The organism is Actinoalloteichus caeruleus DSM 43889 (assembly GCF_000429185.2).
Classification (GTDB): Bacteria; Actinomycetota; Actinomycetes; order Mycobacteriales; family Pseudonocardiaceae; genus Actinoalloteichus_B; species Actinoalloteichus_B caeruleus.
The window spans coordinates 5,009,449-5,067,119 of the sequence record NZ_AUBJ02000001.1 but is presented as its reverse complement, the minus strand read 5'-3'; the positions used below and the strand labels follow the sequence as shown (position 1 = coordinate 5,067,119).

At 73.3% G+C, this 57,671-nt stretch carries 49 protein-coding genes, 2 tRNA genes and 2 pseudogenes (2 of these 53 only partly in view); 30 read left to right on the top strand and 23 right to left on the bottom strand.

Annotated features, from left to right (window positions below; translation table 11 throughout):
- The 3 genes from G443_RS20580 to G443_RS20570 all read left to right on the top strand — a co-directional run.
- A protein-coding gene (locus G443_RS20580) for a PH domain-containing protein (RefSeq protein ID WP_245588823.1) crosses the window boundary here: on the top strand, positions 1–439 show its final stretch. The gene continues 1,385 nt to the left of window position 1, outside the view; 439 of the gene's 1,824 nt are visible here — the last part of the coding sequence; its start codon lies off the left edge, out of view; the stop codon is at positions 437–439.
- Positions 440–449: 10 nt separating this feature from the next.
- Positions 450–1,097: an oligoribonuclease gene (gene orn, locus G443_RS20575; RefSeq protein WP_026419070.1), complete on the top strand. Its 648-nt coding sequence runs from the start codon at positions 450–452 to the stop codon at positions 1,095–1,097.
- A gap of 138 nt (positions 1,098–1,235) precedes the next feature.
- Positions 1,236–1,311: transfer RNA gene (locus G443_RS20570), tRNA-His, on the top strand.
- 115 nt (positions 1,312–1,426) lie between these two features.
- On the opposite strand, the gene G443_RS20565 is transcribed toward G443_RS20570, so the two are convergent.
- The 3 genes from G443_RS20565 to G443_RS20555 all read right to left on the bottom strand — a co-directional run bounded on the left by G443_RS20565 (position 1,427) and on the right by G443_RS20555 (position 3,942).
- Positions 1,427–2,182, bottom strand: a complete 756-nt coding sequence (locus G443_RS20565) for an ABC transporter permease (protein WP_026419071.1) — start codon at positions 2,180–2,182, stop codon at positions 1,427–1,429.
- A gap of 59 nt (positions 2,183–2,241) precedes the next feature.
- Positions 2,242–3,207 (bottom strand): ATP-binding cassette domain-containing protein, encoded by a 966-nt coding sequence (locus G443_RS20560; RefSeq protein ID WP_026419072.1) that lies wholly within the window; start codon positions 3,205–3,207, stop codon positions 2,242–2,244.
- A 471-nt stretch (positions 3,208–3,678) separates the two neighbouring features.
- Entirely contained in the window at positions 3,679–3,942 is a 264-nt protein-coding gene (locus tag G443_RS20555) for a hypothetical protein (protein ID WP_035292196.1), read from the bottom strand.
- Between the two features lie 21 nt (positions 3,943–3,963).
- Here G443_RS20555 and G443_RS20550 point away from each other — a divergent pair, with 21 nt between their 5' ends.
- A complete protein-coding gene (locus G443_RS20550; protein ID WP_026419073.1) occupies positions 3,964–4,413 on the top strand; it encodes a MarR family winged helix-turn-helix transcriptional regulator in 450 nt (149 codons plus the stop codon).
- A 118-nt stretch (positions 4,414–4,531) separates the two neighbouring features.
- Here G443_RS20550 and G443_RS20545 read toward each other — a convergent pair whose 3' ends face one another.
- Entirely contained in the window at positions 4,532–5,671 is a 1,140-nt protein-coding gene (locus G443_RS20545) for a L,D-transpeptidase (protein WP_253860257.1), read from the bottom strand.
- 478 nt (positions 5,672–6,149) lie between these two features.
- Here G443_RS20545 and G443_RS20540 point away from each other — a divergent pair.
- Positions 6,150–6,225, top strand: a tRNA-Lys gene (locus tag G443_RS20540).
- Between the two features lie 573 nt (positions 6,226–6,798).
- Here G443_RS20540 and G443_RS20535 read toward each other — a convergent pair.
- The 4 genes from G443_RS20535 to G443_RS20520 all read right to left on the bottom strand — a co-directional run bounded on the left by G443_RS20535 (position 6,799) and on the right by G443_RS20520 (position 10,447).
- Positions 6,799–7,095: a hypothetical protein gene (locus tag G443_RS20535; protein WP_026419075.1), complete on the bottom strand. Its 297-nt coding sequence runs from the start codon at positions 7,093–7,095 to the stop codon at positions 6,799–6,801.
- A gap of 372 nt (positions 7,096–7,467) precedes the next feature.
- Entirely contained in the window at positions 7,468–8,253 is a 786-nt protein-coding gene (locus tag G443_RS20530) for an AfsR/SARP family transcriptional regulator (RefSeq protein WP_026419076.1), read from the bottom strand.
- Positions 8,254–8,753: 500 nt separating this feature from the next.
- Positions 8,754–9,785 carry an AraC family transcriptional regulator gene (locus tag G443_RS20525; protein ID WP_051314008.1) on the bottom strand — a complete coding sequence of 344 codons (1,032 nt, stop codon included), beginning with the start codon at positions 9,783–9,785 and terminating at the stop codon, positions 8,754–8,756.
- A gap of 233 nt (positions 9,786–10,018) precedes the next feature.
- Positions 10,019–10,447 (bottom strand): MmcQ/YjbR family DNA-binding protein, encoded by a 429-nt coding sequence (locus G443_RS20520; protein ID WP_081715483.1) that lies wholly within the window; start codon positions 10,445–10,447, stop codon positions 10,019–10,021.
- Between the two features lie 224 nt (positions 10,448–10,671).
- Here G443_RS20520 and G443_RS20515 point away from each other — a divergent pair, with 224 nt between their 5' ends.
- From G443_RS20515 to G443_RS20475, 9 genes are all read left to right on the top strand, one after another.
- Complete coding sequence (locus G443_RS20515; RefSeq protein ID WP_026419078.1) at positions 10,672–12,483, top strand: NPCBM/NEW2 domain-containing protein; 1,812 nt, start codon at positions 10,672–10,674, stop codon at positions 12,481–12,483.
- Between the two features lie 125 nt (positions 12,484–12,608).
- A complete protein-coding gene (locus G443_RS20510; RefSeq protein ID WP_051314009.1) occupies positions 12,609–13,058 on the top strand; it encodes a MarR family winged helix-turn-helix transcriptional regulator in 450 nt (149 codons plus the stop codon).
- Complete coding sequence (locus G443_RS20505) at positions 13,055–14,839, top strand: DEAD/DEAH box helicase (RefSeq protein WP_051314010.1); 1,785 nt, start codon at positions 13,055–13,057, stop codon at positions 14,837–14,839. Before G443_RS20510 ends, G443_RS20505 begins: the two co-directional genes overlap by 4 nt.
- Entirely contained in the window at positions 14,836–15,465 is a 630-nt protein-coding gene (locus G443_RS20500; protein WP_051314011.1) for a hypothetical protein, read from the top strand. The genes G443_RS20505 and G443_RS20500 overlap by 4 nt, the downstream gene beginning before the upstream one ends.
- Positions 15,466–15,854: 389 nt before the next feature.
- Positions 15,855–16,796 (top strand): DUF5996 family protein, encoded by a 942-nt coding sequence (locus G443_RS20495; protein ID WP_026419079.1) that lies wholly within the window; start codon positions 15,855–15,857, stop codon positions 16,794–16,796.
- Positions 16,797–17,221: 425 nt separating this feature from the next.
- Positions 17,222–18,430 carry a cytochrome P450 gene (locus G443_RS20490; RefSeq protein WP_026419080.1) on the top strand — a complete coding sequence of 403 codons (1,209 nt, stop codon included), beginning with the start codon at positions 17,222–17,224 and terminating at the stop codon, positions 18,428–18,430.
- 700 nt (positions 18,431–19,130) lie between these two features.
- A complete protein-coding gene (locus tag G443_RS20485) occupies positions 19,131–20,174 on the top strand; it encodes a DUF418 domain-containing protein (protein WP_245588824.1) in 1,044 nt (347 codons plus the stop codon).
- A 128-nt stretch (positions 20,175–20,302) separates the two neighbouring features.
- On the top strand, positions 20,303–21,490 hold the full coding sequence (locus G443_RS20480) for a histidine kinase (RefSeq protein WP_155886149.1): 1,188 nt from the start codon (positions 20,303–20,305) through the stop codon (positions 21,488–21,490).
- Positions 21,487–22,164: a response regulator gene (locus G443_RS20475; RefSeq protein ID WP_026419081.1), complete on the top strand. Its 678-nt coding sequence runs from the start codon at positions 21,487–21,489 to the stop codon at positions 22,162–22,164. The genes G443_RS20480 and G443_RS20475 overlap by 4 nt, the downstream gene beginning before the upstream one ends.
- A gap of 61 nt (positions 22,165–22,225) precedes the next feature.
- Here G443_RS20475 and G443_RS20470 read toward each other — a convergent pair whose 3' ends face one another.
- The gene (locus G443_RS20470) at positions 22,226–22,867 is read right to left on the bottom strand and encodes a TetR/AcrR family transcriptional regulator (RefSeq protein ID WP_051314013.1); all 642 of its coding nucleotides are present in this window, start codon (positions 22,865–22,867) and stop codon (positions 22,226–22,228) included.
- 77 nt (positions 22,868–22,944) lie between these two features.
- Here G443_RS20470 and G443_RS20465 point away from each other — a divergent pair, with 77 nt between their 5' ends.
- A complete protein-coding gene (locus G443_RS20465; protein WP_035292200.1) occupies positions 22,945–24,141 on the top strand; it encodes an alpha/beta hydrolase in 1,197 nt (398 codons plus the stop codon).
- A gap of 127 nt (positions 24,142–24,268) precedes the next feature.
- A pseudogene (locus tag G443_RS25190) lies at positions 24,269–24,727 on the top strand (TetR/AcrR family transcriptional regulator); the annotation flags it as partial.
- 340 nt (positions 24,728–25,067) lie between these two features.
- Here the strand turns inward: G443_RS25190 and G443_RS20455 are convergent.
- The 3 genes and pseudogenes from G443_RS20455 to G443_RS20445 form a co-directional block, all read right to left on the bottom strand.
- Positions 25,068–25,844: pseudogene (locus G443_RS20455) on the bottom strand (PD-(D/E)XK nuclease family protein); the annotation flags it as partial.
- Positions 25,845–26,903: 1,059 nt separating this feature from the next.
- Positions 26,904–27,548 carry a hypothetical protein gene (locus G443_RS20450; protein WP_051314014.1) on the bottom strand — a complete coding sequence of 215 codons (645 nt, stop codon included), beginning with the start codon at positions 27,546–27,548 and terminating at the stop codon, positions 26,904–26,906.
- Entirely contained in the window at positions 27,545–28,495 is a 951-nt protein-coding gene (locus G443_RS20445) for an AAA family ATPase (protein WP_051314015.1), read from the bottom strand. Before G443_RS20445 ends, G443_RS20450 begins: the two co-directional genes overlap by 4 nt.
- Before the next feature lie 305 nt (positions 28,496–28,800).
- On the opposite strand from G443_RS20445, the gene G443_RS20440 reads away from it, so the two are divergent.
- The 4 genes from G443_RS20440 to G443_RS20425 all read left to right on the top strand — a co-directional run bounded on the left by G443_RS20440 (position 28,801) and on the right by G443_RS20425 (position 34,429).
- Complete coding sequence (locus G443_RS20440; RefSeq protein ID WP_035274258.1) at positions 28,801–29,640, top strand: SAM-dependent methyltransferase; 840 nt, start codon at positions 28,801–28,803, stop codon at positions 29,638–29,640.
- Between the two features lie 958 nt (positions 29,641–30,598).
- Positions 30,599–31,723, top strand: coding sequence for a J domain-containing protein (locus G443_RS20435; protein ID WP_026419088.1), 1,125 nt, complete (start codon positions 30,599–30,601; stop codon positions 31,721–31,723).
- A gap of 1,257 nt (positions 31,724–32,980) precedes the next feature.
- On the top strand, positions 32,981–33,970 hold the full coding sequence (locus tag G443_RS20430) for a hypothetical protein (RefSeq protein ID WP_035274231.1): 990 nt from the start codon (positions 32,981–32,983) through the stop codon (positions 33,968–33,970).
- A 273-nt stretch (positions 33,971–34,243) separates the two neighbouring features.
- Complete coding sequence (locus tag G443_RS20425) at positions 34,244–34,429, top strand: hypothetical protein (protein ID WP_026419089.1); 186 nt, start codon at positions 34,244–34,246, stop codon at positions 34,427–34,429.
- A 624-nt stretch (positions 34,430–35,053) separates the two neighbouring features.
- Here G443_RS20425 and G443_RS20420 read toward each other — a convergent pair.
- Entirely contained in the window at positions 35,054–36,025 is a 972-nt protein-coding gene (locus tag G443_RS20420) for a ferric reductase-like transmembrane domain-containing protein (RefSeq protein WP_026419090.1), read from the bottom strand.
- Positions 36,015–36,581 (bottom strand): hypothetical protein, encoded by a 567-nt coding sequence (locus G443_RS20415; protein ID WP_253860256.1) that lies wholly within the window; start codon positions 36,579–36,581, stop codon positions 36,015–36,017. The genes G443_RS20420 and G443_RS20415 overlap by 11 nt, the downstream gene beginning before the upstream one ends.
- A gap of 12 nt (positions 36,582–36,593) precedes the next feature.
- On the opposite strand from G443_RS20415, the gene G443_RS20410 reads away from it, so the two are divergent.
- The gene (locus G443_RS20410; RefSeq protein WP_253860255.1) at positions 36,594–37,118 is read left to right on the top strand and encodes a hypothetical protein; all 525 of its coding nucleotides are present in this window, start codon (positions 36,594–36,596) and stop codon (positions 37,116–37,118) included.
- Between the two features lie 347 nt (positions 37,119–37,465).
- Here G443_RS20410 and G443_RS20405 read toward each other — a convergent pair whose 3' ends face one another.
- From G443_RS20405 to G443_RS20395, 3 genes are all read right to left on the bottom strand, one after another.
- The gene (locus G443_RS20405; RefSeq protein ID WP_051314016.1) at positions 37,466–38,632 is read right to left on the bottom strand and encodes a SagB/ThcOx family dehydrogenase; all 1,167 of its coding nucleotides are present in this window, start codon (positions 38,630–38,632) and stop codon (positions 37,466–37,468) included.
- 612 nt (positions 38,633–39,244) lie between these two features.
- Positions 39,245–40,165 carry an NYN domain-containing protein gene (locus G443_RS20400; protein ID WP_051314017.1) on the bottom strand — a complete coding sequence of 307 codons (921 nt, stop codon included), beginning with the start codon at positions 40,163–40,165 and terminating at the stop codon, positions 39,245–39,247.
- Positions 40,166–40,286: 121 nt separating this feature from the next.
- Positions 40,287–40,862, bottom strand: a complete 576-nt coding sequence (locus G443_RS20395) for a sigma-70 family RNA polymerase sigma factor (protein ID WP_026419092.1) — start codon at positions 40,860–40,862, stop codon at positions 40,287–40,289.
- Between the two features lie 46 nt (positions 40,863–40,908).
- Here G443_RS20395 and G443_RS20390 point away from each other — a divergent pair, with 46 nt between their 5' ends.
- The gene (locus tag G443_RS20390) at positions 40,909–41,682 is read left to right on the top strand and encodes a zf-HC2 domain-containing protein (protein ID WP_051314018.1); all 774 of its coding nucleotides are present in this window, start codon (positions 40,909–40,911) and stop codon (positions 41,680–41,682) included.
- Between the two features lie 249 nt (positions 41,683–41,931).
- Here G443_RS20390 and G443_RS20385 read toward each other — a convergent pair whose 3' ends face one another.
- Complete coding sequence (locus G443_RS20385; protein ID WP_245588825.1) at positions 41,932–42,615, bottom strand: TetR/AcrR family transcriptional regulator; 684 nt, start codon at positions 42,613–42,615, stop codon at positions 41,932–41,934.
- A 160-nt stretch (positions 42,616–42,775) separates the two neighbouring features.
- Between G443_RS20385 and G443_RS20380 the strand changes: the two genes are divergently transcribed.
- The 4 genes from G443_RS20380 to G443_RS20365 all read left to right on the top strand — a co-directional run bounded on the left by G443_RS20380 (position 42,776) and on the right by G443_RS20365 (position 47,292).
- A complete protein-coding gene (locus G443_RS20380) occupies positions 42,776–43,564 on the top strand; it encodes an enoyl-CoA hydratase/isomerase family protein (RefSeq protein ID WP_026419094.1) in 789 nt (262 codons plus the stop codon).
- A complete protein-coding gene (locus G443_RS20375) occupies positions 43,557–45,164 on the top strand; it encodes an AMP-binding protein (RefSeq protein ID WP_026419095.1) in 1,608 nt (535 codons plus the stop codon). The genes G443_RS20380 and G443_RS20375 overlap by 8 nt, the downstream gene beginning before the upstream one ends.
- A gap of 113 nt (positions 45,165–45,277) precedes the next feature.
- Positions 45,278–45,910, top strand: coding sequence for a GNAT family N-acetyltransferase (locus tag G443_RS20370; RefSeq protein WP_026419096.1), 633 nt, complete (start codon positions 45,278–45,280; stop codon positions 45,908–45,910).
- A 149-nt stretch (positions 45,911–46,059) separates the two neighbouring features.
- Positions 46,060–47,292 (top strand): DUF4241 domain-containing protein, encoded by a 1,233-nt coding sequence (locus G443_RS20365; protein WP_026419097.1) that lies wholly within the window; start codon positions 46,060–46,062, stop codon positions 47,290–47,292.
- A gap of 328 nt (positions 47,293–47,620) precedes the next feature.
- Here the strand turns inward: G443_RS20365 and G443_RS20360 are convergent, their stop codons facing one another.
- Positions 47,621–47,977: a hypothetical protein gene (locus tag G443_RS20360; RefSeq protein WP_155886150.1), complete on the bottom strand. Its 357-nt coding sequence runs from the start codon at positions 47,975–47,977 to the stop codon at positions 47,621–47,623.
- 286 nt (positions 47,978–48,263) lie between these two features.
- Here G443_RS20360 and G443_RS20355 point away from each other — a divergent pair, with 286 nt between their 5' ends.
- Both G443_RS20355 and G443_RS20350 read left to right on the top strand, forming a co-directional pair.
- Positions 48,264–49,001, top strand: coding sequence for an IclR family transcriptional regulator (locus tag G443_RS20355; protein ID WP_245588826.1), 738 nt, complete (start codon positions 48,264–48,266; stop codon positions 48,999–49,001).
- Between the two features lie 446 nt (positions 49,002–49,447).
- Positions 49,448–50,206: an alpha/beta fold hydrolase gene (locus G443_RS20350; RefSeq protein WP_026419099.1), complete on the top strand. Its 759-nt coding sequence runs from the start codon at positions 49,448–49,450 to the stop codon at positions 50,204–50,206.
- A gap of 69 nt (positions 50,207–50,275) precedes the next feature.
- On the opposite strand, the gene G443_RS20345 is transcribed toward G443_RS20350, so the two are convergent.
- Positions 50,276–51,268 (bottom strand): LLM class flavin-dependent oxidoreductase, encoded by a 993-nt coding sequence (locus G443_RS20345; protein WP_035292205.1) that lies wholly within the window; start codon positions 51,266–51,268, stop codon positions 50,276–50,278.
- 517 nt (positions 51,269–51,785) lie between these two features.
- On the opposite strand from G443_RS20345, the gene G443_RS20340 reads away from it, so the two are divergent.
- Positions 51,786–52,523: a hypothetical protein gene (locus G443_RS20340; RefSeq protein ID WP_026419100.1), complete on the top strand. Its 738-nt coding sequence runs from the start codon at positions 51,786–51,788 to the stop codon at positions 52,521–52,523.
- Here the strand turns inward: G443_RS20340 and G443_RS20335 are convergent.
- From G443_RS20335 to G443_RS20325, 3 genes are all read right to left on the bottom strand, one after another.
- Positions 52,498–53,649: an acyl-CoA dehydrogenase family protein gene (locus G443_RS20335; RefSeq protein WP_026419101.1), complete on the bottom strand. Its 1,152-nt coding sequence runs from the start codon at positions 53,647–53,649 to the stop codon at positions 52,498–52,500. The genes G443_RS20340 and G443_RS20335 overlap by 26 nt on opposite strands.
- Before the next feature lie 37 nt (positions 53,650–53,686).
- Positions 53,687–55,786, bottom strand: a complete 2,100-nt coding sequence (locus tag G443_RS20330) for an ATP-binding protein (RefSeq protein ID WP_026419102.1) — start codon at positions 55,784–55,786, stop codon at positions 53,687–53,689.
- A gap of 74 nt (positions 55,787–55,860) precedes the next feature.
- On the bottom strand, positions 55,861–57,459 hold the full coding sequence (locus tag G443_RS20325) for a carboxyl transferase domain-containing protein (RefSeq protein WP_026419103.1): 1,599 nt from the start codon (positions 57,457–57,459) through the stop codon (positions 55,861–55,863).
- Between the two features lie 126 nt (positions 57,460–57,585).
- Between G443_RS20325 and G443_RS20320 the strand changes: the two genes are divergently transcribed.
- A protein-coding gene (locus tag G443_RS20320; RefSeq protein WP_245588827.1) for an SACE_7040 family transcriptional regulator crosses the window boundary here: on the top strand, positions 57,586–57,671 show its beginning. The gene runs 547 nt beyond the window's last position; only the first 86 of its 633 coding nucleotides appear in the window; the start codon lies at positions 57,586–57,588; its stop codon lies beyond the right edge, outside the window.

The window sequence follows — 57,671 nt, the reverse complement described above, 5'->3', positions numbered from 1 at the left end:
CGGGGGCCTGGCGTGGGCCGTGGTGGAAGGCCCGGTCCCGGTGTGGGCCGGGTACCTGGGGTTGGTGGCGCTGCCGTTGGCGGTGCTGCTGGGCGTGGACCGCTACCGCAACCTGGGCAACCAGCTGGCGGACCGGTACCTGGTCGGTCGACGCGGTTCGCTGGTGCGGCGCACCTTCGCGTTGCGGACGGACGGCATCATCGGCTGGAAGGTCCGCAGGTCCCTGTTCCAGCGGCGGGCGGGACTGGCCACGGTCGTCGCCACGACCGCGGCCGGCGCGGGTCACTACGAGATCCAGGACGTCGACGTGGCGCGGGGACTGGCGGTGGCGGAGGCGGCCGTCCCGGGGTTGCTCACCCCGTTCCTGACCGAGGGGCCACGGCCGCCGGTCGAGCACCACGCCGACGACCTGAGCGAACGGGACGGGAGGCGGAACTAGAATCGCCACGGTGAACGGCCGGCTGGTATGGATCGACTGCGAGATGACCGGTCTCGACCTGCGCTCCGACGCGCTCATCGAGATCGCCGCTCTCGTCACCGATTCGGAACTCACTGTGTTGGGCGACGGGGTCGACGTGGTCATCCACGCCGACGACGCCGCGTTGGAGTCGATGCCCGAGGTAGTGCGGGACATGCACTCCCGATCCGGGCTGACCGAGGAGGTGCGGCGGTCGACCGTCACGATCGCCGAGGCCGAGCGGTTGGTCCTGGACTACGTGCGCGAGTACGTGCCCGATCCGCGCACGGCGCCGCTGGCCGGCAACTCGATCGCCACCGACCGGGGTTTCATCGCCAGGGACATGCCGGAACTGGACGCGCACCTGCACTACCGGATGGTGGACGTCTCCTCCATCAAGGAACTCTGCCGGCGGTGGTACCCGCGCGTCTACTACGCCCAGCCGGAGAAGGGGTTGGCCCACCGGGCCCTGGCCGACGTCCTGGAGTCGATCAAGGAGCTGCGTTACTACCGGCGGTCCGCGTTCGTTCCCCAACCCGGCCCGACCACGGACGAACTCCAGGTCATCGCCCAGGAGATCCTGAGCGGGGAAGGCGGGGTCGGCGGCACCGAACTGGCGCGCCGCGGCGGTACCGCCTGATCCGGCGAAACCGGCTCCGGGCTTCGGGAAACCCGGACACCGGCCCCACCGCGCGGTCCGTTCGCGCCGCACGCTAAGCTGTCGGCACCACGGTGGTCGGAGGGCATCCGCGCGGTGCGCCGAGACCACGACGGCATGGAGGGTGTAGCTCAGTAGGTAGAGCACTGGGTTGTGGTCCCAGTTGTCGCGGGTTCAAATCCCGTCATCCTCCCCAGTCACGGAAGGCCGGGCCGGTACTCCTCGGAGTGTCGACCCGGCCTTCCGCGTGTCGGACGCGCCGCGGAGGGGCCCGGTGCCGCGCCGTCAGCGGGAATCGCCGGAGACGGCGATCAGCACGAGGCGCGCCGCATCGTGCGCGCGCCGACGGCCAGGCCGACGACGGCCACCGCCACCGCCGTCAACGCCGCCCACAGCACCGAGGGATGTGCCAGGTCACCGGCGAACAGCGCCCGCTCCGCCTCGACCAGGTAGGTCAGCGGGTTGAACCGGGACGCGGTGTGCAACCAGTCGGGAGCGAAGTCCATGGGGAGCAGGACACCCGACAGCAGGAGCAGGGGGAAGAGCAGCCCCTGCTGGATTCCGTAGAAGGTGGACGGCTGGTCCCGCATGGCCAAGGCGAGGCTGATCGAGAGCGACCCGAGCCCGACCCCGAACACGGCGAGCAGGAGCAGGCCGACCAGCGCTCCGAGCGGGTGCGGGTCGAAGCCGACGGGCAGCGTGGCCAGGACGATCAGCAGCGCCTGCACCAGCAGGGTCGCCACCTCCTTCCCGGTGCGCCCGGCCAGGATGGCCGTCCGGCGCAACGGGGTGGCCAGGAGCCGTTCCAGGGTGCCGGCGCTGGCCTCGGTGAGCATGAGGTACCCGGCGCCGCTGGCGCCGAAGAGGCTGAGCATGACCACGATGCCCGGCACGAACCACTGCCAGGTGGATCCGTCGCCGACGGAGGGCATGACCGCGAGCAGCGGTCCGAAGAGCACGAGGAAGACGAGGGGCTCGGCCATCTGGAAGACGAGCCCGAGCGGGTTCCGGAGTCCCGGGCGCATCTCCCGCACGAAGACGATCCCGGTGTGGCTGACGAGGTTCACGGTGTCCGTACTCCTGTCGGTACGACGTGGTTGGTGGGGGCGGACGTGGTCGGGGGACCTCACTCCTCCGGCGCGTCGCCGTCCCGCAGCCGACGGCCGGTGAGCGCCAGGAAGACGTCGTCCAGGGTCGGGGTGCGCACCTCGGCCGTGAGCGCGGGCGCGGCGGACGTGTCCAGGGCGCGCAGGTACTCGGGCAGCACGGCGACCCCCCAGGTCGCGCGGACCCGGACGGTGGTCCCGTCCACGGTGGCCTCGGACACCGAGGGCATCCGGCTGGCGATCGCCGCGGCGGTGCCGGCGTGGTCGGTGTCGGCGAGGGTGAGGGTGATCAGGTCGCCGGCGAGCTGGGCCTTGAGGTTCTCCGCGGTGTCGTCGGCGACGATGGCGCCCCGGTCGACGATGATCACCCGTTCGGCCATCGCGTCGGCCTCGTCCAGGTAGTGCGTCGTGAGGAACAGGGTCGTGCCCGATTCCCGGCGGAGCCGGAGGATGTGTTCCCAGAGGTGGGCGCGGTTCTGCGGGTCCAGGCCGGTGGACGGCTCGTCGAGGAACAGCAGGGCCGGGCGGTGCACCATCCCGAGGGCGATGTCGAGCCGCCGCCGCTGCCCGCCGGACAAGGTGCCCGCGGGCCTCGTCGCCAGTGACTCCAGGTCGAGCATCGCCATCAGTTCCCCGGTGCGCCGCACGGCCTCGGTGCGGCTGAGCCCGTACGCGCGGCACTGCGTCATCAGCTCGTCGCGGGGCAGCATGTACTCGCCGGAACCACTGCCCTGCCCGATGTAGCCGATCCGCTGGCGCACGCGCGCGCCCTCGTGGGTCACGTCGTGACCAGCGACGAGCGCGGTGCCCGAGGTGGGCGGCAGCAGCGTGGTGAGCATCCGCAGGCTGGTCGACTTGCCGGCCCCGTTCGGGCCGAGGAAGGCGACCAGCTCCCCCGGTTCCACGTCGAGGTCGATGCCGCGCACGGCCTCGACCCGTTCGCCCTTGACCTGGAAAGTCCTGGCCAGTTGTCGGGCGTGAATCATCGGTCCTCCGATACTCAAATTTGGGCATGCGTCCTCGCCGACGCGGGGTCGGTACGCACTGGTGGAGAGGGGGCCACGACCATCCGCCGGGCCCCGGAGCCCGGAAAGCTTAGGACGGAAAACACGTTGATCGTCAGGGTGCCTGACGATCAACGGAGAACTGCCGGTTCGGCGGCCCGCGACCGGGACCGAGCACGACTCGGTCCGAGGCGGGCGCACCGCCCGTGTCCCCGGTGGGCATCAGGGCATCAGGGGGCCCGGGCGCGGCATGGCCGAGCCCGGCACGGGAACGCGCTCCGCCACCGGGCGGCCCCAGGGCAGGGATCCCGGCCCACCCGGCCGCGTCGACCGCGCACGGCAGGACGGCCGACCCGACCCCGGAAGTCCCGACCGGTTGGAGCGGCGCGACCGTGCGCGGGGTCCCACTGACAGCGACGCCCCGGCGCCCGGAGCCGGGCCGCACCCGTGCACTCAGGCCGACCGGTCGAGACGCCGTGGCGCCCCGACGGGATCACGGGGTCGCCGCCTCGGCGTGGTCACCGATCGCTCGACGTCGTGCCGCACGGCGTCCTCGTCGACCACGACCTCGGTCACGCCCCCTCGGCCGGGCTCCGCGCACCCGCTGGTGAACAACGCCTCCCACGGCACGGCGCGGTGAACCCGGGGGGCGCCGGTCGACGGCGGCAGGCACGGGAGACCGGACCGGGAGGCGACGGGCGGCGCCAGTCGAGTCACGCCGCCCGTATCGTCGGCGCGATGGACGAGCAGCCGGCGCCCGCCGTTCCGTACCTCCTCGCCTACGCCTTCACCGTCGCCACCCGCCAGGCCAACGAGGCGCTGCGCCAGCACAACCTCACGATTCGGCAGTTCGGCGTGCTCGTCCAGCTCGATCTCGAGCCGGAACTGACGATGTCCGACCTGGCCCGCCAGCTCGGTGTGACGAGGCAGTCGCTGCACGAGATGGTGGGCGCGCTCGAGCAGGCCGGTTACCTCCGCCGGCTCCCGGGTTCCTCCGGCCGCACCCGGCGGCTCGAACTGACCAGGGGGACGCGACGGCTGATGAACCAGGTCGACGACCGGCTCCGCCTGGTGGAGGAGGAGTTCCTCGGCGGCCTTCGGGCCTCCGAGATCCACACGCTGCGGACACTCCTGCGGCGGCTGCTGGCCCACGCGACCGACGACGAGAGCTGGCTGGGTACTCCGTGACGCGGAGCGGGGTCGCCCGGCGGGTCCGGACCGGCTCGGTCCACCGCCCGCCGCCTGGAACGACGCGCGGCCCGGGCCGAATGGCCCGGGCCGCGCCTCCGCCCGTCGCGCTCGCGGATCAGCCGGCGCGCACGCCGCCGGTGAGCCACTCCTCCCACGGGATCTGCCAGTCGTTGAAGCCCCCTCGGCCGCCGTCCCCCGGCAGCTCCCGGCCGCCGGAGTCGGTGATCAGCACGACGTCACCCCGCTTGACGTTGTCGTAGAACCACTTCGCGTTCTCCATGGACAGGTTGATGCAGCCGTGGCTGACGTGCTCCTTGCCCTGCTGCGGCACGGACCAGGGCGCGGCGTGCACGAACTCGCCGTTGTTGGCGATCCGGGTCGCCCACTTGACCTGGGTCTGGTAGCCCCCCTGGTCCAGCGGCAGCCCGTAGGTCGAGGAGTCCATCAGGTAGTCGGCGTGCTTCTCGGTCACCACGTGCACCCCGTCCCAGGACCGGAAGTCGGGCTTGCCCAGGGACATCGGGAACTTCTTCACGACCTCGCCGTTGATCTCCACCGTCAGCTGGTAGGTGGAGCCGTCGGCGTGGGCGACGAAGGAGTCGCCGATCGTCAGCTCGGAGGTGCGGCTCTCCTTGCCGTAGACGCCGTTGCCGAAGTGCCTGCCGTAGATGTCGGCGTCGATGCTGATCTTCGTGCCCGGCTCCCAGTACTCCTCCGGCCGCCAGTGCACCCGTGTGTCGTCGAACCAGTAGAAGGCACCCTCGACTTCGGGGTCGGTGGTGATGGTGATCGAGTCCTCCACCGCCTGCTTGTCCTCCAGGGGGACCCCCTCGGAGAAGTAGAAGGCCAGTGGGTGTCCCACGCCGACGGTCTCCCCCGGGAGGGGCGAGAAGCCGACGTAGGTCTGCTGCGCGGGCTGGACGGTGGTGAAGGTGATCTCCTCGGACCGCTCCTGGCCGTCGTCACCCTCCCCCGCCACCGACAACGTGTAGGTCCGTCCGTAGCCGAGCGGCTCGGCCGTCGTCCACCCGCTGCCGTCCTCGGCCAGTTCCCCGTCCACCTCGACGCCGTCGGGGTTCAGCATCGTCACCTCGGTGAGCACGCCCCCCTCGGCGGCCACGGTGACGGGTTCCCCGGGTGCGACGTCGGTGGCCTCGTCCTCGGTGCTGAAGACCAGGGACAGCGGCTCGTTCTCCGGCGGCGCGGAGCTCCCGGGGGCGCCGCCCCGGACGGGGCCGCGCTGCCGCTGGTGCAACTCGCGGTGATCACCGCGGTAAGACCCAGCACCGCTGCGAGCAGTCGGACACGCCCCGACTTCCGCCTGCCGCTCGCGACGCCAGTGATCCTGTGCATAGTCGTTCGTCCTCGTTCCCCCAGGCCCACCAATGGTGGACCGCCATTGCGCTCAACGGAGTAACAGGCGGTTCGGTGACACGACGAGGACCGCCACGCACGGACTCGCCCTGAACCTGCCTTTACCCAGGTAGACGTATGTACGGCCGAATCGGTTGCCAGAAGGGGCGAAGGCACGCACCTCTTCATCCATTCGGAGCACGACCAGGCATCCGGGTGAAGATCGCGTTGGGTCGGACCACTCCGGGCACTGGGCGGGGGGCCGGTGCGGGGGCCACGAACGGGGCTGTGTTAGAGTTTCCTCGCCGGTCGGGGAGAGCGACCAGACCGGCGAGGAATACTGGAGGAGCACTGGCAGCCAGCCAGTCAGCACCCCACAGGCGCCATTAGCTCAACTGGCAGAGCAGCGGACTCTTAATCCGCGGGTTCGGGGTTCGAGTCCCTGATGGCGCACCAGCTGGCACAACCCGTTCGACCAGCGCGAACGGACCAGCAGACGATACCAGGTGAATCCCCGTGAGCCCTCGTGGCCCACGGGGATTCGTCGTTCCACGTGCGGCCGTTCGCGACCTCCCGGACCGACCGCTCCGGCGTGGTGTCCGGCTCACGACCGCCGTCGCACTGTCCTCGACCTCAGCCCCGCGACCAGCTCACGAGGTTCGCGAGCGCGAGCACCCCCGCCACCGGGGCCAGGGCGAGGCCACGGCCGGTGACCACGGGACGCCGTTACCCCAGGCGCAGCGGGCCGGGTACTTCCGGTCGAAGTCCGGGGGGAACCGGGGCCGACCGAGCGTGGACGTACCTGGTCGACCGAGGTCCGCGAGCTCCACCGGCCGCGCACCGCGCGGGTTCGGCACCGGGGCCTCGCTGGACGGCCGATGCCCGGTGAGCGGCGGGACCACGAGCCGGCCGTTCCGCGTGCGCGGCCTGGTGGCCGGCGGTCACCCCGGTTCCGGGCCAGCCCCGCCCCCGCGGGGCCGCGCCGTGGCCGCCACGTCGCGGGGCCGGGAGTTCGACCACGGTCGAGGGTCACTCGTCGACGACGGTGACGACGTGGCTCTCGATCCCCTCGGTGGCGCTCAGCAGGGTCAGCATCCCGACGATGCTGAGCACGACGACCGCCGTTCCGGTGATCAGGACGAGGAGGGAGAAGCCTCGTCGCGTCCCCCTCCGCAGCCCCACCGCCCCGAACGCCATCGCGACCAGGGCGGGAACGGGAGCGAGCGGGAAACTGGCGATCAGCGTGACCAGCGCGGCGAACGCGCTGACCGCACCGCCGACGAACAGGCCCAGGTCCGAATCCGACCGCGGACGCGCGTCACTCACGCCGTTCCTCCCAAGGGGATCCGGCCGCCCGTCCGCGGCCGAGGACGACCACCGCCCCTGGCCTCCGATTGTGGCAGGGCAGCCACGTCGTGGGTCCGGTTCCTCCGTTCCCGCCAACCACCCCGGGCGGCGGGTGGCGCGGCGATCCCTTCGGCCACGTGTCCCCGAGGGGGCCGCCGGCCGGGGCGGGTCCGGCGGGCGCTCGGTGGGGCGGCGCGGCGCGGCCGCCGTGGTCATGCCGCCGGGTGTTGACCGCCGTTCCCACGCCCGGTGGGGTCCCCGGGCGGTTTCTGGACGCCGCCCCGCCCTGGGGGGGCTCGGCCCAGGACGGTGCTCGCGGCCAGCGCCGGCCCCCCGGGGCCGTGACCTGGGTCAGAGCCGGGGCAACGCCCCGACCGGTTCGGGGCCCAGCGGCTCTCCCCGCAGTACCACCTCGTGCAGGAGTCTGAGCTCGTGCCCGGGGCGGACACCCGTCGCGGCGACCAGTTCCGACTCCAGCCGCTGGTAGCGGTGCACCGCCTCGACACGGTGACCCGTCGCGTACAGGGCCCGCACCAGTGCCGCGACGAGGGGCTCCGACAGCGGATGCCGCTCACTGAGCTCCGTGAGCGGGTCGACCGTCGCCGCGCCGTGGCCCAGGGCCCGCATCGTCTCGGCCCAGTCGAGGGTGACGGCCAGGTGGCGGTGTCGGAACCGGGACCTGCGGTGGGCGGCCCACTGTCCCGTCACCCCGGCCAGCGCCTCTCCCCGCCACAGCGTCCTCGCCTCCTCCAGGAGCACGCGCCGGTGGTCGAGGTCGTGGACGCGGGCCGCCGAGCCCGCCAGCGCCTCGAACCGGACGGCGTCGACGTGCAGGGGATCGGTGGCCAGTCGGTAGCCGCCGTCGTGCCGGAACAGACTCGCCACGGCGACGGGGCCCGTCCGGGGCAACGCGGCGAGCACCTTCCTGATCCGGCTGACGTGGGTGTGCAGGGTCCGGCCGGCCTGCGGTGGGGGGTGTTCACCCCACACCCGGTAGAGCAGCTGGTCCCTTGGCACGACGCGGTCGACGTCGACGAGCAGCGCGGCCAGCAGTGCCCGCTGCTGGGGGCGCATCCCGCCGGCCACCGCCGGGCCGGGGCCCAGGATGGTCACCGGGCCGAGAACACCGAACCACATCGTCACTCCTCCGGCACAGGCCACTGACGGGCGGGAACGCCAGTTCGGGAACCGTGCCGGCCACTCGGCCGCGCCAGACCGTGAGGCCGGATCGGGTGGTCGGGGGTGCGAGGCGGGCCTCCGACCGACAGCCACGCCGTCACCGGGCACGGGCGACCACCGTCGCGCTCCGGCCTCGTGGCTGACGGGGCCGCGTCGCCGCCGGCCATGCGACCGCGACGACGTGGCCCCTTCCCCCGCCCATGGAAGGTTCCCCTCGGGCAGGGACCACGCTAACCGGCGAACGGCTCAGTGTCCTTGACGTACAGTGGACGAGATCATGACGTTCCGAGGACGGCAGGACAGCGAGACGACTCGCTCCCTCGGCATGATCGGCGGTCCCGGAAGGTTCCGGCCCCGTACCGGGGCGCGGGCACTGGCCGTTCGGATCGCCTCACCGGCTGCCGCCGCCGTGGTCGACACGCCCCTGTGGTGTGTTCCCCCGGCGGGTGACCCCACCCTCAGCGGTCGAGCGCTCCGCCAGTGGAGCCGGGATCCGCCCGGTGGTCGCCGGGCCGCTCGACCTCGGCCCCGGGGTTGTTCCGGTAGTCCCTGGGCGTCATCCCGTAGGCGGCCCGGAACGCCCGGCTGAAGGCCGCGTGGTGCCCGAACCCTCGGCGCTCGGCGAGGTGGTGGATCGGCACGCCGGCGTTGCGCGGGTCCCGGAGCTCCTGCCGAATCCGCTCCAGACGCTCCCGCCGGACCCATTCGGACACCGTTTCCGCCTCGTCCCGGAACAGGCGGTGCAGGTAGCTCACCGAGATGTGGTGTGCCGAGGCGAGCATGGCGGGCGTCAGCGGAGCGCCGAGGTTCCGACGCGCGAAGGCCTTGACCCGGAGGACCAGGTTCCGCCGTCTGGCCTCCGGGGACAGCTCTCCCCCGTCGACCACGCCGGCGAACATCGCGGCCACCAGGTCGACGAGCACGCCCCCCAGCCGGGCGGCCTCCTCCCGGCCGAACTCCGTGGGGGCGGCGGCGAGCTGGCGGAGGAGCGCGCCCAGCATCGCGCCCATGCCGTCCTGGTCCGTCATCCGACGTCCGATCGCCCGCTCGGACTGCCGACGTGGCATGGGCAGGCTGTCCTGCGGCAGTTCCACCGCGACGCCGTGGATCAGCGAACCGCTGCCGTTCCGCACGTGCACCCGGTAGGTGTGGGACGTGTTGGTGGTGTGGAAGTGGTGGGGCCCGTGTTCCGTCTCCTCCTGGCGGGCACGGGACACGCCGAGCGTCCCGCCCAACATGTAGGAGAGGTGGTAACCCCCCGGGTCGGACTGGCGCACGAGCCTGGCCGTGCGGTCCATGACCACCGGTTGGAGTGCGACCGGCCACACGACCACCGGGCCGAGCTCGATCAGCCGACGAGTGACCCGGTAGGCCCCGGCGTACTCGCTGGACAGCTCCATGGGGGCGTGCGTGCTGGCCATCAACTCACGCCAGCGCTCGAACCGCTCCGCCTCCGGCAGCTCCTCGCTGCGGAACACCGTCTCGCTCATGCGTCCCCCTTCGCCCCGGCCTCAACGCCGTCGGCAGTCACGTCCGCACCGGGGCACCGTTTCCGGAACGGGTGACCAGAAGAACGACGGTGGGCACCGCGATCTTCCCAACCGGTCGGCGTCCTCCGAGCGTGTTGGTCATCCCGCCCATGCCCCGCCCGGTCCCGAGCTCCCGCCGGCCGCGGCGGGGAGCGGCCCCTGCCGGCTCCGCACGCCTGGGACGGCGGGGACGCTCACTCCCCGGTCGGGCGGCCGCTCGCCACGCCGGGTCGAGCGCGCACGGGGAGGGCCGCGACGACGAGGTCGTGGGAGTCCTCCACCAGCTCGTCGAGGAGGTCGTCCGGGAGTGCGTGCGCGAGGTCGACGGTGATCCAGTGCCGCTTGTTCATGTGGTACCCGGGGATGACGCCGGGGTGGCGGTCCACCAGGAGGGCCCCGTACTCCGGCTCGCACTTGAGGGTGACCCGGCCGTGCTCGCCGCCCAGCGCGACCAGGGCGAAGATGCGCCCGCCGACCTTGAACACGGCGGTGTCCTCCCCGAAGGGGTACTCCCGCCGCACGCCGGGCAGTTCCTCGCACAGTCTCAGGACGCGGTCACGTGGGTCGAGTCCCCGGCCGTTGTCCGGGTCCTGCCGCGGTGTCCCCTCCGGTGGTGTGGTCATGGCGGTGATCCTGCCCCTGCCCACCGACGGGCACCACGTCGGTCCGTCGGGTGCCCGCACGGGTGCGCCCGCGACCACTCCGGCGGCGGTTCACGTCCCGTTCACATTCCGGTGTGCTGGACGGTCACCGACCGGTGACCAGTCGCCACCCCGGACTGGCACCGTCGGCTGGTCATCGACCTGTCAGGTGGCCGGCGGGGCTCCGCCGGCCGGAGAGGACCACCATGCGCCTGCCCACCAGGGTGGCGGCGAGCGGCCTCGCGCTCACCGCCACCGTCAGTCTGGCGGTGCCCTCCGCCGCCACTCCCTCCGACGGAGCCGAGGGCGCCCCGGGCGTCACGAACGTCAGCCGATCCGCCTCGGCGCCACCCACCACCACCTTCGACGTGTTCAGCGACATCCAGGGCCACCTCGACGACTGGGACGACGTCCTGGCCGACGCGGCGCTGACCAACCCGGACTCGGTGGCGACCGTCATCAACGGCGACATCGTCGACCGGGGTTACGACTTCGAGTACGAGGCCGTCAGCGAGGTGCTGCGCGCGCACGGGCGGGACCTCCCGCTGCTCGCGGCGATCGGCAACCACGAGGCGTACGCACCCGCCTGGTGCGACCAGCACACCCTCTGCCAGCCGACCTGGCCCAACGGTTTCACCGAGGAGGGGCTGTACGAGTCCTTCCACGACTTCGCGGGTACCGACAGCGTCTACCAGGAGCTGGTCATCGACGACGCGGTCATGCTGACCCTGGGTACCGAGCGGCTCATGTGGTGGGAGAACCCGAACTTCGACGACCAGGTGTACCTGAGCGACACCCAGCTGGACTGGCTGCGGGACAGGCTCGCCCACCACGGTCGCACCGGGCGGCCGATCTTCGTCTTCACGCACTACCCGCTGGCGCGCACCGTCACCCAGTCCGACGGTGACGCCGGCCGCTACCACCTCCAGGACGCCGAGCTGCGGTCGATCCTGGGTGACTACCCGCAGTCGGTGCTCTTCAGCGGCCACACCCACGCCCAGGTCACCCACGACCGGTGGGCCACCAGGGTCCGGGTGCCCGGTGGGCACCCGGACGGGTTCCTCGCGGTGGACACGGCGGCGGTGCTCAACCACCAGTACCTCCAGGTCACCACCGGCCCCGAGGGCGCGGTGATCCGCGCCCGCGACGCCCGCACCGGCGACTACCCGAACGAGGTCCGCGTGCACTCGGTGGACCCGAGGGACACCTTCGCGGTGGTCGGGGTCCGGGCGGAGGCCAGCACCGTCGCACCGGGCGACGAGGTGGTGGTGACGGCGCGGCTGCGCAACCACGGTGCGCGCGCCCTGCCGCAGAGCGTCCTGCGTCCCGAACCGCCGGCGGGCTGGGAGGTCGTGGATCAGGCCGAGCGGATCGTGGGCCGAGTGGGCCGGGGCGAGGACGCGGAGGTCAGTTGGCGGCTGCGGGCGGCCGACGAGCCGGGTGAGGCGGCCGTCGGGGTGACCGCCGAGGTCCGGGGCGCCGAGGTACCGGTGGTCGTCGACGAGGCGGAGATCACGGTCGCCGCGGCTCCCGAGGGGGAGACCCGGGTGTCGAGCCTGCCGTTCCTCGCCGAGGAGAACGGCAAGGGCCCGGTGGAACGGGACTCGACCAACGGTGCGATGGGCCGGGGAGACGGGGGGCCGATCCAGCTGGACGGCGTTCGGTACGACCACGGTCTCGGCATGCTGGCTCCGGCGGAGGTCTCGCTGTACGCGGGTGGCCGGTGCTCGTCGCTGAACGCGGTCGTCGGGCTGGACGACGCCGCTCCGCAGGGCAGCCAACGCCGGCCGTTGCCGGTGGGCACCCCGGCTGGCACCGCGGTCTTCGTGGTGCTCGCCGACGGCGAGGAGGTGTACCGGTCCGATGTGCTCCGCCGGGGCGAGGCCCCCGAGCGGATCGAGGTCCCCGTCGAGGGCGCCGAGCGGCTGCGGCTGGTCGTGGAGGACGCCGGTGACGGATCGGCGTGGGACTACGCGGACTGGGCGGAGGCCACCCTGGAGTGCGCCGGTCGCGTCTGACGTGGTCGTGGCCCGGGCCGGCCCGTGGGTGAGCCCCGCGGGCCGGCCCGGGCCTCCTCATACCCTGCCCCGACAGGAAATCTTAATCACTAAGATTCTTGACGATTAAGCTATCATCGCGAACCGTGGATCGCGAAGCCCAGGTCGAGCGCATCGTCCGGCAACTCCCGCTCTGGATGTCGGCGGTGGACGCCGTGAACGACGGGATCGCCCGCGAGGCGGGGATCAGCGCCTCCGACCTCGCCTGCCTGCACGAGGTGATCGTCGACGGGCCCCTCCCGGCCGGCGAGCTCGCCCGGCGCCTCCGGCTGACCACCGGCGCCATCACGCACCTGGTGGAGCGGCTGGTGCGGGCCGGCTGGGTTCGGCGGTTCCCCGACGACACCGACCGGCGCCGGGTGCTGGTCGAGGCGCTGCCGGGTACCGGGGAACGGATGATGGCCAGCTACGCGCCCCTCGACCGGACGACCCGGACCACCCTCTCCGAGTTCACTGCCGACGAACTCGCCGTCATCGCCCGCTTCGTGGAAGGCAGTCTCGGGGCCACCCGAACCCTGGTGGACGGTGACGCGTGACCACCTCTCCCCAGTGGACCTACCTCCCCGACCGGGCCTGCTGGTTCGTGTGGTCGCCGAACGGCGGGGTCCCGGCCGCGCCCTCCCCGGACCTGCCCTCGGTGCGGGCCACCACCACCCTCGCGGTCCCGGACGGCGACGCGGTCACACCCCGGGACGTCCAGGGCGTGGAGGTTCCGCTGCTGGCCGGGTGGGACTGGCTGGGCACTCGCCGGGCGGACCCCGCTGACGCGGGGTCCCTCGCCGGGCGGACCCTGCTGGCCCGCGACCCGACGCGCTCGGCGCTCCCGCTCCCGGTCGCCGCGCACTGCGCCCCGACCCCGGACGGGGGGCACGTCCGCACGGCGGCCGCCACCCGCGATGACGTCCTCGGCGCGCTGGCGCTCCTCGACGGCCTCCGGGGCGGTGGGTTCACCGGAAGCCTTCGTGGCTACCAACTGGCCGGTGTGCGATGGCTCGCCGGTCGGCGGTCGGGGGCGCTCCTGGCCGACGACATGGGCCTGGGCAAGACGGTGCAGGCGCTGGCCCTGATCGCGAACCACCTCGATGAGGCGCACCTCGTGGTCTGCCCCACCTCGGTGACCCCGACCTGGAGGCGGGAGGCCGCCCGCCACACGCCCGAGCTCCGCGTCCTCCGGGACGGCGAGGAGCCGCGACCGGGGACCCTCACGATCGTCTCCTACGCCCGCCTGCGCCGAGCTCCCCACCCGTTCGGCGACCGCCGGTGGGGGATCGTGGTCTGCGACGAGGCCCAGCAGGTCAAGAACCCCCGAACGCTGGCGCACCGCGCCGTCGCGGGGCTCGACGCCCGGTACCGGCTGGTGATGACCGGAACTCCGGTGGAGAACGACCTGGGCGACCTGTGGGCGCTGGCCCAGTTGGCCACCCCGGGCTCGCTGGGCACCCGCCGCCGGTTCCACGACCGCTACGTGGTCCCGATCCAACACCGGGGTTCACCCTCCGCCGCCGCGCGGCTGGCGGCGCTGACACGCGAGTTCGTGCTCCGCCGCACCAAGGCGGAAGTCGCCCCGGAGCTGCCCGACCGGCAGGTCGTGGACCTGCCCTGCCCGCTCAGCCGGGAGCAGCGGCGGCTCTACCAGGCGGCGTTGGACGAGACGTTCACCGACGGCCTGGGAACCGGTCGCGGGCGGCGGGCCAGCGTGCTGGCGCTGGTGACCCGGCTCAAGCAGATCTGCAACCACCCCGCCCAGGCCCTCGGCCAGCGCGGCCCGCTGCCCGAGAGGTCCGGCAAGTTCGACCGGCTCGTGGAGATGCTCGACGAGTCCCTGGGCGGCGGCACCGGCTGCCTGGTCTTCACCCAGTACACGAGCATGGGCCGCCTCCTCGTCGACCACCTCGGACGGCGCCACGGTGTCACCGTCCCGTTCCTGCACGGCGGACTGACCTCGGATGCCCGGGACCGGATCGCGGGTGACTTCCAGGGCGGCGGCGGGCCGGGGGTACTGGTGTTGTCCCTGCGGGCCGCCGGCTTCGGCCTCACCCTGACCAGGGCGAGCACCGTCATCCACTACGACCGTTGGTGGAACCCCGCCGTCGAGGACCAGGCATCCGACCGGGCGCACCGCATCGGACAGGCCCAGCCCGTCACAATCTACACCCTGCGGACCGCCGGGACCCTGGAGGACCACATCGCCACCGTCCACGAGCGCAAACGAGGTCTGGCGGAGGCGGTCACCTCGGGCGGTGAGGCCGAGCTGCTCGCCCTCTCCGACGACCAGCTCCGCGATGTCCTCGCCCTCCGCCCGGGAGCCCCGTCGTGACCGCCGAGTTCGGTTCCACCGCATGGGGGAGGGCGTGGTTGCGGCGCCTCGAACCCGTGACCAGCGCCGGGCCCGACCCCGACCGGGTTCGCGCCCGCGGCCTCGCCAGGCGGGCCGTGCGGGACCTGCGCATCCGGGACAACCAGGTGAGCGCCGTGCTCAGCGAACGCGGTCGGGACCACGCGATCACGTTGACCGTGCCCGCGTGGTCGCCGGACGAGGTCCGGACGGCGCGCCGACGGCTGCGGTCGTCCGTCGGACCGCCCGGGGGGCTCCACGAGGACCTTCCCGACGACCTCGCCGCGGAGCTGGAGACCGCCGGCCCGCGCATCGCGCCCGACCTGGGCGAGCTCACCGCGACCAGCTCGACCGGCCCCCTTCGACGCGCCCACCTGCTGGCCGTCTGCTACGCCCTGGTCCAACGCGTCGACGAGGAGCCGGCTCTGGCGGTCCGGTTGCGGACGCCCGCCATCCAGGACGTACTCGCCCCACCCGCTCCCGCGCGGTCCTCGATGGTCCCGTTGGCCGAGCTCGACCCGCACGACTTCTACGACCCGCCCCCACCGGGTGGCAGTCGGCCGGGCCTGGATTCGCGGTCTGGTGGCGGTGGTCCCCGCGCCCGGTGACCGGCACGCCCACCCGCAAGACCCCGGCCCGAGGACGGCCACTTCCGGCCACCGGAGGTGGGCCGGGCGGGAGGACGTCCCGCCCCTGCCGGGTCGGATCCCGACCACGTGCCTCGTCCCCGGCGTGACCGGCGCCTCGGCGCCTCCGGCGGCGTGGTCCGCCGCGCCCCTCCCCGCCCGCCCCACGGGCTCCCCGCCGGGGTGACGCTGGCGGATGAGTACCCGGAACCTCGTTGACCAGCCGAGACGTCGACGGAGCCCACCCGCCGGAGGAGGTCGGGGCGGACGACGGCACAGCACGTGCCGCCCTGTCTCGACTGGTCTCGGTACACCGCCCTGCCAGGACTGACCGACATGCGTCCCCCGGTCCCCGCGCCTACCGTCGGGACATGGAGACCCTTCCCGCGATCCCGCTGGCGGAGTGGCGGCCGACCAAGGAGACCCTGCACCGCTACCTCCAGGTCGTCGGCAAGATCCGACTGGCCGCCAGTGCCCGCCGCAACCACTGGTGGAACGTCCCCTTCCACCTGACGGGGCGGGGCCTGACCACGAGGCCGATGAGCGGCGGGGAGGACGACCGGATCTTCACGATCGACCTCGACCTCGTCGCACACGAGCTCCAGGTGGCGGCGCTCGACGGCCGGTCGGTCCGCTTCTCCCTGGTCGGGCGGTCGGTGGCCTCCTTCCACGACCAGACCCTGTCGGCGCTCGACGAGCTGGGCGTTCCGGTGCGCATCCCCCTCGACCACCCCTTCGACCTGCCGGACCAGAACCGCCCCTTCACCGAGGACACGGAGCACCGCGTGTACGAGGCGGCGCACGCCCTGCGCTACTGGCAGGTCCTGAGTCGGGTCAACCTGCTGTTGGAGCGGTTCAGCGCGGAGTTCCGGGGGAAGATCAGCCCGGTACACCACTTCTGGCACACCTTCGACATCGCCGTCACCCGGTTCCGCGGGCGACCGGTCCCCCAGTCGGCCGACACGGACCCGGTCACGAGAGAGGCGTACTCGGAGGAGGTCATCAGCGCGGGGTTCTGGTTCGGCGACGACCGGGTCCCCGAACCCACCTTCTACTCGTACACGGCACCAGAACCGGAGGGACTGACGGGCCACCCCCTGGAACCGGCCGCCGCCCGCTGGGTGGAGGGTGGCGGGGGGAGTCACCTCGCGGTCCTGCCCTACGACGCGGTGCGCACCGCACCGGACGCGGAGGACCAGGTCCTCGCCTTCTACCGCGGCGCGTACCGGGCAGGCGCGGCCAGCGCGGGGTGGGACGTCGACCAGCTCGCCTGCCCGGCTGGCATCACCGACCCGGTCCTGGCCCGGAGCTGAGGCCGGCCGACCACGACCGGCCCCCGGGATCGAGGTGGCCCCCGAGGGCCCCACCCCGAGGAGCACCAGTCGAGACCAGTCGAGTCCGGTTCGGGGCGACGACGGCAGCCGGGCGCGGCAGCACCGGACGAGGGGCGGCGGCCCGGGCGGATCGGGACCCCGGCCACGACGCACCCGGCGGCGGTGAGCGCGCTCCCGGAATCCAGGCACCCACCTCGGGTATGGACGCCCCGCGCGGCGTTGACCTAGGGTTCCGTCCCGAGTGGACGGGGTACTCCAGCGCCACCACCACGGTCCGCCCGTGGCAGCGGCTGGTGGAGCGGCGTCCGGGCGTCCCCGCGCTCGTCGGATCACGACCAGGCGGTTCCCGTCCGTCAGTCCGGCCGCGGCTGCCGGTCCCGGTGCCGCCACGAGGGAGCGCCACCATGTCGCCGGAACTCCGATTACCGCCCTACACCCTGTCCCGGGCGCCCGGCGCCCCGTTCGACCCCCCGGCTGAGCACACCGCCCAGTACGGGGACCAGCCCGTGGGCCGGGTGAGCATCTGGGACGGCAGGCTCGCGGTGTGGCTGGTGACCCGCTACGACGACGCCCGCGTCGTTCTCGGGGACCGCCGCTTCAGCGCGGCGCACGGCCACCCCTGCTACCCGAGCAGGTTCGAGGCGGAACCCCCTCGGCCCCGTGTCTTCTTCTCCTCCCAGGACCCGCCCGAACACGGCGCCCTGCGCTCCCTGGTGGCACGGGACTTCCTGGCAAGGCGGGTGACCGCACTGCGCCCCACGATCCAGCGGCTGGCTGACCAGCTGCTCGACGAGATGGCCAGCGAGAACCCCCCGGTGGACCTCGTCGAACGGTTCGCCCAGCCCCTGCCCTCGCTGGTCATCTGCGATCTGCTCGGCGTCCCCTACCAGGACCACGACTTCTTCCAACGTGCCGCGTCGACGGTCATCAGCCTGCACGTTCCGATGGAGGAGAAGCTCCGGTCCTTCGAGGCCCTGCGCGCCTTCCTCCGTGACGTGGTCAACGACAAGCGCGGTGACCCGGAGGACGACGTGCTCAGCCGCCTCGCGGTCCGGGTGCGGGCCGGCGAGCTCACCGCCGAGGACGCGGCGGACCTGGGTGTCTTCCTGCTCAACACCGGGCACGAGACCACGGCGAACATGATCGGGCTGGGGGTGGCCGCGCTCCTGGACCACCCCGACCAGATCCCCCTGGTGGTGGCCGACGACGACTCCACGGCGCGCGCCGTGGAGGAGTTGCTGCGCTACCTGACGATCATCCACGCGGGCCAGCGCCGGTTCGCGACCGAGGATGTCGACCTCGGGGGTGTCACGATCCGCGCGGGCGACGGCGTCGTGGTGTCGCTCCCGGCGGCCAACCGGGACCCCTCGGCCTTCCCTGGTTCCCCGCCGGACCGGCTGGACGTGACGCGGCGGGCACGGCACCACCTGGCCTTCGGCCACGGGGACCACCTGTGCCTGGGGCAGCAGCTCGCGAGGGCGGAGCTGCGGATCGCGTTGCGCTCGCTGTTCGAGCGGTTTCCGGGTCTCCGGCTGGCCACCCCGCTCGAGCGGATCCCGTTCAAGCACGACGCCCAGATCTACGGGGTGCACGCGCTCCCGGTCCGTTGGTGACCGGGTTCGACGTCGTGACGGGGTGAGCACCCCGGTGTCCAGGAGGGGGTCCGTGATGCGGGTCAACGTCGACGTGGACGTCTGTCGCACCGCCGGGCAGTGCGTGGTGCTCGCGCCCGACGTCGTCGACCAGTCGGCGGAGGCCGGGCGGGTCATCCCGCTCGCCGCCCCGGCGGAGGCACTGGCGGCGGGGGTTCGGGAGGGCCACCGTCGCCTGCCCTGCCCCGCATCCGGCTCACGCCCATCCGAGCGGAGGACCGGCACTCCGGTGACGTCGTCCATGCCGATCGGCCACGCCGGCGGCGTGGGGCCAGCGCGTCGCCGGCGGCCGCCGGGCCGGCGCGGCCACCCGAACGGCACGGCAGCTGGCGGGGACCCGTGTCAGCGGACACGGCGGACCGGAGCGTGACGCCGCACGCTGCCCGGTGCGACTTCCCCGGCCCCGCGCGGCGGGACGCCCCGGCATCCGGCCAGCCCCGGGTGGTGCCCGGGACCTCGGCTCCCGTCCGGGGCGGGCGCGTCGTGACCTCCCCGCGCGGCGGGTCCGGGCCCCCGACACCCCGACGACTTCCCCGGCCCCGAGCAGGCCGAGGGGGTCGGCTACCGCCGCCACCTCGGACGGTGCCTCCGCCTCGGGGAGGAGCCGGATCTCGTCATCGCGGGGGAGGCGGGCGCGGGCGCGGTGGGCCACCATCCACGCATGTCCTCGTTCCCATCACGTCCCAGCTCCGCGCCGACCACGGAGTCAGCACCGCCCGCCCCGGTACGTCCCCAGGGCAGGGTGCACGCCCTCGACGCGCTTCGAGGCTTCGCGCTGTGCGGGATCATCTTCGTGAACATCCCGCAGACCCTCGACATGATGCCGGTGCTCGGGGACGCGCCCGAGGTTCTGCGCCTGTTCGTGGTCGGCAGGTTCTACCCGATCTTCTTCCTGCTCTTCGGCGTGGGTTTCGGCCTCTTCCTGCGCTCGGCGGCCAAGCGCACCGACCGTCCCCGGCCGCTGCTGGTGCGCCGGCTGGTGGCTCTCGGCGTGGTGGGAGCCCTGCACCACCTGCTGCAACCCGGTGAGGTGCTGCTGCCCTTCGCGGTCACGGGCCTGCTGGTGCTGCTGCCGCTCAGCTTCTGCTCCGGCAGGGTCAACCTGGTCGTCGGTCTCCTGTTGACGGTCCTGGGGCTGGTGGCCGGCGTCGGAGGGCTCGGGCTGCTGCCCGGCCTCTTCGTGCTGGGTTTCGCCTTCGCGCAGCTCGGGGTGGCGACCCGTCTCCCCGAACGGACGACGGCGCTCGTCGTCTCCTCGGTGGTCGCGGCGGTGGTCGCCGCCGGCTCGTACTGGGTGGTGGTCCACAGCGGCGCCGCCGAGGGGGTGACCCGCCGCGTCGGTCTGCTGTTCTCGTTCTCGATGGCCGCCGCCTACGCCGCCGCGTTCCTCGCACTGCTGGCGGTCCCCGTGCTGGGGTCGGCCCTGACCGCGCTGCTGGCCCCGCTGGGCCGGCTGGCGTTGACGAACTACCTCTCCGCGACCCTGCTGTTCGTGGCGTTGGGAACGGCGCTCGGTCTCCCCGGCTCCTCCCACTGGGCCGTCGCCACCGCGCTCGGGGCCGGCATCCTGCTGGCCCAGGCGGTCTGGAGCCCGCTGTGGACCCGCCACTTCCGCTACGGCCCAGCTGAGTGGGCGTGGCGTTGCGTGACCTACTGGCGGTGGCTGCCAGCACGGGTGGCACCGGCGGACGGCGCCTCCCGGTGAGGAATTCCGGTGGGCGGCGCGGGCCGGCGGGCGGCCGGCCCGCGCTGGCACCAACCCGGCGGGTCCGGTGGTGGACGCGGGCCCTGACCGCCGCCGGGGCACGAACCCCCGTCGCCAGGGACGCGGTCGTGGCCCTGGGACTGGCGCTCCTGCTCGTGGTGGTCCGGGTCGGGGCGGCGCTGGCCGTCAACGGCGGCATCCTGCCGGAGCCGCTGTGGACCGTCGTCCTGATGAACCTCGTCGCCAGCGCCGACGTGGCGGTCCTCGCGATTCGGCGGCTCGTGCCCCGCACCGCGCTCGTGCTGGCCACCGTCGTCGTCCTGGTGGCCTCGCTACCGCCCTTCGTCTACCCGGGCACCGGTCTCGGGCTGGTGGTGTGCGCCTACACGGTGGGGAGCCTGTTGCCCCGCCGGCGGGTCGTGCTCACACTCGCCGTCCTCGCCCTGGTCCACGCGGTGGGTGGTCTGCTGTCGGTCGCGGTGCTCGACGGCCGCATCACCCCGCTGCCGACCTTCTGGGGCAACGACGGCACCAACGCGCGCAACCTGCTGCTGGCGTCGCTGTTCTCCTACGGCCTGGCCGGCCTCCTCGGGCTCTACACGCGGACACGGCGGGACTACCTCGACGAACTGGCCGCCAGGGTCGACCGGCTGACCGCCGAACGCGCCGAACGCGCCAAGGCCGCGGTGCGGGAGGAGCGCGCCAGGATCGCCAGGGAACTGCACGACGTCGCGGCCCACGACCTCTCCGCGATCGTCGTCCAGGCTGGGGCCGCGGACCGGCTGGTGGACCGCGACCCCGCCCTGGTGCGGGAGGCCTTGCGGGGCATCCGAGGTCAGGGGCGGGCGACGCTGTCGGCGATGCGGCAGCTGGTGGGCATCCTGCGCACCGACGCCCCCGAGGACGACCAGGGCCCGCTGCCCTCGATGGGGTCGGTCGAGGAGCTGGTGGAGGAGGCACGGCGAGCCGGGACGGTGGTCACGCTGTCGGTGTCCGGCCCCGAGCAACCGCTCCCGGTGGCGGTGGACGTCGCCGCCTACCGGCTGGTGCAGGAGGCGATCAGCAACGCCCGCCAGCACTCCCCCGGCGCCGAGGTGGCGGTCGTCGTGGTCCGGTCTCCCGAGGGTCTCGAGGTGGCGGTGCGCAACGGCGCCGCCACCACCGGTGGGGACGCGACGGGCTCCGGTGGCTACGGTCTGATGGGTATGCGGGAACGGGTGCGGCAGACCTCGGGTCGGCTGCGGGTCGGACCGACGGCGGACGGGGGTTGGCTGGTGACGGCGTGGTTCCCGACGGAACCGGAGGGGCGGGAGTGACGGTTCGGGTGCTGCTGGCCGATGACCAGGCGATGGTTCGCGCAGGGCTGCGCACCATCCTGGAGGCCGAGCCGGACCTGGCGGTGGTGGGCGAGGCCGCGGACGGCGACCAGGCCGTCCGTGAGGCACTGCGCACCCGGCCGGACGTGCTCCTGCTCGACGTGCGCATGCCGGGCACCGACGGCATCACGGCGTTGGAACGGCTGGCGGACGCCGGGCTCGATCCTCCGGTGTCGGTGCTGGTGGTGACGACCTTCGACCTGGACGAGTACGTCTTCGCGGCGTTGCGGGCGGGGGCGAGCGGCTTCCTGCTCAAGGACGTGGAACCGGACGAGCTGGTGGCCGCCGTGCGCACCACCGCCCGCGGCGAGGGACTCATCTCGCCGAGGGTGACCCGCCGGTTGATCGCCGAGTTCGCCCGCCGGTCGACCGACCCACCACCACGCGAGCCCACGCCGCTGCCCGCGCATCCGGGACTGACCGAACGGGAACGCGAGATCCTCGTGCTGGTCGCGCGGGGCCTGTCCAACGCCGAGATCGCCGCGACCCTGGTCGTGGGGCAGTCCACGGTGAAGACGCACGTCGGGAACCTGCTGGCCAAGCTGGGCTGCCGCGACCGGGTGCAGGCGGTCGTCCTCGCCTACGAACACGGTCTGGTCCGTCCCGGCGGCTAGCCCGGGACAGGGCAGGTCGGGTGCCGGGGGTGCCGGGGGTGCCGGGGGTGCCGGGGAAGGGTCAGTGCGCGGTCTCGTCCCCACCGGTGGTGGGTCGCCCCACCTTCGTGGTCAACGCCCGGACCGCCGCGTCCACCGCCGCCAGGTGCACCGCCCGCTCCTCGGGTGCGGGTCGCAACAGCAGCGACCACATCAGCCCGTCCATCAACGCGATGACCAGGCACGCCAGGGCCTCGTGGTCGTGGCCGGCTGGCAGTTCGCCCACGGATTCCGCGTAGGCGAACACCCGGGCCAGCTGGTCCCTGGCCGGGCGATCGAGTGCGGTGATCACGGCCCGGAACGCGGGGTCCACGACCGCGCGGGCGGAGAAGGCGGCCCAGATCCGGGACTCGGCGAGCCGGCCGTCGTCGAGGGGGAGGTACTCGACGACGGCCGCCCGGAGCGCGTCGGGGAAGGACATCAGACCGGGGCCGAGGCGGATCTCCGCCATGCGGCTGGCGGCCCGGCTGATGGCGGTCTCCAGTGCGAACCGCAACATCTCGTCCTTGCTGCGGAAGTAGCGCTGGACCGCGCCGACCGAGCACCCGGCCTCCGCCGAGACGGTTCGGACGCTGACCGCCTCCAACCCCTCGCGCTCGATGATGCGGAGCAGGGCGTCCGCCACGTGGTGGCGGCGTTCCTCACGGTCGACGTGCCTCGGCATACCCCCAGTCTCGCGCATACCCCCACGTAGGAATACAGTCGTATTCGATACGAACGTATTCCTACGTGGGAGGTTCCATGTCCAACACCGCGAGCGGCCGCTCACGCCAAGCCGGCCGGTGGCTCGCCCTCACCGGTGGCGCGGCGACGGGCCTGGCGGGGGCGGCGGCCGCCGCCACCGCGCTCCTCCCCATGCCGAGCCTCGAATGGTGGGCGGTGGGTCTTCTGGTGTTGGAGTTCAGCCTGCTGGTCAGCGCGGCGGGAGTCCTGGGCCTGGTCCTCGGCCTCCTGGGCGGACGACGCGCCAGCGGCCGGGGGAGGCGCTGGACCGCCACCGCCGTCGTCGCGGTGAACCTCGCGCTGGTCGTCTCGGGGGCCCTACCCGGCCTGTCCGCCTGGTCCACCGCGCGGGACCTCGGCGCCCCCCTGACCCTCGGCGGCTACCTCGACGGGCTCAGCGGCGAGGCGGACCGGGGCCCCGACGCGACCGTCCGCTACGCGGAGGTGGACGGCGAGGACCTGATGCTGGACGTGTGGCGGCCCACCACCGAACCCGCACCCGACCGCCCGCACCCCGTCGTCGTGAACGTCCACGGTGGAGCCGAGGACGCCCCGCAGAGCCCCTTCCCCCGGTGGGACGTCTGGCTCACCGAGCTCGACCACGTGGTCTTCGACGTCGACTACCGGTTCTTCCGCGACGGCGACTGGCGGACGCCGCCCGGCGACCTCAAGTGCGCGCTGGGCTGGATCGCGGCCAACGCCGAACGGTACGGGGCGGACCCGGACCGCATCACCGTGATGGGCCAGTCGGCCGGCGGGTACCTGGGGTTGCTCGCCTCGTACACGACCACCGAGGAGCTGGGGCCGACCTGCGACGCCCCGGCGGAGCCGGCGGAGGTGTCCGCCGTCATCGCCTGGTACGCGCCCGGGGACGCGACAGCGGAGATCAGCAAGCACCCGAGGTTGGGCGAGGGCGTGTGGCGCCAGCTGAGCGAGGAGACCTGGCGACTGGCCGACGAGGACTGGGTGCCCGCCTCTCCCAGCAGCTACCTGCGCCCCGACCTGCCGCCCACCCTGCTCATCCAGGGCGGGCGGGACGTCCTCCAACGGGCCGAGCGGACCCGGGCGTTCGCCGACCTGCTGGAGGAGGCCGGCGTCGACCACACCCTGGTGGAGATCCCCTACGCCGACCACCAGTTCGACCTCAGCTGGGGCGGTTTCGGCAGCCAGCTCGCCCGACACGCCATCAGCGAGTTCCTGACCACCCACGGGTGAGCGCGCTCAGCTGGGCGGCCGAGGCGGCCAACCCGGCTGGAGCACCCGACGGCCCGGTTCCGGGGCCGTGAACGCCACGGGGAGCAGGACGGTTCGTCTCGTCCCGCTCCCCGTGCCCTGTGCGCGGATGAGCACCCGGAAGGCGCCCGACTCCCGGCGGCACGGCGAACGGTCCCGCCAGGCGATCCTGTCCGCGACAAGGGACCTCATCGTCGAGCTCGGCTACCCCGGGGTCACCGTCGAGGCGATCGCGGCACGAGCCGGGGTGGGCGAGGCGACCATCTACCGGTGGTGGCCCACGAAGGGCGCGGTCGTCCTCCACTCGATCCTGGCCCTCAGCTCGCCAGACGAGGAAGACCAGGTCATGCTCCCCGACACCGGGGACCTCGAAGCCGACCTCCGCGCCGTGTCGCGGGCGACCGTCGCCGAGTTCGCCGCCCCCGCCTTCGAGCCGCCGAGCCGCGCGCTGAACACCGAGATCGCCGACGATCCCGAGCTGGCGGCCTCCTACGGGGAACGGCTCGGCGGGCCCCTGGAGCGGGCGAAGCGGGAGCGCCTCCGATCCGCGCGGCGGGCCGGACAACTCGCGGCGGACGCCGACCTCGACCTGGTGCTCGACCTGCTGTACGCGCCCGTCCACCATCGTGGGCCGCCGCGGAGCGGACCGCTCGCCCGGAGTACGCGGACGCGCTGGTCACCGCGGTCCGCGCCGCCTTCCGACCGGCCTGACGCCGCCTCGCCGCCCTCGGACGTCCCCGTTGGCACGCGGCGGCGGCACCCACCGACCGCGCTCCCGAACCCGCCAGCCCCGATCCGCCCCCGGCGCGGTCAGAACGGCGGCGCCTCCACGGCGACGGCGGCGGCGCCACTCGCGCGGGACGCCGAGGCCACCTCCGCCGGGCGTTCCCCCTGCTCGGGCACCACCCGCCGACCGGGCAGGTCCCACAGGCGGACGAGGGGCGAGGCCGGAAGTCGAGATCACGGCTCCAGGGCGCCGCCGCGTCCGCCACCCGGCGACGGGCGGCCGCGAGCAGGGCCTCATCGGTGACGTCGACCGTGTACACCCGAGCCTCCTCCCGACCCAACACCTCCAGCTCCACCGCTGCCCCACCCTGGTGCGCGTCGGCCCGCACCACCGCCGCCAGCATCAGCACGTCCACCGCCAGCGCCAGGTAACGGACCATCGCGTCCTCGACGCCGGCCGGCAGATGCCCGAGGGTGCTCTTGGTCTCCCGCCACCGCCGTGCCGCACCCGCCCGGTAGACGAGGTCCGGACTGGCGGCCACCACGACGTCCGCCGTCGAGTCGTGGACCCGGTGGACCGGTTCCACCCGAACCGACGCCACCGCCTCACCGCGCAGCGGGCACCGGTCAACGTGCTGGCGGAGGAACGGCCACGCCGCCTCGTACTCCGAGTCGGTCAACACCTCCTGGTGGGCGGGCACCCCGGTGCCCGGTTCGGGAAGGTCCTCGACCACGCAGGCGACGGCGTCCGGCCTCGCGTGCGCGGCGGCCAGCCACCGGTGCACCGCGAGACCGCGCAGCTGCGCCGGCCCGACGCCGTCCTCCTTCGGCAGGTGCAGCACGTTGTCGCCGAAGTAGCGGGCCGGACAGCCGTGGTACCGGTCCAGTTCGGACGCGCTGACCGACCGGGTGTGGGTGGCGGGTTCGGCCAGGCCCAGCAACCCCGCCGCCCTCGGCATCGCGGGACACGTGGAAAGCCAACCGCACTGGTCGCAGTCGCGCCCCGGGCTCAGGCGGGTACCGCTGATGAGCTCGGCGATGACCGGACGCGCCTCCCGCTGGTAGAAGTCCCGCACCTGCGCCTGGGAACCGAGGTCGGCCACCACCGCCGTTCCGCCGTCCCCCAGGCCCACCTCGACGACCGTCACCCGGTCCGGCCGCCCGTCGCCCTGCCGTCCGTCCGCCGTCTTCCCGTCCAGCGCGAGCTTGGCCGCCACGGCCGCCCACCGGTGGCTCTCCGCGCCGTCGCGGGCGGAGCCCACCCGCAGCCGACGCACCTCCCGCAGCGCACCGTCCGGGCTCTCATAGTACAGGCCCCAGGCCGTCAGTTCCCGGTTCCCGTGCGTGATCTGCCGTTCACCGACCAGGGACAGCGGCCCCACCTCGTCGACCCGCTCGTCGTGGGCCTCCAGGTAGTTCCAGACCGCCGCGTCCAGGAAGCTCCGGGCCAGCGCGTGGAGGGCGACTCCGCTCCTGCTGACCTCCCGCCCCGCCGCGCGGATCGCCTCCTGCTCGTCAACACCCCGGTGCACCGAGGTGACCGCGCCGACCACGGCACCGAGCAGGAACGGCCACGGCTCGGGACGGCGGACGGACCTGTCCGCCGGCGCCACCCCGGGACGGGTCGCCAGGTTCAGCCGCCCGGGGCAACCGCCCCCCACCTGGTCGAGAAGGGAAGCCTTCACCCGCACCCGGTCCGGGCGCCCCCGGTAGGCCAGGTCCGCCGGCAACGACTCGCTCATGTCGTCCTCCTCCCAGTGGGCGGGCGCCCGACACGTCCCGCCCCGCGTCCCGAGCCAGGACGGGACTGGTGCCGTGGCCGCCCACCGCCTCCGGAAGCCGCGTGGTGTCCAGCCCTGGAGCGCGATGCCCGCTCGCGGCCCCCACGCCGTGGTTGGGCGGTCAGCGCGCGCCAGCCGATCACCCCGCCTGTATACCAACACCGAGGCGCGTGATCCCGGCTGGTCGTCGCCCCACCACTCGCCCTGGTCCGACCGGTCACCCGCATGGCGGGGGTCTCACCTGCCCAGGCGCGCCGCCACCTTGTCGATCTCGTCCACCATCTCCCGCCAACCCCGCAGCCGTGAGACGGGGCCCGCGGGATCAAGCCCGTTCAGCAGTTCGCGGCGGTGGGAGTTGCACCGCTGCCGCACCTCGCGGCGTCGACGGCCAGTCGCGGCAGCGGCCTCGAGCAGGCACCGCTGGAGGCGTTCCTTCGGGTTGCCGATCCGTTCCACCTCGCCCGGCGGCGGCAGCGGGATCGGCTGCCTGCCCCTCGGGTTCCCCGCCCGCTGCCTGATCGCGGCCCCATCCAGCAGGAGCCACGACTCCGTCATCCGAATCGGTACCACCGGGATCGCCTCCTGCGCGATGGAGCAGGAGGCGACCGCGTCCAGGATCTCGGTCCGCCGGGCATCCGAGCCCGCGTTGTCCGCGTCGCGGTGCACGACCAGGACAACCACCGGCTCCGACCTCAGCAGGTCCCGGACGCAGTAATCACGGCGTCTCGGCAGGTCCTTGGGAACGCGGGGCAGCTTCGTGAAGTCCGGTGTGCTCAGCCGCAGCGGGACATCCCGTTCGAGGAAGGGCGTCTCCACGAGACGCGCCAACGGTAGGTCCGAGGTCCCCTCGGCCAGGAAGAGTCCGGAGTACGAGGAATTCATGCCAACCCCTCCTCGAAGAGCTGGGTCTGGGCACCGGGCGGCGTGACCAGGTAGGCAAGGACGTCGACTTCGGAGAAGCTCTCGCCGCGTCCGTCGTTGGCCCGGTCGCGCCAGGAACGGCGGAACGGCAGCAACGACAGCGCCGACACGATCCTCCCGTCAGGGAGTCGGCGGGGACGGAGATCGGCGAGGAGCAGATCGTCCTGGGAACACTGGCGCACGACACCCGGGGAATGGGTGTTGACGATGACCTGGCGGAACGGGTTGTCCGGATCGGGCTCCTCGCTGGCGTCCACGGCGAGGTCGCGGATGAGATCCACCACCGCCGACAGGTTCGCGGGATTCACGCCGTTCTCCGGCTCCTCCACGCAGATCAGCCCGGTGAACGTGGGGTCCTCCATCAACACGCAGAGCGCGAGGAACCTCAGGGTCCCCTCGGAAAGCCCGCGAGCGGGTAGCCGAAATCCCCCCTTCTCCTGGAGGAAGAGCGTGAACACCTCGCGCACTGGATCCGGTTCCACGGCCAGTCGTTCGGCGCCGACGCCCACCAGGTCCGTCAGCCGGTCCACCACCCGCGCGAAGACGGCCTCGGGATCGTCCTGCCCGGCCGCACCGCCCGCCTTCTCGGTGGCGATCCGGTGCAGTGTCGAGGCCAGGTGCTTCCCGCTGGTACTCATCGACCTCGGCGCGGAGAAGGCGTCCGGAGCCCGCAGGGCGGAGGGCTCGAGCGCGAGCCTCCTCCAACTCCGCATCTCGCGCCGAGCCGCGAGGATCGTCGGGTAGTCGTTCGTGGTCACGGTGCTCAGCACGGTCCGTCCGGTACGCGCGGCGGCCCGAGGCTGGGGTTTCCCCCGGCTTCCCCCGTCGCCGTGCACGTTGATGACGGTGCCGTTCTCCCGCTCCTCCGTGGACAGGTAGGGCCCACCTGACCGCCGCCCCCTGACCACGCTGTCCCGGAACCGCTTCGACGGGCCGAACGGCAGGTGCCGCGCGGCCTCGGTTCGGTTGATGCCGTCGCGGCTGGACCGTCCACCCGCACGAGCTTCCCCAGGCGGGGCGCGCCTCCACCGGCACGTGCCATCAGCGCAAGATCCAGGCTCGATCGGCGGTGACGAGCAAGGACAGATCACCGGTACTACTACTGTTGGTAGTCGAGCGAGCCGGCAGCGGAGCCACTGTTCACCCTTCGGACCCCTTTGCCTACTCTTTGGGGTGATCCATTTCCGGCGTTACGTGAGTGGGGCTGCTGCACATGTCAGGCGCGGACGAAGCACAGACCGGCGGATTCCTGCCGAGCGAGATCGACACCACCCGGCCCAGCATCGCGCGGGTCTACGACGCGTTCGTGGGTGGGAAGGACAACTTCGAGGTGGACCGCGAGGTCTACCGCCAGATCCTCCAGATCGCCCCCGAGGCCGCCGACACCGGCCGGCTCTGCCGGGCGTGGCTGATCCGGGTGGTCCGGTTCCTCGCGGGCGAGGCCGGGATCACCCAGTTCCTCGACCTGGGTTCCGGGCTTCCCACGGCGGAGAACACGCACCAGGCCGCGCAGCGGGTGAACCCCGAGGCCAGGGTCGTCTACGTCGACAACGACCCGGTGGTCGCCGCGCACGGACGGGCCCTGTTGGAGGAGAACGACCGCACCAGGTTCGTCGCCGGCGATCTGCGGCACCCGGCGACGCTGCTCGCGGACCCCGTCATCAGCGCACACCTCGACCTGTCGCGGCCGATCGCGCTGATCCACTCCAACACCCTGCACCACGTGCCGGACGAGGACCGCCCTGGCGAGGTGATGTCGGCCTATGTCGACGCGTTGGCCAGCGGCTCATACCTGGCCATCAGCCACCTGCACATGCCCGCTCCCGACGACGAGCACCACGCGCTGGCGCAGGAGGCCCAGGTCAAGTTCCTCCACCTCATGGGCAGCTGCATCTTCCGGAGCCGTGAGCGGATCGCCGGCTTCTTCGACGGCGTGGAGCTGGTGGAGCCCGGTCTCGGCTACCTGTTCGACTGGTGGCCGGACGGCCCGCAGGACACCCCGCCAGCACGCGGGGACCACCTGCTGCTCGGCGGCGTCGGCCGCAAGCCCTGATCGCGGGCCGCGACGGCGAGGGGCGAGGGCGGAGGAGGCGCTGACCGGCCGCCGGGGCTGACGCCCCGTCCGGGCACGGCACCGGCCAGCGCCGTCCGCACCGGGTCGGGGACCGCACCCCGACCCGGTGCCGGAACCGCCGGCCGCACGGCGAGCCAGGTGGGGATGCCGGATCCGGCCTCGAACCCGTGCGGAGACCGGCGGCACCTCGGACGGACGAACCCGGCGTAGCGGTCGACGGACGCCGTCCGCCAGCGAGCACCGGGCCCCGTCGGTCCGGTGACGGCGACATCCCGTCCTCGGCAACGGAGCCACCCGCCCGCCACCGGTCCGCGCCGAGGGCCACCGACACCGCCGTCGAACCGTGCCACCCCGGCCCGAGACGACCGGGCGAACGGACGCGATCGGCGCCACCTCCTCGCCCGACGGGCCCGGCCCGGCGCCCCGGCCGGTGGAACGCCCGGCTCCGCCAGCGCACCTGGGGAGAACGGCGTGTGCGCGGAGGACGAACGCTCCCCGGCCGCGAACAGCCTGCCGGCCCCACCGCCCGCCGCCCGCCGCCGCGGCCTCCTGTTGGCGCGCTCGGTCGGGCGCGATGGAACACGGACGGGGCCGCTCGGGGCGCGAGGCCGCCGAGAGCGCGGAGCACCGACCCGGAGCACGCGGAGCCACGAGCCCACCCCGCCGCCCCCGAGCACCGGACCAGGCCGCTCCCCCGGTGCGGGGCCGGACGCGGTGTGCGCACCGGACCGGGCGGCGATGCCACACCCGCGAAGCCGACGCCGGGCACCCGGGTGCCGTCACCCACCGTGGACCTCCCCCGCGAGAGACGTGCCTGACCGCCCCGGCACCATGATCAACGGACGCCCCCGCGAGGCGCACCCGGCGGCTCGCCCCGCCCGGGACGCCTCTCCTACCGTGTCCGCGCACGCACTGACGGCGATCGGAGTTCCGCACCGTGGTCGACCACTACGAACTGCTCGGTCTGTCCCGTGACGCGACCACCGCCGAGGTCAAGTCGGCCTACCGCCAGCTCGCCAAGACGATGCACCCGGACGCGGGTGGCACGGCGGGCGCGTTCCGGCTGCTCCAGGACGCCTACGAGACGCTGACCGACCCGCTCCTGCGCCGCCAGTACGACCGCGACCGCGCCAGGGCCGCCGCGCCGCCGGCCGCTCCAGGGGACTCCCGCTCGCCCTCCCGCTGGCACTCACGGCGACGCGGCCACCGCCGTCCCTTCGGCACCGACCCCGATTTCGTCCCGCCCACGCCCAAGGTGGATCCCGACGACCTCGACTGGTGGACGACCGTCCGGGAGACCGACCACGTCCGGCACGTCCCTCCCGCCGGCTGCGGGCACGCCCCACCTCTCGCGGCCACCGGGCTGTGGGCGGCGCTGCTCGCGCTCGCGCCGGTGATGGTCGGCTCGCCCGTCTCGCTGATGATGTGGCTGCTGCTGGTCGCGGCCGCCGCGGGCTGGGTGATCCGGATCGTGCGCCGCCAGCTGGCCGCGAGCCGGACGGACCGCGCCTTCGCCGAGGAGTTCGGTGACACCCGCGTCTTCGGCCGGCCGGGAGCGGAGCGGGACGAGGTCGCCGAACAGCTCACCGCCGACCTGCTGACGACGTACCTGACCCGGATCCCCGGGGTGCGGATCTTCCACGGGTTGGCCATGCCCGACTCCGTGTTCTCCGATGTCGACCACGCGGTGCTCTGCGGCCGCAGGCTGGTCCTCGTCGAGTCGCGGGCCTGGCTGCCCGGCCACTACGCCGTCGACGAGGACGGGGAGCTCTGGCGCAACGGGCACCCGTTCCGGGGTGGGAGCGTTCGCCTCCCCGACGTGGTCGCCGCCTACCGCCGGCTGCTGCCCGGAGTCGAGGTCCGGGGGGCGCTGCTCCTCTACCCGAGCCGGGCCGGCGAGATCACCACCGAGGAGGACGACGGTTCGATCTCCGCCCCGATGACCCCGGAGCGGTTCGTCGACGAGGTCGGCGCATGGTTGGCCGAGGACCCCACGGCCGTGGACGCCGACCTGTTCAAAGCGGTCCTGAACCAGGTGGTGTCCGCCTCGGCCCGCTCCTGACCCGGGCCTTCCGGTGCCGGACGACCCGAGCGGCCGCCAGCGGACGGGATCGGCGTCCCACCCGAGGCATGACCGCGGCCCCGGTGGGGTAGTCAGGAGGTGCCGGCGCGGTCGTGTCCCCCGGGCTCAACACTCGGCCGTCGCGGAATACCGGTCCGGCCGGAGCCGCGTTCGGGTCATCGCCGTGAGGCGACCGCCGCGCCGGCCCTACTTGGGCTCCCCAGCTCCTCCGCCGGAGGGCACCCGCCGTCCGAGTGGCGCCCCCACCACGGTCGGTGTCGTGGACGGTGCGCGACCTCCTCCGAGGAACGTCCTCCCCACCGGCGGGCCGTGCTGCGCCCGGCGCAGTACGACACCAGGTGCCGTCGGCCATCCGGACCAACCGACCTCGGATCCGTACCCACGGTGACCGAGCTGCGCGACCATGGCGGGAGGCGCACCGAGCACGGGAGGTCGTGGTGTCGGACCGCACGGAGGCATCACCGCACTCGCCCGCCCAGGAGCGCCGTCGACCAGCTCCTCGACGCCCTCCGCAGCGTGACCGGCGAAGTGCTCGACCACTCGCGCGGCGCGGCGTTCCGAGTAGCCCGTGGGAGGAGACCACCCGGACGCCGCCACCGCGCCGGACATCCCGGTCCCGAGCTTCTTCCGTTCCCCCACGCGGTGTCCCGTCCCAACCCTCAGCCGGTGCCCGACGTCGATTGAGGCATCAGGCCAGCCGGGCACTCCGCCACGGTCTCCGCGCAGGTCAGCACGGCCAGGCCGCCACGGGGCGCCGCGGGTCAGGCCAGCGGTGAGGGCCACGGCTGAGGAGGGGCGGCACGCGAGCCCGGGCGGGGTCCCTGGCGTCCGGAGGAGCACGAGGGGCGTGGGCTGGACCGCGGGTTCGAACCAGGCCCGCGCCCGGGTGCCCGGCTCGGCCCGGCCGAGGCCCCTCCCAGCCCGACCACGGCCGCCCGACACCGCCGAGTGGCCCACCTGGCGCGCCACCGGCCACCGGCGCCGCTCTCCCCCGGACGCCCCCTCGGCGCGGCGGCCGTCCGCGTGGTCGCCGGTCCCGCCGTGGTCCGCCCGGATGGCGGCGGCTCGGAACGGGAACGGTGCGCACGGGTCCCTCGGGAGGCCCACCCGAACGGCAGCGGCTGCCCGCCGGGCGGTCACGGTGAGCAGTCGAGGCGCACGACACCGGATGGCCGCTCCATGTCCCGCCGCGACGGATCCGCCGGCGGTGCCACCGCAGCGAGAGGACGAACCGCGATGAGACACCCCGCACGGTCAGGTGGGGAGCGGGAGCCGCAGCGACTGCTGAACCTCGCCGCCGCCGAGCTGCGTCGTGGCCTTGCCCCCGGCTGGTCGTCCGTGCAGGTGCTCTGCCGGGCGGCCGGGCAGCACGCCGAGTGGGAGGTGTGGGTGGTGATGCCGGACGGCACCAGCCACCGCGTCCCACCGCCGGAGGGCCTGCCGCCGCTGCTCGACCGGGTCAGGACGACCATGTACCAGCCGGGGACCGGGACGTGGGTCAGCGGAGTCCTCGTCCTCGACCAGAAGGCGGGTTCCTTCGAACAGCGGTGGGAGTTCGACAGGGAACCCCGCTGGGCCATCCGACCTCCCCCCTCGGTCTGGCTGGAGGAGCTGCGCCGACACCCCCGGGACGACGAACGGCTGCCCAGCTGGTGGCGGGACCACCTGGCGCGGGTCCAGCCGACCGGGACCTCCCCCGCCAACCAACGCCCACCCACCGAGGTGGCGGCCCCGCCGACCCCCGACCGGCCGGACGGGGTGCCGCGACGCGGCCGGGCCCGGCCGGGCAGGGACCGCCGCGCGACGGCCGGCCCGCCCACGGCCCCCGGCACAACCCCAGCGGCGACCCGCGCCGAGTTGCGCCAGGCACGGGTGTTCGACGGTTCCGACCCCGACGGGCGCCCCCGTGCCACCCGCGAACAGGTCCCCCCCGCCGAACGCTCTCCCCTGCTCTCCTACCTGGAGAACGCGCCGACCGTGTCGGCCGTGGCCACCGGCCCCGACGAACTGGACCCCGCCCTGCCGGCCACCGTGCCGCACACCCTGCACTCCGACGGCGTCTGGGTCTGGTCCGGTGCCGTCCCCTACTACCTGCGCGAACACGACGTCCCCCCCGAACCGGACCTGGTGGCGCACGTGCGGTCGCGCCGGTTCCGGCTCCCCGTGCCGCCGGCGGCCGAGCTGGACCCGGTACCCGGGAGCGTCGAGGAGCACGCCGAGGAATAGACCGAGGGAGGTCGGCGTTGATCCGAGCGGTCGGCACGGGGCTGGTCCCCCGGGCTCAACACTCCTACCGTCGCGGAACACCGGTTCGGCCGGAGCCGCGTTCGGATCTCCGCCGAGAGGCGACACCCGTGCCGACCCCGACCCTCACCGATCCGCCCGCTCCCAGCGTCCGACTTCCCTCCCGCCGCTCCCGCGAACGGATCCGGCCCCGAAATCCTCAGGCGGATGTGCTCCGGACGCGTCCCGGCGACGACGTCGGGGTACCCCAGGAGCATGGAACGACACGACCGAGACGGGCTGAACCCGCAGCCGCCCCTGGCTCCGGACACGCCCACCCCGCCGGAGCTGGACGTCCGGCTACCGGAGTTGGACATCGACGCGGAGGACCTGGCGGCGGTGGACCCGGAGCTCGACACGGCGGACTCGGTGGACAGCTCCGACCAGGAACCGCCGGACTGACGTTGCCGCCGGTGGTGGCTCGACAGCGCCGGGGCGGCGGGTCCGCCCGGTCGCGGCCGCACTCCTAGTGCCGAGCCGCCCCGGTGGGTCCACGTTCGAGGAGGAGGCCCGATGACGCGCGACCGCCGACGGCGCCGGGGTGCGGGTGCGCGTGGCTCCCCGTCCTCGCCGCGTCCCGCCGACGGGACCCGTCACTCCACCTCCCGAGCCCCCGACGACCCGGCTCGGCGGGATCGGGAGGAGCCATCACCGGACTTCCCGGGCACGCCCGAGCCGGACGACAGCCCACGGGAACCCGCCCGTGACGACGTGCCGCCCGTGCCGGAACCCGACGAGCAGCCGACCTGGCCGGAACCCGACGCGGTCCCGCCCACCCCGGAACCACCACGTCACCCCCGCCGGCCGCACCCCGACCTCGGTCCGGACAGCGCACCCCCCGCATAGGCGCGAGCGCCCCAGCCGCGTCCCACGTGCGCAAGGGCCTCACCAGCCCAGCTCCGCCACGGCCATCGGTCGGCGCCCCCCGGCTCGCCTCGTCCCGGGGTCCGCTGGCCCTCGCCGACGATGATCGGAGGCCGGCGCCCGCGCCGGCGCTCGGCCTCCCACTCCGCTGCCGTGCCACCGTCAGTGGCCGTGCCCCGAGTGGTCGTGCCCCTCGTGGTCCCCGTGGTGGTCGTGCCCCCCACCGTCACTCGTGCTGGTCTTCGGGTAGTCCTCGCGGTCGGCGCCCCCGGTGTTGCCGGTGGCGATGACGACGAGCAGCGCCACCACGACCGCCGCCGCACCGAGCCGCAGCACCAGGGAACCGACGTCGCGCGCGCTGAGGCCAGCGGACCACTCCGAGGGACGCCACGGCACCCGTTCACCACGCCGCGCCGGGTACAGGAGCCGCCACAGGAACAGCAGGGCCACCGGGATCTGCATCACCCAGAGAACGGTGCGCAGGCCACCCGTGAACCACACGTTGGTGCCCCACAGGAACGTGTGCCAGATCCCGAGCACGTAGACGACGATGATGAACCGGTGCGTCATCCGCCACAGGCGAGGGCCCATCCGGTTCCGCACGTAGTAGGTCAGCCCCATCGGCAGGGCCAGCCAGAAGGCGATCACACCGATCGCCACCGCGAACCGCCCTGGCGCGTGCGAGTAGAGCCCGGGCACGAACGCGCCGAGCAGGTCGTTCCCGCTGTCCCAGCTGAGCACCAGGGCGTGGGCGAATATCAGGGCGATGACCGTCAGGCTGGTCGTCCGGTGCAGCCGTTCGATGGTGGCGGGACGCAGCCTGATCCACGCCGGCCGGCTCCCGCCGACGAGCAGGCCGAACAGCACCGTGACCCAGGACCACAACAGGGCCGACCAGCCGAAAGCCTGGCTGAGCCAGTAGGGCCAGTTCGCGGCGGCGTCGGCCATGAAGGGCATCACCAGGGCCGTGTCCGACGTGCCGTTGTCGATCCGCCAGTGCAGGATCCCGTAGACCGACGCCGTCACCAGCAGGGCGATCGCCAGGTCCGGCAGCATGGCTCTGAGGTCGGACCGCAGGGTGCGGTCCCTCCTGTCGCGGCGCGGAGCGGGCGCCGCTGGTTCGTCAGTGTGCATTGCTCCTGGTCCTCCTCGTTCGCCCCGGCCGGCCACGGTGCCGACCGGGTGGGTCGCCGGCCCTTCCCCGGCCGGCGGACGACGGCGGTGTGGTGCTCCCCGCCGCCGAGATCTCCCCGTCCACCACGGCCAGCCGACCGCGACACGCGAGCGCCAGCAGCGCGGCGAGTCCGCCGGAGGAGGCCGCGGCCAGGACGGCGGGCTGGTATCCGGACGACGCGGCCAGGCCGCCGAGCGCGTTGCCGGCGGCGGCGCCGGTGAAGGTCGCGGTGATGCCGCGGGCGACGGCCTCGGTGCCGGCCCCGGCGCGGGCGTGGCGGGCCACGAGATCGAGGGTGTGGACCACGACGGGCCCCGACCACCAGCCCGCGGTGGCGGCCAGCGCCACCGGTGTCACGGGCCCCTCGTCGACGGCGAGGAGCAGGGTGGCCGCCGTGTACCCGGTCAGGAGCAGCGGTATCGCTCGCGCCGGCGTGGCCCCGGCACACCGGCCACCGGACCACGGCCCACCGCGCACGCCGCCCACCCCGAACGACGCCACCGCGAGGCCGAGCACCCCGGACATGGTGTGTCGGCGCCCGAACACCGCGAACGCGACGCGCAGGGCGCCCAGCACACCGCCGTCCACCACGGCGACGGCCAGTACCAGGGGGCACGGGGACGCGGCGAGGGCGGCGAGCACGCCCCTGGGCCGGCGACGCCTCCTCGCGCCAGCACCGGGTACGTCACCACCCGGGGCCGGGTACCGGCGGGCGCGGTCGGCCCGCCGCCGCCCTCAGCGTCCCGGGTGGCCAGCAGTGCGAGGAACCACGACGCCGCGCGGAGGACCAACACCGCCCCGCCCGGCACCGTCGTGGCCGACCCCGCCGCCGCCGCGATCGCGGCCGCCGACAGCGGACCGCCCACCAGGGCGAGGTCAAGGGTCGCGGCGTCCACCGCCAGCGCGGCCCGCCGGGTTTCCGGTGCGGGCACCACCTCGGACCAGGGGGCCCGCTGCTCCGGGGCCACCCGGAGCAGGGTGGCCCCGGACGCGAACGCCACCAGCACCGGGCCGGCCCGGCGGCCGGCCCGCCCAGCGCGACCACCAGTGTGACGAAGCAGCCCGGGTTGGTCGGGGCGAGGACCACCGTCGACCGCCGAGGGCCGAACAGGTCCACCCGCCGACCCTGCCACGGCACGGCCGTCGCGTCGCCGATCGCCGCCGCGCCGCTCACCCACCCAGCATGTGCGTGGGAATCCGTGGCCTGTACCGCCAGCAGCAGCACTCCCACCGGGTACGTCCGGAGCGCCACCCTGGAGAGCAGTGCGACGGCCACCATCCCGGTGACCCCTGGTTGACCAGCGAGTTCCCGGTAGCGGGACGGCAGGGGTCGCAGCGGCCAGCTCCGGCTGGCCGCTGGTGCTCCGTCTCCTCCGGACGCGGCTGGTCGGCCGGCCGGCTCAACCGGTTCCGTCGGGACCCGCCGTCAGACTCGACCGGTCGACCAGCCCGGCGCGGGTGACCCCCTTCGGCATGCCGTTCTCGGCGAGCACGGGATGTCCCGCGCCGAACATGTAGACCGTGCCCTCCTCGAAGCCGTCGACACCGAGGGAAGCGTCGGTCTCGTCGTCCCGGAACGCGGCGCTCTGCCAGGCGCCCAGCCCGAGCGCGGTGGCCGTCAGCACGAAGGTCTGGCCGAGGTGTCCCGCGCTGAGCAGGGTCACCCGCAGCGCCCGCGAGTTCCGGTACTTGTACATGGTCCGTTCGAACACGGCGGTCACGAAGCACACGAACGCCGAGGGCGTGCACATCTCCGACTCGTAGGTCAGCCGGTGCAGCCGGGCCCGGTCGAAGTCGGCGTCCACCAGTTCGAGCGCGTGCGACTCCCCGTCGTAGTGGTACAGGCCGGGCGGGACCCCCTCCACGTCGAGCACCGCCACGTAGCCCTCGAGTTCGTGGCGGGCGCCACCGCACGGGCTGGTGCGCAGCATGAGCGTTCCCAGGTCACCGGCGTCGTAGAGCTGGGTGGGCGCGAAGGTGTAGTGCAGGACCGAGGACAGGTCCCGCATGCTCACCTCCGCCCCGGTGAACACGCGGTGGGTGCGGCGGCGCAGCAGGACGTCGCCGAAGTCGTCGGTCATCCGCCGCACGTCACGGGGCAGGTAGACCCGGGGAGCCCCCGGGTAGTGCTTGAAGATCGCCGGCGGGGTCCCCCCGGTCTCCCGCACCCAGCGCGCGTCCGCCCGCCGCTGTTCCACGCTGTCGCCGGTGTAGATCGCGTTGCGGGTGCCGAAGTGGAAGAACCGCGCGTCCTCGCCCCAGTCGCGCCAGGCCGTCAGGAACCGTTCCTCCCGGTCGGCGGCCGACCTGGGGACGAGCAGCCCGTCCTCGGCGAGGAGTTCCACCGCGGCGCGGACCGAATCGGGATCGTGGTCGGGGTGGTCGGCGACCACCGCCTCCACGTCGGTCCACTCCTCGAACAGGCTGAGCAGCCGCACCGCCTCGGCGTCCACCGCCACCGCGTTCTCCGTCTCCTCGTCGGTGGAACGCGGTTCCAGGTAGTTCTCCGCGGTGAGTTCGCCGTCGTGCCAGTACAGGGCGAGACTGCGCGCGCGTCGGTATTCCATGCCACCCCTGCTTCCGCTGCTGGGTCGGCCGCGCTCGAACGGCCGTGGACAAGCTTGACGTCGGGACCGGTGGGACCGACCCGGCTCCGCCCCCGCCACCGGGCGCGGGTGGGAGGGCCGGGAACGCGGTGGGGACCGCGTTCCCGGTGGGTCGGCGGCCCGGCGGCGTCCGAGGACACCGGCCGGACCGCCGACCGTCAGCCCGCGGCACCGTTCGGCGACGCGGGTCCCCGCCCGGATCAGGCGTGGTTGTTCAGGATGCGGGTGCGGGTCCGCTTGCGACGCACCTTCAGCTCGACCTTCTTCTTCATCGTCGGCACCTCCCTTCACGATCGGCGGGACCGGGACGGGGTGTCCCGGCACTCGCGCCGGAACGGAGCAGGCGGTGCGACAGGCTGGTACCTCGGCGGCCGCACCTCCGGCGCTCGTCACCCCACGAGTCGTCCGGGACGCCCCCCTGGTTCCCGGCTCCGGCGCCGTGTTCCGCTCGTCCCGGCCGCGACCAGCGCTTTCCGCCACGACTATCACCCGGGTGGACCAGCGGCCGCCGCTCCGCCGGGCAGAGCGGGACAGGGCGGGCCGCCCGGCGTCCGGGGCCGAGGCAGCCGAAGGTCAACCCGGTTCGGCCAGCTCCGAGTCGGTGGCCGGGTGGGGCGCGTCGGGCTGGGGCACCAGCCCGACCACGATGTCGGAGCCAGAACGCCCCACCTCGCGGACCACCTCGGCGGCGACGAGGAGCTCGCGGAACCGGGTGAAGCCGTACCGCGACTCCCTGAACTCGGGGTCCACCCGCAACATCCAGGTCTTCAACGCGCTCGCGGTGGCCCGCGCGCTCCCAGCGGACTCGAAGGCCCGGCGCACCAGCGCGACCACCTCGTCGAGCGGGCCGGGCGCCCCGACGGGTTCCTCCCCACCGCCGGCGCCGACCTCGGGCGGCGGGTCGTCGCCGGTCGGCGTCGGACACCGGGACTCCGCCGAAGGCCCGGGAGAGGGGGCACCCGACCCGGTCGACATCCCCGCGAGAAGCCCGTCCCACACCACGTACTCGGAGCAGACGGAGGCGAGCCTCGGGCTCGCCGCCCGCCGAGGGCCGACGCCGACGACGCGACGGCCGTGCTCCCGGAGTTTCGTGACGAGCGGGGAGAAGTCGCTGTCACCGGTGGCCACCACGACCGTGTCGAGGTCCGGGTGGACGAGGAGCGCCTCCATCGCGTCGACGGCGATGCGGATGTCGGCCGCGTTCTTCCGGGTCGCCCCGTGCCCGACCTGGATCAGGTCCACGCCCGCGTGTTCGAGGACCTGGTGGTACCGGCGGAAACGGGGGTCGGCCCAGTCCGCGTAGCCGCGCCGGATGCGGGCGCCGCCCCACGCGTGGCACAGCCATCGGACGACCGCCGCCGCGACGCCGTCCTCGGCGAGCGCGGGACCCGTACCGAGCACGAGGTTCTCGACGTCCAGGTACAACGCCACCTGTCCCCGCCGCCGCGACGCCGTCCTCGGCGAGCACGGCACCCACCGTTCGTCGAAGGCCATTCCCAGCCCACCTCCCCGCCCGGCTGGCCCCGGCCGCACCACCCACGACGGCGACGTCCGCCTGGTGGTGGCCTCCCGGTGGCTCTGCGGGCCTGCCCGCCCGGCCCCGGCCCTCCCGAAGTCAGCCGGTCCCCGACCGCGCCCCGTCGAGCGCGCGCATCAGATCGTCCCGGGCTCGGGCCACCCGGGACCGCACGGTCCCCACCGGGCACCCGCACACCTCGGCGGCCTCCTGGTAGGACAGCCCCAGCACCTGGGTGAGGACCAGGACCTCCCGCCGCTCCGGTTCCAACTCGTCCAGCAGGAGGTCGAGTTCGACCGCCCCCTCGAAGCCGCCCGAGGTGCGCCGCACCCTGGAGTGCGCGGCCTCGGCCGACCGTTCCCAGTCCTGCCCGCCCACCACCGTGGGACGCCGACCGGCGTAGCGGAGCTGGTCGACCACCGCTCGCCGCGCGATCGAGAGCAGCCAGGCACGGGCCGAGGAGCGCCCCTCGAAGGAGGGCAGCGCGCGCAACGCCCGCAGGTAGGTCTCCTGGGTCAGGTCGTCCGCGCTGTCCACGGTGGTCAGATGGGCGGTGAACCGCCACACGTCCCGCTGGGTGGCGCGCACGAACGCCGCGATCGCCTCGCGGTCCCCCGTGCCAGCCGCCACGGCCAACCGTGTGGTCTCGTCGTCGAAAACCCCACGCCAGGTCACAGATCAGTAGCGTAGCGCAGTGTCCCTACGGAACCGTGTCTGCCGAATGGCCGACAATCAGGGTGTGGAGTGCGAGACCTGCCGTGAAGCGTTGTCGGCCCGCATCGACGGGGAACGGGAACCGGTACCGGCCGAGGTGGTCGCGCGACACCTGGAGTCCTGCGCCCCCTGCGTCTTCTGGTACCGACGCGCACAGGCCCTGACGCGATCGCTGCGGGTTCGTCCCGCGCCACGCGCACCGGACCTCGTCGACGCGATCCTGCTGGCCGCTCCCGCTGTCGGAACTCGGCGGCGGCGGCCCCCGGCCCACCTGGCGGTCAGGATCGCGTTGGCCGTCGTGGCGGTCGTCCAGGTCCTGATCGCCGTCGGGCCCTACCTGGGTGTCGACTTCGGATTCGGTCACGACCACTCGGGTGAGCCACACCTGCTGAACGAGAGCACCGCCTGGAACGTGGCCCTGGGCCTCGGCATGTTGTGGGCGTCGTTCCGAGTGGAACACGCGCGGGGCATGGTGCCGGTGTTCGCGGGCTTCCTGGTGGTGTTGGCCGGGTTCTCGGTTTGGGACCTGGTGCGGGGCCAGGCACCCGTCGAGCGGGTGGCCTCCCACCTGGTCCTGCTCGTCGGCCTGGTCCTGCTCGTCGTGGTGCGCCGCCGGTCCTCCGGCCGCAGTCCCACCCCGGGTCGGCCGGATGTCGGCGACCGGCGGGTGAACGAGGCGGCGGACCGGGACTCGCGGGAGTCCGGGGAGGCGGACGGCTCCCCGCTGCCGGGCCGGCACCTGCACTCGGCGAGTTCCGAACGACACTCCTGGGTGGCCTGATCGGGGCCGGACCACCCGCGACACCCCTGTCAGCGCCCCGAAACGCCCGAGACGTCACCACCCGCCCGTACCAGTGGCACCCGCCGACCCCGCCGGCCCGCCGGCTGCGCGGGGCTTCCCGCCGGCACCACCGACGGCCGCTCACCGGCCGGGGTCGCCCGCACCGCCCGAGGAACCGCGACCGCGCCGCGCGGGGCGGCGCCCCACCACCACCGCGGCCCACGACCCTGGGCAGGCGGGATCCGCCGGTCACCCGCCCCCTGGCCCGGACCAGATCTCACCGACCAGGCCCCGGCACCAGTCCACCTCGTCCACGAGTTCCAGTTCCTCCGCCCCCAACACCCGCGACGCGAGCTGGGCGTGCCCCAGCGCCACCTCGGACAGCGCCATCGGCCCTCCCGGGTCGTACCAGCGGGCCACACCGGTGCACATCTCCAACAGGGCGAGCCGCGCCATGCCGGGCGCCTCCACCCGGAAGGCGCCCGAGGCGCGGCCCTCGTCGATCGTGGCCCGCCAGTAACGCTCGTACTCGTCGCGCAGCGACATCACCCCGCCCCGGCGGTCCCCCGACAACGCGCGCAGTTCCCCGTCGACCACCCTGGTCTCCCTCGGCCTGAGGGCGTGGGTGAGGACGTGCAGCTGCACCAGCGCGTTCATCCTGGGACCGGCCCCCGCCCGCTGCTGGGTCACCCGTTCGGCGGCCAGGACGAGCCGACGCAGCCCACGGGACATGACATCGGCGAGCAGGTCCTCCTTGGTGCCCATGTAGTGGTAGAGCGTCGCCGAGGACAGTCCCGCCTCCTCCGCCAGCTCCCGGATGCCCACTCCGTGGAAGCCCCGTTCCGACCACAGCCGTACCGCGGCGGCCCTGATCCGTTCCTCCGCGCCGACGGCGCCTCGCTGCGGCATTCCCGCCCCCGTTCCCGTCCGCATCACGCTCCGCGAGCGCCACGGCCGCGAGCAGGACGAACACCCGGTGACCGGTCACGCGCGGTACGTGCCCAGAGCGGGGTATTGACGACGTGAACACCCCGCTCCTACCGTCCGGTCGTGACTCTATCGATCGATCGATCGGACCGCGGAGGCGCCGGGGATGACCGTTGACTACCAGTACGAGAACGGGATCGCCTGTCTCCACCTCAACCGGCCGCACCGGCTGAACGCCGTCGTCCCCGAACTGACCGAGGCGCTGATCGACGGCCTGCGCCGCGCGGGCGGGGACGGTGCGGCCGTGGTGGTCGTGGCCGGGCGGGGACGCGCGTTCTGCGCGGGACACGACCTGCGGGAACCCACCCCCGAGGAGGACCCGCTCGGCACCAGGGCCAGGGTGGACCGCCTCCAGGACGTCACCAGGGAGATCCGCCGGTTCCCCGGGCCGGTGATCGCCGCGGTCCACGGCTACGCGCTCGGCGCCGGCTGCGAGTTCGCCCTCGCCTGCGACCTCGTGGTGGCGGCGGAGGACGCGTCCTTCGGTTTCCCCGAGGTCGGGGTCGGCCTCAGCGTCACGGGCGGCATCTCACGCCTCCTGCCCCTGGCGGTCGGCCCGATGCGGGCCAAGGAGGCGCTGATGCTCGGCGACCGGCTGGACGCGGAGACGGCCTCGGGACTCGGCCTGGTCAACCGGGTGGTCCCCGCCGGGACGCACGAGGCCGCCGCCCGCGAGCTGGCCGAGCGGTTGCGGGAGCGGCCCCGCACCGCGCTGGCCCTCGCCAAACGTGTGCTCGACAGCGGGATGGACCACACCCTGGAACAGGCCATGTCGGTCGAGCTGGACCACGCCGTCACGACCCGCTTCACCTCGGAATCCGATGTGGGTCGGCAGGAGTTCGAGCGTCGCCGCGCCGACACGGGCTCCGACCCCGGGCGGGTCCGCCATGAGTGAGCTCGCGACGGGACCCGGTGGGCTCGCCGCCCACCGGGTGCCGGACCTGGTCACCGCGGTCCGGCGCGCGGCGGAGCGGTGGCCCGACCGGGTGGCCTGGACCTTCGACCTCGACCCGGGGTCGGCGGACCCGGACACCCCCCGTGCCGCGCCGGTCCGGCTCACCTTCGCCGAGGTGGACCGGCGCACCGCCCAGGTGGCGGCGGCACTGCGGGCCCGGGGGGTGCGCGCCGGCCACCGGGTGGCGGTCCTGCTGCGCAACCGGCCCGAGTACCCCCTGGTCTGGCTCGGTCTCGCCCGGCTCGGCGCGGTGATGGTCCCCGTCAACGCGAAGTACCGCGGCGTCGACACCGAGCACCTGCTCCGCACCGCCGGCACCCATGCCGTCGTGACCTCCCCGGAGTTCACGGACCTGCTCGCCGCGTTGCCCGCCACGCTTCCCGGCCTGGCGAACGTCCTCCTGGCCGAAGACCTGGCGACCGACCGGGGGGCGGCCCCCGTCGAGGACCACCAGCCGGAACCGGAGGACACGGTGAACATCCAGTTCACCTCCGGGACCACCGGTCGTCCCAAGGGATGTGTGCTCTCCCACCGGTACTGGACGGTGCTCGGCGGCGGCATGGTGGCGGAGTTCCCGCACCTGGGCGAGGCGGACGTGCTGCTCACGGCGCAGCCCTTCTCCTACGTCGACCCGCAGTGGAACGTCGTGGCGGCCCTGTTGGCCGGGGCGGAACTGGTGGTGCTCGACGGCTTCCACCCGAGCAGCTTCTGGTCGCGGGTGCGGGAACACCGGGTGACCTACTTCTACTGCCTCGGGGCGATGCCGACGCTGCTGCTGCGGATGCCCCCCTCCGTCGCCGACCGGGACCACCGGGTGCGGGCCGTGCAGTGCTCCGCGATCCCTCCCGCCCTGCACGGCGAGTTGGAGCGGCGCTGGGGCGTGCCCTGGTACGAGGCGTTCGGGATGACGGAGACCGGAGCGGACATCAGGGTGGGTGCCGAGGAGCACGACGAGCTGGTGGGCACCGGTTGCCTCGGCCGCCCCACCCGTTCCCGGGAGGTGCGGATCGTCGACTCCGACGGGAACCCGGTGCCCACGGGGCTGGTCGGCGAGCTCACCCTGCGGGGGCCCGGGATGATGCGCGGCTACCTCGACGATCCCGAGGCCACCGCCCGCGTCATCCGACAGGGCTGGTTCCACACCGGGGACCTGGGTCGACTGGACGAACGAGGGCGGGTGTACCACTGTGGCCGGTTGAAGGACATGGTCCGGCGGGCCGGGGAGAACATCGCGGCCAGGGAGGTGGAGGAGGTCCTGCTCACCCACCCGGCCGTGCGACTGGCGGCGGTCACCGGTGTCGTGGACGAGCTTCGCGGGGAGGAGGTCAAGGCCTACCTGGCGCTGCGGGAACCGGACGCGGTGTCCCCCTCCGACCTGGCCGAGTTCTGCGCCAGCCGCCTGGCCGCCTTCAAGGTTCCCCGCTACTGGGAGTTCCACCCCGACCTCCCCAGGACGGCGTCCGAGCGGGTCACCAAGGCGGTCCTCGGGGAACTGGGCGGCGCGGTGTTCGACCGGTCCACGGGTTCCTGGTCGCCGTGACCCAGCCGCCCCGACCCGAGGCGCGGCATGGCTGCCCGGGTGGGCCGCCCGACGCGTCACGGCGGCGATGCCAGCACTCCCGTTCCACCCGCCCACGAGGTCTGCGAGAAGCGATGAACACGTCCCTGTCCCCCGTCTCCGCCCTGTCCGCCGAGGCGGCGGCCCGGTTGCGCCACATCTACGAGAGCGGGTTCGCCGAGCACCTCCGGGCCCCGTTCACCGAGGCGGTGGCCTCGGGACGGCAGGACGAGGAGGCACTGGCGCTGGTCGACGGCGACGGCGCACCGCTCGGCCTCGCGGTGCTGCGTCATCTCGGCGACACGCGATGGACCTACCTGCGGTACCTGGTCGTTGACGAGTCCCAGCGGGGGCGGGGGGTCGGCGCCGCGTTGTGGCGGGCGATGACGTCCCGGCTCGCCGCCGGGGGGCGGTCCCGGCTGCTCTGGGACGTCGAGGATCCGGAGGAGGACGGTGTCGACGAGGTCGAGGAGCTGGTCCGGCGCCGGCGCATCCGGTTCTACGAGCGTCAGGACGGCGTGTTGCTCCAGGTCGAGGGGTACCTCACCCCTCACGACACCCCGGGAGGGCGGCCCCAGTGGGACCCGATGCGGCTGATGACCGCCCGACTCGCCCCGGGGGAGGAGGCGCACCTGCGGGACCTGGTGATCGCCGTCTACCGGCACCGGTGGGGTCTTCCCGAGGAACACGCCGTCGTCGCCAGCACCCTGGACCGGTCGGGGCTCTGACGTCGGAACCCGCTGCTCCCACCCGCGCCTGGTCGCCGCCCGGTCCGGGTGCGCGGCGGTGGGCGCCCTGGCCGGGGCGCCCGGCGGAACCGGTCGTACCGGGCACCGGCTAGTTTCCCGGGCGGAACCCGAGGAGCTGGAGGACGGCCATGACAGCGCCGATCATGAACGTGCGGTACGGCGAGGACTGGGACGCGGATGCCCGTGACCTGCTCGGGCCGCTGCGCACCGCGACCGCGCGGGCGCGGCACGAGGCCGGGTCCCGGTACGCGGTGCTGCTGTCCAACGGGGACGCCCCGCAGGCCCTGCTCCAGGTGGGCGTGGCCGACCGCTACCTGGGCGTGTGGCTGTTCGACGGGCAGCGGCGCCGGGCGGCCCGCATCGAACTGCGGGAGATGCTGGAGGGGCGGCTCTTCCCGCTGGCGTTGGAGCACTGGGGTTACCAGGCCGAGGACCAGGCCGAGTTCGACCCGGGTGCCGCCCTCCACCGCGAACGGTACGACCACCGTGGCCGGGTGACGGTGCACCGGGAGCCGCGAGGCGCCGACGGACCCGCCAGCGAGACGGTGAACGTCATCGACGCCGACCCGTTGTGGAGGGACTTCCCCGAGTTCGGGGACTGGGTCCCCCTGCTGACCAGCCTCTCCGGCGCCTCCACTTCGACGTCCACCCCGCGTCCGACCCTTCGGGAGGCGGAGGACTCCGAGGTGGTGGAGACCCCGGTTCCGGCCGGGACCCGGTTGTGGGAGCCGCCGCGCCCCCTGCTGCCGGAGCGGCCGGATCGCCTCTTCGTCGAGGGCTGCCGGTCCGTGTTCCGCGACGGGCGGCCCGCGCTCAGCCGGGACCCGCTCGCGGCGGGGACGCTGGTGCTCCCGACCGGCCGGGTGGTGACCGCCGACCCGCATTCGGTGGAGGCGGACACCGATCCGCTGGTCGTGCGCCTGCCGAAGGGACGGCATCCGGTCGAACTCGCGCTGGTCGACACGGAGCGGCCGGGAGAGGGACCGCTGGTGGCCGCCGCGCGCGTCCGGTGGGGTGGCGGTGTCCCGACGAGCTGGGAACCGGCGCTGCGCGCGGGCCAGGACCCGCTGGAACTGCGCGCGGGGGAGTTCTTCGGTTTCGGTGTGGACTCCGGGCTGGCCTGCCTCTGCGCGGCCGAGGCCACCGGATGGGCGGCACGCGTGGTCAGCGAGGACGCGGTTCCGCCGGTGGACGTGGAGAAGCCGGTCGAACTGGTGGACTCGTCGTCCGGGGGTTCGCTGGTGGTGTTCCGGGCCGGGGAGGGGGACGGCAGCTACCCGACGTGGCTGGGACGGGACGCGGAGGGCGCACCGTGCGCGCTGGTGGTCGACTTCCTCCTCGTCTCCACCGAGGACGAATAGCTCGCCGGGGGGCGCCTCGCGATGCCCCCTGGGACGGGGAGAACATGCCGTTCCCGGTGACCCTGCTGCCACTCCCCTGAGCCGGTGCGGGAGCGGACCGAGTAGAACGGGCAGCCGGTTGAGCGGGTGACGTACCAGCGCGACAACTCGGGTCCGCCGCCGACGGGGGGGGGAGGCGGGGATCGTCGACGGCGGACCGAGTTGGGGCGGTTCGGTGCCGGGCGGGGGGCGGCACGGCACCGAACCGCGTTCCGCACGACCCGGGGAGGCGTGAGGCGCGGGAGAGACGACGGGGACATCGTCTTCGCCGCCCCGGGTTGGCGGTGGTTCAGCTGAGGCAGCCCGAGCGGGGCGCGGGAGCCGCGATCAACGGGGACAACCAGAGGTCGGGTGGGGGAAGTTCGAGCAGTTCGTTGAGGGTGTCGGCCAGGTGCCCGCCGCGCTGCCAGACGATGCCGCCCCGGCTGCCCGCCTGGTCGAGGACCATCCGGACGGCGACCGTGTCGGTCATGTCGTAGACGTAGACGGCGTCGAGGTACTGCTTCTCCCGCCGGTAGCCGACCACGCAGGACAGCTCACCGGCATCGTCGGTCATCAGCTCGAAATCCCAGCCGGCTTCCTTGATGAGCGCGAGACAGGAAAGCTCCGGATATTCGCGAAGCGCCTGCTCCCGGGTAATCGCCATGACCCCTCCTCGCCACCTCGACTTCGGCGCGACTCCGGACGGCGTTCCGGGTCGCTGCCGATCGCCTGGGGCGATGATGCCACACCGTGCACATTCTACCCAACTAGTTCATATTGTGCACCACATGAATTGGTTTCGGAAGCCATGAACGCCAGCCGAGGACAAACCGCGATGATCAGCGGAAATGGCGGGAGACACCGTCCCGAAAGTCGGTTTGCGTAGATAGTGCACAATGATTTGCCATCGAATTCCCAGGAAAGATCATCCAAGAGAGGGAGTGGCCGACGTGCTGAACGAAGACCGGCGACCCGTTTCGACAGGATCGCCGGCTGATTCCGCACCTCCTCCGGGAGCTAAGACCCTCGACACCGGACTGCGAATCCTGTGGGCCCTGCGAAACCACCCCGACGGCCTCACCCACGCCGAACTGACCAGGACGCTGGGCATCGAGCGCACCGCCGTCTACCGGCTCATCGGCACCCTCCAGTCGAACCGGCTGGTCACCCGGACCGAACGGGGCCGTTACCAACTCGCGCTCGGCGTCCTCGAACTCGGCACCGCCGTGCTGCCACACCTGCGGCGCGCGCTGGCCCCCGAGCTCCGGACCCTCGCCGAGAACTGCGGTGCCACCGCGTTCGTCACCGTGCTCGACGGCGAGACGAGCTGCGTCGTCGTCGCGGTCACCGAACCCTCGCGCACCTTCACCCACGTCGCCTACCGGGTCGGGACCCGGCACGAGGCGGGGCTCGGAGCCGCCGGCATGGCGATCCTGGCGGGGCGACCAGCCAAGCTCGACGAACGAGCGGAGGTCACCGCGGCGCGGGAACGGGGCTACTCGGTGACCAGCGGGGAGCTGCAACCGGGCGCCTGGGGACTCGCGGCCCCCATCGCTCCCTCCGACGGCCTCGCCGTGGCGAGCGTGGGCATCGTCTCGATCGGCACGCTGGCCGAGGCAGCGGTCGCCCCCGAGGTGCTCCGCGTCGCCAAACGGCTCGGACGCACGGTCACGGGGATCCGGGGGTGACTCTGGGCGGGTACCGGGCCCCGGAACCCACCCGAGTCGACACGGGGCGTGGACGACGCTTCACCCCGTCGGGTTCGCCTCGCCCCCGTACTCGTGACGGGCCACCACCCGCGCGGAGCAGGGCGGCCTGTCGGGGTTCGTCTGCCTCCCTCCCAGCGGAAACCTCCTCGTCCCCTGGAGGCGCGGCCGTCGTCGGCCCTCCACCGCGGGATCACGCAGGGTGATTCGTGGCGTCCCGTCCACATCGGCCAAAGGCTCCGACCGCAGGATTGACTTCACTGGCCAGGAGTCCAATCCTGGCATGATCAGCGATTCCGCCCGTCCGATCTCACGACCCAGTCCGGCTCGCCCTGTCCGGCCTGACCCAGTCCGGCTCGACCGAGACGGAAGACCCCAGCCCGAATGTGTCCGCCGACCCCACCCCGGTCAGCAGAACAGGAGCTGTTGTGGCTGTTCTCCCGCACGACGTCCTCGGTGACGGCCCGCACCACGTGCTGGCGCTGCACGGCTGGTTATCAGATCGGTCGGCCTTCGAGGCGATCACGCCGCAGCTGGACACCGACCGCTTCACCTGGGCGTTCATGGACTACCGGGGGTACGGCGAGGCGATGCGGATCGCCGGCGAGCACACGACTGCCGAGACCGCCTCCGACGTGCTCGCGGTCGCGGACTCGCTGGGGTGGCCGAACTTCTCCCTCGTCGGCCACTCCATGGGCGGGAAGGTGGCCGCGTCGGTGCTGGCCGAGTCGCCGGAGCGAGTACGCAAGATCGTCGGCGTGTCCCCCGTTCCCGCCTCGGGCGTACCCCTCGACGAGCGGACCTGGGAGTTGTTCTCGGGTGCGGCCGAGAGCGCGGCGAACCGCAGGGCGATCATCGACATGACCACCGGGGGCCGGTTGAGCGGGCGGTGGCTGGACGACATGGTCCGCCGCTCGCTGGACCGCTCGACGGTGACCGCCTTCGCGGAGTACCTGCGCGACTGGGCGCGCAACGACTTCCAGCAGAAGATCAGCGGTGACACCACTCCGATGCTGCTCATCGCGGGTGAGCACGATCCGGCGCTCAGCGCGGGGATGCTCCGGGACACCTGGGCACGTCACCACCCCAACGCGCGGGTGGAGCTGTTCCGCAACGCCGGGCACTACGCGATCGAGGAGGCGCCCCTGATCACGGTCACCCGGATCGAGGAGTTCCTCGCCAGCTGAGCCCGTCCGCGCTCCGGGGGAGCCGGGGCCGTGCGGCAGTGGGGCTCGCCGCACGGTCCACCGGCCGGCTCAGACCGGGTCGCGCTCGTCCGCCGTCGGCAACAGGGTGGACAGCCGCCGCAGGGACGCGTTCGCCAGCTCCGACGGCATGCCGCCGAAGTTGGTCAACGCCAGGAGGTGCCCCACGCCGAGCCCGCTGAGCTTCTCCACGCGCTCCCGCACCTCGTCCTGGTCGCCGAAGAGCACCAGGCCCGCGTCGGTGAGCTGGTCGTAACTGCGCCGGCTGCGGTGGTAGAGGCGGCTGTCGGTGTACTGCGCCAGCGCCGGCCCCACCTCGGATCGAACGTCGGGTCGGTCCCCGACGTAGGTGTGCAGGGCGACCGCGACCTCACCCCTGCCAGGCGCCCCGGACTCGGCGTACCCCCTGCGATAGCTGTCCACGATGGTCCCGAGGTCGCTGATGTCGGTGGCCGTGGCGTAGGGGATCAGCATGACGTTCCGGCCCTGCCGCCCCACGTGGTACGCGGCCTCGGCCCGGATGACGGCCACCCACAACGGTGGCGGTGCGAGCGGGGTGACCGCGATCCGCACGTCGTCCACGTGGTGGTAGTGGCCGTGGTACGTCACCGGCTCCCCGGTCCACGCCTTCGTCAGGACCTCCAGCGCCTCGTCGAAGCGGACCCGCTTCTCCGAGTTCCCGATCCCGAAACCCGCGTACTCGTGCTCGAGGTACCCCGACCCCACACCCAGCGCCAACCGCCCGCCGGACAGCTGGTCCAGCATCGCGTACTCCTCGGCGAGGACCAGCGGGTTGTGGAAGGGCAACACCGCCACGGCCGCTCCCAGCCCGATGCGGTTCGTCCGCCGAGCGGCGGCGGCCAACAGCACCGGCGGCGAGGTCACGACCCCGTACTCGTGGAAGTGGTGTTCGGCCACGAAGTAGTTGGCGAAACCCAGTTGGTCCGCGAGCTCGATCTCGTCGAGCAGCTGATCGTAGAAATCGGAAATACTCCGGCCCAGGCTCGGATGGTGGTCGGTGACCGAGAAGATGCTCAGCTTCATTGCGGCGTGTCCTTTCCGGGCAGGGACGGCCTTCGACGTCGAGAAGCGGAAGAGTCGGCGGGGAACGGGAAGGGGCGCGGAGTCACGGGAACGACCACCGCCCCGGAACCGCCGATCGACGGCGGGGCTCCCCATCCCATGGTGGCGGGTGGAGCGCCCTGGTGTTCACTCGCCCTCCGGGGAGGCGGCTTTCTTCCGAGGCCACCTCCGGGCAGCTCCGGAGGAGAACTCCGAACGCCATGACCGGGTCCCGTGATCCGGCATGCCGACCACACTCTCCTGTTCACATAGTGCATGAGATAAGCACAATATGAACAGACAGTGCCGGCTGAACTTCGCACTGTCAATGGCTCCACCCGGTTCCCCACCCGCTTCGGCGGTTTCTCGCACGGCTGGGCAGCAGCGGGTGCCACGTTCCGCACAAGCCGTGATGGAGTGGGCGGTTCCTCCGGCCCCCGAGCCGCCTGGTTCACCCTTTCGCGGGGGATCTCCTCGCCGGATCAGGCACAATGCGATCGTGACCCATCCGAGTGGACCAGGGGGAAGGCCCACGCCGCGCCCGGCGGCCCCGCTGCTGCTCGCGCTCGCGGCGGCCACGGTGGCCGGTTGCACCAGCACCTCGCCCGGCAGCGCCGTCGCCGGTGGAACGCCCGCCGCCCCGCCTCCCCCCGAGCTCCCCCAGATCGCCGCCAGCGCGGACGTGAACGGCGTTCCCCCCGGAACCCCCACCGGTACCGGCCATCCCGACTACCCCGCGAGCAGCGCGTGCGACCTCTTCGTCGACGGCCTGGCCGAAGCGGCCGGCGTCAACGGGTTCGCGGTCCACGAGGAGAACGAACGCGGCCTGGGACTGTGCATCCTCGTCGACGGCACCACCCACCCCGGCCAGACCTGGGAACTCGGCGTGGTCGTCGACCCCCACCACGGGATCGCCAACGCTTACACCGGTGACGTGACCAGCATCGAGCCGACCACCGCCGACCCGTTCGACGCCAGGCTGCTGCGCTACGCCGACGGCATGTGCCGGATGGACATCGACGTCGCGGAGGACGCGACCGTCAGCCTCATGGTCGCCGTCGGCCGGACCGGGAGCGACCCGGCCCCCGAGGGCGAGGAGGACGAGGTGGCCCGCACGGACCAGGCCTGCTCGGTCGTGGCCGACATCAGCCCCGTCCTGGCCCACCACCTGCCCGCCAGGGCGGACGGCGACCAGGACGGGCCGACCACGCTCAGCGCAACCCCATCTCCCGGCTGATCAGCATCCGCTGCACCTCCGAGGTCCCCTCGCCGATCTCCAGGATCTTGGCGTCCCGGTAGAAGCGGCCCACCGGCGTCTCGTTCATGAAGCCGTACCCACCGAAGATCTGCGTCGCCTCCCGCGCGTTGTCCATCGCGGCGTTCGAACTCACCAGTTTGGCGATCGAGGCCTGCTTCTTGAACGACTCACCCCGCGACATGCGCGCGGCGGCGTCGTAGTAGGCCAGCCGCGCCGTGTGCGCGCGGGCCTCCATGTCAGCGATCTTGAACTGGATGGCCTGGTAGGAACCGATGTTCTTCCCGAAGGCCGTTCGCTCCCTCGCGTAGCGCAGGCTCTCGTCCACGCAGCCCTGCGCCAGGCCGACGCCCAGCGCGGCGATCGCGATCCTGCCCTCGTCCAGGATGCGCAGGAACTGGGCGTAGCCCCGCCCGCGCTCACCCAACAGGTTGGCCTCGGGGACGCGGCAGTCGGCGAAGGCGAGCTCGCAGGTGTTGGAGGCGTTCCACCCCACCTTCGAGTAGTGACCGGCTACCGTGAAGCCGGGAGTGCCCGAGGGCACGACGACCGCCGAGATCTCGTTGCCCGCCTCGGACCGGCCGGTCACCGCCGTGACCGTCACCAGGGAGGTGATGTCGGTCCCCGAGTTGGTGATGAACACCTTGGAGCCGTTCACCACCCACTCCCCGCCCTCCAGGCTGGCTCTGGTCCGGGTGGCCTGGGCGTCCGAACCGCCGTCCGACTCCGTCAGCCCGAACGCGGCCAGCCGACGACCGGAGCACAGGTCGGGGAGCCAGCGAAGGCGTTGGTCCTCGGTGCCGAACCGGTAGATCGGCATCGCGCCCAACGACACCCCCGCCTCCAGGGTGATGGCCACGGACGAGTCCACCCTGGCCAGCTCCTCCAGGGCCAGGCACAACGCGAAGTAGTCCCCGCCCATCCCCTCGTACTCCTCGGGGAAGGGCAGGCCGAACAGGCCCATCTCGCCCATGCCCCGGACGATGTCGTAGGGGAACTCCTCCCGCTCGTAGTACCCCGCGATCACCGGCGCCACGACGTCCCTGGCGAACTCGGCGACGGTGGCTCGCAGCTGCTCGTGTTCCTCGTCCAACCGGTAGTCGGGCATCGGCCGCTCCCCTGTCCTCGTGTGGTGGGTTGTCCCGTCACACCGGTCCGGGATCACCGGACGGTGCGGTCGCCGAGGTCGGGTCGACCACGGCGAGGTCCTCGTCGAGAGCCACTCGGCTGCCCGGCCGGACGAGCAGGGCCGCCACGCTCCCCGCTACCGGTGCCGTGACGGTGTGCTCCATCTTCATCGCCTCGACCACCAGCAGCTCCTGCCCGGCCACCACCTGGTCCCCCACGGCCACCCCCACGGTCAACACGGTTCCCGGCATGGGTGACCGCACCTGCCCGTCCGCCGTGGTCGCCGCCGGGGAGGACACCGCGGCCAACGGCTCGCGCTCCACCAGTTCCCAGGTGCCGCCCGCCCAGGCGAGCCACCGCCTGCCCCCCTCCCGCGCCACGGTGTACACCCGGGTCCGGCCGTCCACCCGCACGGTCAGCTCGGTGCCGTCGAGCCGCGCGCCACCCCGCACCGGGTCAGCCCCGCCCACCGACACCGCCGCGTCCTCGGCCCCACCCGTGACGAGGACGCGGTGCGCGGGCCGCCCCGGTTCCCCGAGCCACCAGGGCGTCGCCGCCGGACCACCCCAGCGCCAGCCGTCGGGCAGGGCGAACCTGCTGGCCACCGGACCGGCCGGTTCCCGGTCGAGCTGGCACCACAGGGCGCCCGCGACCAGCACCTCGCCCGGTGGATCAGTGGTCGGCAGGCGCTCCCCCTCGACGAAGCGCTCCACCAGCCCGGTGGACAACCGACCGGCCACCACGTCGGCGTCCCGGAGCAGTGCCCGGAGGAAGGGGACATTGGTCCGGACGCCGAGCACGGTGTGCTCGCCGAGCGCCCGGTCGAGCCGGCTCAGGGCCTCGCGGCGGTTCGGTGCCCACGCCACGACCTTCGCCAACATGGGGTCGTACCCGGTGCCGACGTCGACCCCGGTCGCGATGCCCGAGTCCACCCGCACGTGCTCGCCCCCCGGTTCCCGGAGCACCCGCACCCGCCCCCCCGTGGGCAGGAACCCCCGGGCCGGGTCCTCCGCGTACACCCGGGCCTCCACGGCGTGCCCGCTCGTGCCCAGCGCCGCCCGCACCGCCTCCTCCGCCTCAGGACCCCGGCCGTCCGTCGCCACCCCGAGCAGCCCGGGCAGACCGGCACCGTCGGCGACCCCGAGCTGCAGGGCCACCAGGTCCACCCCCCGACGCCCCTCCACCGTGGTCACCAGCTCGGTCACCGGGTGCTCCACCTGGAGGCGGGTGTTCATCTCCAGGAAGAAGAACTCGTCGGGCCGGTCGCCACCGACGATGAACTCCACGGTGCCGGCGCCCACGTAGTCGACGGCGCGGGCGACCCGGACCGCGGCCTCGCCCATCGCGGCCCGGGTCACGTCGCTCAGCACCGGCGAGGGAGCCTCCTCCACGATCTTCTGGTGTCTCCGTTGGAGGCTGCACTCCCGCTCCCCCAGGTGGACCAGGCAACCGGCGGAGTCCCCGATCACCTGGATCTCCACGTGCCGGGGGTTCTCGACATACCGCTCGGCCAGCAGGGTCCCGTCCCCGAAGGCCGCCACCGCCTCCCGACGCGCGCTCCGCACGGCCGAGGGCAGCTCGGTGAGGTCGCGGACCAGCCGCATGCCCTTGCCTCCCCCACCCGCCGAGGGCTTGAGCAGGATCGGGAGCCCGACGCGCCCCACCGCCGCCCGCCACTCCTGGTCGGTCAGGGGGGCGGCTGGGTCCTCGGCGACCCCGGGGAGCACCGGCACCCCGGCGGCCGCCACGGCGGCCTTCGCGCGGATCTTGTCCCCCATCGTGTCGATGGCGTCCGGGGAAGGACCGACGAAGACCAGCCCGGCACGACGGCACTCCGAGGCGAACCCGGCGTTCTCGGCGAGGAACCCGTAGCCGGGGTGCACGGCGCCGGCCCCGCTCCGGCGGGCGGCGGCGAGCACCGCGTCGACGTCCAGGTAGGTGGCCGGGCCGCCGTCCCCGCTGGTGAGGGCGACGGCCTCGTCGGCCGCCCCCACGTGCGGGGCCTCGGCGTCCTCCTCGGTGTGCACCGCGACCGCCCGCCGACCGGTCGCCCGCAGGGTGCGGATCACCCGCACCGCGATCTCTCCCCGGTTGGCCACCAGCACGGTGTCCGTCACTCGCACGTCAGGTCCTCCCTGCTCACAACGGCGGCCCCGGCACTCGCCAGGAACCGGTGGCGCCGGCCGGCCGGTCACATCCGGAAGACGCCGTAGCTCACCGGCGCCAGCGGCGCGTTCGCGGCGGCCGACAGCCCGAGTGCCAAGGCGGTCCTGGTGTCGGCCGGGTCGATCACCCCGTCGTCCCACAACCGCGCCGTGGAGTAGTAGGGGCTGCCCTGCTCCTCGTACTGCGCCCGGATCGGCGCGCGGAAAGCCTCCTCGTCGGCCGAGGACCACTCCTGACCCCGGGACTCGAGCTGGTCGCGGCGAACCGTGGCGAGCACGGAGGCGGCCTGCTCACCGCCCATCACCGAGATCCGCGCGTTGGGCCACATCCAGAGGAAGCGGGGGGAGTAGGCGCGCCCGCACATGCTGTAGTTCCCGGCGCCGAACGAACCACCGATGACGACGGTGAGCTTCGGGACCCGGGCACAGGCCACGGCGGTGACCATCTTGGCACCGTGCTTGGCGATGCCACCGGCCTCGTACTCGCGGCCCACCATGAAGCCGCTGATGTTCTGGAGGAAGACCAGGGGGATCCCCCGCCGGTCGCAGAGCTGGACGAAGTGGGCGCCCTTGAGCGCGGACTCCGAGAACAGCACCCCGTTGTTGGCGATGATGCCGACCGGGTGCCCGTGCAGCCGGGCGAAGCCGGTGACCAGGGTTGGTCCGTAGTCCGCCTTGAACTCGGCGAACTCGCTGCGGTCGACCAGCCGGGCGATGACCTCCCGGACGTCGTAGGGGACACGCGGGTCGACCGGGACCATGCCGTAGAGGTCGTCCGGGTCCACGGCCGGCGGTTCGGGCGGCCGGGTGTCCCACGGTGGCGGCGACGCCGGACCGAGGGTGTCCACCACGCCCCGCAGCAACCGCAGCGCGTGGGCGTCGTCCACCGCGAGGTGGTCGGTGACCCCGGAGACCCGGGCGTGCAGGTCGCCGCCGCCGAGGTCCTCGGCGCTGACCTCCTCGCCGGTGGCCGCCTTCACCAGGGGCGGCCCCCCGAGGAAGATCGTGCCCTGGTTCCGAACGATGACGGTCTGGTCGCTCATCGCCGGTACGTACGCCCCGCCCGCGGTGCAGGAACCCATGACCGCGGACAGCTGCGGGATGCCCAGCGCGGACATGGTCGCCTGGTTGTAGAAGATCCGCCCGAAGTGCTCGCGGTCGGGGAACACCTCGTCCTGGGCGGGCAGGAACGCGCCACCGGAGTCCACGAGGTAGAGGCAGGGCAGGTGGTTGTGCAGCGCGACCTCCTGCGCCCGGAGGTGCTTCTTCACCGACATCGGGTAGTAGGTGCCGCCCTTGACCGTCGCGTCGTTGGCGACGATCACGCAGTCGCGGCCCGAGACCCGCCCCACACCGGTGATGACCCCGGCCGCCGGCGCCGCGCCCTCGTACAACCCGTGGGCCGCCAGCGGTGACAGTTCGAGGAACGGCGAACCCGGGTCCAGCAGTGCGTTCACCCGCTCACGTGGCAGGAGCTTGCCCCGGGCCAGGTGGCGTTCCCGCGCGCTCTCCGGGCCGCCGAGGGCCGCGGCGGCCCGCCGGTCGTCGAGTTCGGCGACCAGGGCGAGGTGCGCGTCCCTGTTGCGCCGGTAGGACGCGGCGGCGCGGTCGCAGGTGCTGCGCAGGACGTCGATGTCCGTCACTCCCAGCCTCCCGATCCTCGACGGGGGACCGCCGACGACGTTAATGAGCGTTAACCCGGGCTCCCGCGAATGTTAATGCTCGTTAACACCCTCGTCTACCCTGGGCGGGTGGACCACGACGACTCCGAGGCGGAACGCCGGACACCGCCGCCGGCACGCCGTGCGAGCAGCCGCCGCGAGGCCATCCTGGCGGC

Bases quoted from the DNA above. Each gene is read 5' to 3' on its own strand.
- G443_RS20560 (WP_026419072.1), bottom strand. From the start codon at position 3,207: ATGATTCACGCCCGACAACTGGCCAGGACTTTCCAGGTCAAGGGCGAA.
- G443_RS20550 (WP_026419073.1), top strand. From the start codon at position 3,964: ATGGACGAGCAGCCGGCGCCCGCCGTTCCGTACCTCCTCGCCTACGCC.
- G443_RS20530 (WP_026419076.1), bottom strand. From the start codon at position 8,253: ATGTGGTTCGGTGTTCTCGGCCCGGTGACCATCCTGGGCCCCGGCCCG.
- G443_RS20525 (WP_051314008.1), bottom strand. From the start codon at position 9,785: ATGAGCGAGACGGTGTTCCGCAGCGAGGAGCTGCCGGAGGCGGAGCGG.
- G443_RS20520 (WP_081715483.1), bottom strand. From the start codon at position 10,447: ATGACCACACCACCGGAGGGGACACCGCGGCAGGACCCGGACAACGGC.
- G443_RS20515 (WP_026419078.1), top strand. From the start codon at position 10,672: ATGCGCCTGCCCACCAGGGTGGCGGCGAGCGGCCTCGCGCTCACCGCC.
- G443_RS20495 (WP_026419079.1), top strand. From the start codon at position 15,855: ATGGAGACCCTTCCCGCGATCCCGCTGGCGGAGTGGCGGCCGACCAAG.
- G443_RS20490 (WP_026419080.1), top strand. From the start codon at position 17,222: ATGTCGCCGGAACTCCGATTACCGCCCTACACCCTGTCCCGGGCGCCC.
- G443_RS20485 (WP_245588824.1), top strand. From the start codon at position 19,131: ATGTCCTCGTTCCCATCACGTCCCAGCTCCGCGCCGACCACGGAGTCA.
- G443_RS20470 (WP_051314013.1), bottom strand. From the start codon at position 22,867: ATGCCGAGGCACGTCGACCGTGAGGAACGCCGCCACCACGTGGCGGAC.
- G443_RS20465 (WP_035292200.1), top strand. From the start codon at position 22,945: ATGTCCAACACCGCGAGCGGCCGCTCACGCCAAGCCGGCCGGTGGCTC.
- G443_RS20450 (WP_051314014.1), bottom strand. From the start codon at position 27,548: ATGAATTCCTCGTACTCCGGACTCTTCCTGGCCGAGGGGACCTCGGAC.
- G443_RS20440 (WP_035274258.1), top strand. From the start codon at position 28,801: ATGTCAGGCGCGGACGAAGCACAGACCGGCGGATTCCTGCCGAGCGAG.
- G443_RS20430 (WP_035274231.1), top strand. From the start codon at position 32,981: ATGAGACACCCCGCACGGTCAGGTGGGGAGCGGGAGCCGCAGCGACTG.
- G443_RS20425 (WP_026419089.1), top strand. From the start codon at position 34,244: ATGGAACGACACGACCGAGACGGGCTGAACCCGCAGCCGCCCCTGGCT.
- G443_RS20420 (WP_026419090.1), bottom strand. From the start codon at position 36,025: ATGCACACTGACGAACCAGCGGCGCCCGCTCCGCGCCGCGACAGGAGG.
- G443_RS20405 (WP_051314016.1), bottom strand. From the start codon at position 38,632: ATGGAATACCGACGCGCGCGCAGTCTCGCCCTGTACTGGCACGACGGC.
- G443_RS20400 (WP_051314017.1), bottom strand. From the start codon at position 40,165: ATGGCCTTCGACGAACGGTGGGTGCCGTGCTCGCCGAGGACGGCGTCG.
- G443_RS20390 (WP_051314018.1), top strand. From the start codon at position 40,909: ATGGCCGACAATCAGGGTGTGGAGTGCGAGACCTGCCGTGAAGCGTTG.
- G443_RS20385 (WP_245588825.1), bottom strand. From the start codon at position 42,615: ATGCGGACGGGAACGGGGGCGGGAATGCCGCAGCGAGGCGCCGTCGGC.
- G443_RS20380 (WP_026419094.1), top strand. From the start codon at position 42,776: ATGACCGTTGACTACCAGTACGAGAACGGGATCGCCTGTCTCCACCTC.
- G443_RS20375 (WP_026419095.1), top strand. From the start codon at position 43,557: ATGAGTGAGCTCGCGACGGGACCCGGTGGGCTCGCCGCCCACCGGGTG.
- G443_RS20370 (WP_026419096.1), top strand. From the start codon at position 45,278: ATGAACACGTCCCTGTCCCCCGTCTCCGCCCTGTCCGCCGAGGCGGCG.
- G443_RS20365 (WP_026419097.1), top strand. From the start codon at position 46,060: ATGACAGCGCCGATCATGAACGTGCGGTACGGCGAGGACTGGGACGCG.
- G443_RS20360 (WP_155886150.1), bottom strand. From the start codon at position 47,977: ATGGCGATTACCCGGGAGCAGGCGCTTCGCGAATATCCGGAGCTTTCC.
- G443_RS20345 (WP_035292205.1), bottom strand. From the start codon at position 51,268: ATGAAGCTGAGCATCTTCTCGGTCACCGACCACCATCCGAGCCTGGGC.
- G443_RS20335 (WP_026419101.1), bottom strand. From the start codon at position 53,649: ATGCCCGACTACCGGTTGGACGAGGAACACGAGCAGCTGCGAGCCACC.